Here is a 56,166-nt window from a genome sequence, read left to right as displayed (position 1 = left end):
ACGTGCTGCCCATGCTGCGCAGGCGGTGGATCGGTGCAAGCATCTGGCCAGACTCCAGGCGGATCTCCTGGCGGTGCATTTCCATGCGCAGGCGCAGCAAGGCCTTGCGCAGTTCGCGCGGGTTTCGCGTGTTGGGTAGTTCAGGCAGGCTCATGGCAGCAGACGCTCCCGGTCCTTGGCCAGCTCTTCGAGCGTGGCCGAAAATGGCGAGGATTCATCGAACACTGCGGCTTTCAGGCGCAAGGCGCAGAACACCGCAGCCAGGCTGTAGAACACACACAGGCCGACAATACCGGCCAGGCGATAGCTGTCCCACAACAGCACCAGCACCAGCCCCGACAGCGCGCTCAGCAGCAGCAGGGCAAATACCAGCGCCAGGCCTGCGAACAGCAACAAACGCAGGGTGCGGCCTTTTTGCTCCTGCAATTCGATGCCGAACAGCTCGATGTGGCTGTGCAGCAGCCCGAGTGCGGCTGCGCCCAGACGCCTTCCGGAGGCGCTGGTGCCGATGGCGTCGTTGTCCATGGGTGCTCCTTCAGCGTTTGGCCAGAAGACCGATCAGCAGGCCAACGCCGGCAGCGATGCCGATGGCTTGCCACGGGTTTTCCTGGACGTATTGCTCGGCTTGGCCCAGCGCAGCCTGGCCGCGCTGGCGGACCGAATCCTGGGTCAGTTGCAGGCTTTCGCGGGCCTGGTTGAGGCGTTCGTGGATTTGTGCACGTACCTCGTCGGCCTGATCACCGGCCAGGTTCGCGGTATCGGCGAGCAGTTGCTCGGTATCGCGGACCAACGCCTGGAAGTCAGCCATCAAAATGTCTTGTGCAGTCTTTGCCGATTTACTGGCCATGGGGCCTCTCCCTGTGGATGTATGTGGCTATTTCGAGTGATCGGGGTCGCCGAAGGTTCAGCGAGATGTACTGGTACAGCGTTTGCTAACTGTTGAGGCGTGTTGGCAGAAGCTGCGCCGAAAACGTGCACGCCTTGCGCAAACACCGTCAAACCTTAACCCAATCCACGACAAACCCAAGAAAAAACCACGCAGGCGCCGCCACCCTCACTGAGAAGGGCTAGGGGCCTGGCACTGATTCGGTGCATGGATGCGGGTACTTGAACTGTCATGGTGCCTTTTTGCAGGTCTGCCTCTACATGGAAAACATGCATAGCGCGATGGACTCGTTGGTCCACGGCTCAAACACCCTGTTCATCCTCATGGGCGCCATTCTGGTGCTGGCGATGCATGCAGGCTTCGCCTTTCTGGAAGTCGGCACCGTACGGCACAAGAACCAGGTCAATGCGCTGTCGAAGATCCTCAGCGATTTTGCCATCTCGGCGTTGGTGTACTTCTTCATCGGTTACTGGATCGCCTACGGCGTGAATTTTTTCGCCCCTGCCGCAACCCTCGCCAGCGATCACGGCTATGCGCTGGTCAAATGCTTCTTTTTGCTGACCTTCGCGGCGGCCATCCCGGCGATCATTTCCGGGGGGATTGCCGAGCGTGCCCGCTTTGTCCCGCAGTTGTGCGCCACGGCCTTGATAGTGGCTTTCATCTACCCATTCTTCGAAGGGGTTGTGTGGAACGGCAATTTCGGCCTGCAGGCGTGGTTGCAAGCGCGTTTCGGCGCGCCATTCCATGACTTTGCAGGCTCCGTGGTAGTGCACGCCATGGGCGGCTGGCTGGCGCTGGCAGCAGTGTTGCTGCTGGGCGCGCGGCGCGGGCGCTATCGTGATGGGCGGCTGGTCGCCTTTGCGCCGTCGAGCATTCCGTTCCTGGCCCTGGGGTCGTGGATCCTGATCATTGGCTGGTTCGGCTTCAACGTGATGAGCGCGCAAACCCTGCAGGGGGTCAGTGGCTTGGTGGCCATCAACTCGTTGCTGGCCATGGTCGGTGGCACGCTTTCGGCGCTGCTGGCCGGGCGCAATGACCCAGGCTTCTTGCACAACGGCCCGCTGGCGGGGCTGGTGGCGATCTGCGCCGGCTCCGACGTGATGCACCCGGTTGGCGCTCTGTTCACCGGCTTGGTGGCGGGCGGGTTGTTTGTCTGGTGCTTCACGGCTGCGCAGAACCGCTGGAAAATCGACGACGTGCTAGGTGTGTGGCCCCTGCACGGGCTCTGCGGGGTTTGGGGCGGTATCGCCTGTGGCATTTTTGGCAAGGTGGGGCTGGGCGGCATGGGCGGCGTCAGCATGGTCAGCCAGTTGCTGGGCAGCCTGGCCGGCGTGCTGGTAGCGCTGTTGGGTGGTTTCATGGTGTACGGCGTGATCAGGGCGGTGCTTGGCCTGCGCCTGAGCCATGAGCAGGAATTCCAGGGTGCGGACCTGTCGCTGCACCGCATTGGCGCTACCAGCCAGGATTGATCCAGCGCAGGTGCACGATGGCGTGTGCAGACCTAGAATAAGCATCCGTTCCTGCGATTATCGGGTTTTGCCATGCTCCCTGAATGCCAGCTGTTCGGCACCCTCGGGTGCCATTTGTGCGAAGTGGCCGAAGCTGTGCTGATGCCGTTCGTCGACCACGGCCTGCTGGTCGAACTGGTGGACATCGCCGAAGACGAACGCTTGTTCGAGCGCTACGGCCTGCAGATTCCCGTGCTGCGCCGCTGCGACAGTGGCGCTGAGCTTTACTGGCCGTTCGACGCCGAGCAGGTGGTGGCTTTTCTGGGCTGACCTTGTGCATTGACGCAGGTGTGGCTCGCTCCGTATGCTGTATATAAATACAGTATCGAGGTGAAGCCATGCTCAATGTCGAGCAACTCAAGTACAGCATCAACCACATGGCCCCGGAGCGTGTGTGCGAGGCCGTGCTGGAACTACGCCTCGACGGCATCGTCACCGATGACCAAACCCCGTTCGGCAAGGTGCACTTCAATACCTGCTTCGCTGAAATCGAGGCGCTGTTCCAGCGCGCCGGTTTCCATCGCCCGCTCGACGTGGTGGGTTACCAAGGGCTTAGCTACGCCCTGTACGACCCCGGCCGCTGGGAGGCGGTGCAGGTGCTGCGTTGGCTCAAGGCGCGTTGCGAACCGGCCTGCGAGGCTGGTTGAGGGGCCCGGGGTAGGGGATAATGCGCGGCCTATCGACCAGCCGAGCGCACTGATGACCACGCCTTTTGACCCTGCCCGCCAGCAAGCCAGCACTGTATGCCTGCCGCCTGGCAACTGGGCGACGGTGCTCGATTGCCTGTGCGATCACTTCAAGGCCATCGGCCGCGAGCAATGGCTCGACCGTTTTGCCCGTGGACGGGTGCTGGACGCTCAAGGCCAGGCTGTTGCCGCAACCCTTGCCTATCGGCCGGGTATGCGGCTGCACTACTTCCGTGAGGTTGCTAACGAGAAGCCTATTCCGGTGCAGGAAACCATCCTGCATGCCGACGAGCATCTGGTAGTCGCTGACAAGCCGCATTTTCTGCCGGTGACGCCAACCGGCGAGTACGTCGAGCAGACCTTGCTGCGCCGCCTGATCCGCCGCCTGGATAACCCGCACTTGGTGCCGTTGCACCGCATAGACCGGCATACCGCAGGGCTGGTGCTGTTCTCCGCCAATCCCGAAACCCGGGGGGCGTACCAGCGTTTGTTCCCGGAGCGGCGCATCGACAAGCGCTACCAAGCCATTGCCGCTGCCATGGCGCAGCACGAGTTCCCGCTGGTGCACCGCAGCCGGTTGGTGCACGGCGAGCCGTTTTTCCGCATGCACGAGGTGCCGGGCAGCGAGAACAGCGAAACCCATGCCTGCGTGCTGGAAAAAAACGGCGACCTGTGGCGCTATGGCCTGTCGCCGGTAACCGGCAAGACCCACCAGTTGCGCGTGCACATGGCGGCGCTGGGTGCCGGCATCTGCAACGACCCGTTCTACCCGCATCTATTGGATGAGCAAGATGATTACGCCCGGCCACTCAAGCTGCTGGCGCAGAGCTTGCGCTTTACCGACCCGCTAAGTGGTGAGGAGCGTTATTTCGAAAGCAGGCTGACCCTGCAGTGGTGAACCGGGCCGCCTCTACAGGCAATGATCTCCTGAAGGGGCGGCCTTGCGCCGCGAACACCGGGCGCAGCCGGCGCCAACTCAACTCAAGCGCAGATTAGCGGTTGAAGCGTTCCACTAACGAATACTGAGTGCCGGCGGTGCTGGTCAGTTCTTCGCTAAGCAGTGCCGAACGCTGCGCCTGGCCTGCGGTTTCGTCTGCCAGATCAGCAATGGTGGCAATGTTGCGGCTGATTTCATCCGCTACCGCAGTCTGCTCCTCGGTGGCGGCAGCAATCTGCGTCGCCATGTCGGTAATGTTGGCGACCGCTTCACTGATGCCCACCAACGCCTGGTCGGCTTCCATGACCCGTTCAACGCCTTCCTGAGCCTGGCGGTGGCCAGTCTGCATGGTTTGTACCGCGTTGTTGGCGGTCTGTTGCAGCTTGGCGATCAAGGTGTGGATCTGCCCGGTGGATTCTGCGGTGCGCTGCGCCAGTTGGCGCACTTCATCGGCCACCACGGCAAAACCACGGCCCATCTCACCCGCACGCGCGGCTTCGATGGCAGCGTTGAGCGCCAGCAGGTTGGTCTGGTCGGCGATGCCTTTGATCACATCGACCACGCCGCCGATCTCGTCGCTGTCCTTGGCCAGCTGCGTCACGGTCAGGCCGGTCTCGCCCACAGCCGCAGACAGCCGCTCGATGGCGTCGCGGGTTTCGCCGGCAATGTTGCGGCCCTGGCTGGTCAGGCGATTGGCTTCTTGGGTAGCGTCGGCAGTGCGCTGCACGTGGTTGGCCACTTCCTGCGTGGTGGCGGCCATCTGGTTGACGGCGGCTGCGACCTGCTCGGTCTCCACTCGCTGACGCTCCAGGCCCGAGGAACTCTGGTGGGCGAGGGTGTCGGACTGGCGAGCCTGATCGCTCAGGTGTTCGGCGCTGTCCTGCAGGCGGGTCAGGCAGGTCTTCATGCGAGCGTCCTGGCTGAGCATGGCCATTTCCAGGCGAGCCTGCACCCCACGGCTGTCGGTGTACATCTGTGCGATCAGCGGGTCGGAGGTGGTCTGCTCGGCCAGGCGCAGCAGGCGCTTGAGGCCGCGTTGCTGCCAGCCAAGGCCCAGCAGGCCCAAGGGTACCGACAGGCCGGCAGCCAGGGCGAAGCCCCAGGAGTGGCCGAGCCAGTTGCCGATCAGGAAGCCGATTTGGCTGACCAGAATGAACGGCAGCCAGTCCTGCAGCACCGGCAGCCATTTGTCACGGCGCGGGATGGCCGACTTGCCCTGGTTGATGCGCTGGTACAGCGCTTCAGCACGGCGAATCTGCTCGGCGGTGGGTTTGACCCGCACCGACTCGTAGCCCACCACCTGGTTATTGTCGAAAATCGGGGTGACGTAGGCGTTGACCCAGTAATGGTCGCCTGACTTGCAGCGGTTCTTGACGATACCCATCCATGGCAAACCTTGCTTGAGGGTTTGCCACATATGGGCGAACACGGCAGGCGGCACATCTGGGTGGCGCACAAGATTGTGCGGCGCGCCGGTGAGCTCCTCGCGGGAAAAACCGCTGATCTCGATGAACGCGTCATTGCAATAGGTCACCACGCCTTTGGCGTTGGTGGTGGAGATCAACCGCTGCTGGGCAGGGAAAGTCCGTTCTCTCTGGGTAATCGGCTGGTTGTTACGCATTGGTTTTTCGATCCGCGAGGCTTTGAATTGCTATCGGCAAGCATCAGGTTTTATTGAATGGATATTTGGTGGGCTTTGACCTAGGGCAAAATGGTATGACGGGGTTTAGGTTAAACGCGGGCAAGGCCAAGACCGGCCTGTGTTACCGATTCATTGAAGATAAATGACGCTTTGCCCAGATCATGACCCATTGTTCAGGTGGGGGCCAGCATGGGGTAGGCGAACGCGACAAAGTGCATCACCTGAACGAATAGATGGCACCAGACCGCCACCAGCAACCCGCTGTAACGGTAGGCAAGGCCGTAGCCCACGCCCTCCGCCGTTGATAGGCAGAACCATTGCCAGCCCGCGCCCAGGTTCGACAGCCCGAACAGCAAAGCCGAGATGCCCAGCGCCAGGCCCTTGTGCTTCAACAGACGTTCGAGGCCGCCTTGAATATAGGCGCGGAACAGTAATTCTGCGGTGAGCACCACCAGCGGCAGCTTGATGAGCAGCCAGAATAGGTTGTGGTCCGGCCAGTTCGGTGCCCAGGCGATCAGCCCCAGCACCCAGGCGCCGCCCAGGCAGGCCAGTGCGGTGAGTGGGCGGATGACTGCGAGTGTCATCAGCACGCCTTTGCGACGTAGTACTACTACCCACGAGCAGGCCAGCAGTACCCATAGGCCGAGTAGCGGCTTGTCGAGGCTCATGCGCATGGTCAGGGGTGATGCGCCCTCGCTCTGCACGACATCAGCAATGGCCGTGGCGCTGTTCAAGCCCGGCGCAAAATCCATTAGCAGCGTGATGGCAAGCCCGCAGAACATCACATGGCCCACTGTACGCTGCCAGTACGCTTCGCAGCGCACCAGCACAGCCGCGCATACCAGCCCGCTCAGGGCGGGTAGTACTGCTAGCTCGATGCTGCCGTAGCTGAGGCCCAAGGCTAAGCCGAGGCTCAGGAAGAACAAGGCTATCCAGTAGGGCACGGACATTACGACTCCTAGGATGCAGGGCCTCAGGCGATGTGCTCGACATCGCCCAAGGCATCCGGGACGGCTCGCTGGGGAGCCGAAGGAGTCGTATTAGGCTGCTATCAGTTGGCGCAGTACATAGTGCAGGATTCCCCCCGACTTGAAGTATTCCACTTCGTTAAGGGTGTCGATCCGGCACAGCACCTCGATGCTCTGTTGCTGGCCGTCTTCACGGGTGATGCGCAGCGTCAGGCTGGCGCCGGGGCGGATCTGCTTGCCGGAAAGCCCCAGCACATCGATCCGCTCGCGCCCGGTCAAGGCCAGGCGCTTGCGGTCATCACCAGCCTTGAACTGCAGTGGCAGTACACCCATGCCCACCAGGTTGGAGCGGTGGATGCGCTCAAAACTTTCAGCCAGCACCGCCTTCACCCCAAGCAGGTTGGTACCTTTTGCCGCCCAGTCGCGGCTTGAGCCTGTGCCGTACTCCTGCCCCGCGATCACCACCAGCGGCGTGCCTTCCTGCTGATAGCGCATGGCTGCGTCGTAGATCGACAACGTCTCGCCGCTGGGCACATGCACGGTGTTGCCACCTTCTTCGCCACCGAGCATTTCGTTGCGGATACGGATGTTGGCGAAAGTGCCGCGCATCATCACCTCATGGTTGCCGCGCCGCGAGCCATAGGAGTTGAAGTCGCGTGGCTCGACCCCTTTGCTGCGCAGGTAACGGCCGGCGGGGCTGTCGGCCTTGATATTGCCCGCAGGTGAAATATGGTCGGTGGTCACCGAATCGCCGAGCAGGGCAAGAATGCGCGCACCCTCGATATCGGTGATTGCCTGCGGCGGGCTGGCGATGTCGTCAAAGAACGGCGGGTGCTGGATGTACGTGGAATCGTCCTGCCAGACATAGGTCGCCGCCTGTGGCACCTCAATGGCCTGCCACTGCGCATCACCTTCGAATACTTCTGCGTATTCCTTGTGGAACATGGCGGTATCGACATTCGCCACGGCGTCGGCGATTTCCTGCTGGCTAGGCCAGATGTCCCGCAGGTAGACCGGTTGGCCGTGCTTGTCGGTGCCAAGGGCATCCTGGCTCAGGTCCACGCGCACGGTGCCGGCCAGGGCATAGGCGACCACCAGCGGCGGGGATGCCAGCCAGTTGGTCTTCACCAGCGGGTGCACGCGGCCTTCGAAGTTGCGATTGCCTGACAGCACCGAGGCCACGGTCAGGTCTGCGCTGGCGATCGCGGTCTCGATGGCTTCATCGAGCGGGCCGGAGTTGCCGATACATGTGGTGCAACCATAGCCCACCAGGTCGAAGCCAAGCTGGTCCAGATAAGGTGTCAGCCCGGCAGCCTGGAAGTACTCGGTGACAACCTTCGAGCCTGGCGCCAGTGACGTCTTGACCCAAGGCTTGCGCTGCAGGCCTTTCTCGACGGCCTTTTTTGCCACCAGCCCCGCAGCCATCATCACGCTTGGGTTGGACGTATTGGTGCATGAGGTAATCGCGGCGATGACCACGGCGCCATCGCGCAAAGTGTGGGGGGCGCCTTGGTGGGCATAATCGACCTCGCCTGCAAGGTCCGCGTTGCCGACTGCCACACCGCCGCCGCCTTCGCTTTCCAGCCGGCCGACTTCTTTGGCCAGGGGCTTGGGTTGCAGTTCGATGAACTGGTCGAAAGCCTGGCTGACCTTGCCCAGTGCTACGCGGTCTTGCGGGCGTTTGGGGCCGGCGAGGCTGGCTTCGACTTCGCCCATGTCCAGCGCCAGGCTGTCACTGAACAGCGGCTCCTGGCCAGGCAGGCGCCACAGGCCCTGTTCCTTGCAGTAGGCCTCGACCAGTTGCACGGTCTCGGCGGGGCGCCCGGACAGGCGCAAGTAATCGAGGGTGACCTCATCGACGGGGAAGAACCCGCACGTGGCGCCGTATTCCGGCGCCATGTTGGCCAGCGTGGCGCGGTCGGCCAGTGGCAGCGTGGCCAGGCCATCACCGTAGAACTCGACGAACTTGCCCACCACGCCTTTCTTGCGCAGCATCTGCGTCACTGTCAGCACCAGGTCGGTGGCCGTGATGCCCTCGCGCAGCTTGCCGGTCAGCTTGAAGCCGACCACTTCGGGGATCAGCATCGACACCGGCTGGCCCAGCATGGCGGCCTCTGCCTCGATGCCGCCGACGCCCCAGCCGAGTACGCCAAGGCCGTTGATCATGGTGGTGTGCGAGTCGGTGCCGACCAGGGTGTCGGGGAATACATAGGTGCGCCCGTCTTCTTCGCGGCTCCAGACCGTGCGGCCCAGATACTCAAGGTTGACCTGGTGGCAGATGCCGGTGCCCGGCGGCACCACGCGGAAATTATCAAAGGCGCTTTGGCCCCAGCGCAGGAACGCATAGCGCTCGCCGTTGCGCTGCATTTCGATGTCGACGTTTTCGGCAAAGGCGGCGGGGGTGGCGTAACGGTCCACCATTACCGAGTGATCGATCACAAGGTCCACCGGCGACATCGGGTTGATCCGCTGCGGGTCGCCGCCCGCCTTTTGCATGGCGGCGCGCATGGCGGCAAGGTCGACCACCGCGGGCACGCCGGTAAAGTCCTGCATCAGCACTCGTGCCGGGCGGTACTGGATCTCGCGATCGCAGCGTCGCTCGCCCAGCCAGCCGGCCAACGCCTTCAGGTCGTCGGCGCTGACGGTCTTGCCGTCCTCCCAGCGCAGCAGGTTTTCCAGCAGCACTTTCAGCGACATTGGCAGGCGCTGCAGGTCGCCCAACTGCCGGGCGGCTTCGGTCAGGCTGAAGTAATGATAGGTGCGGTCGGCGACCTTCAGCGTCTTCAGGGTATTCAGGGTATTCAGGCTATCGAGCGAGGGCATGTACAACTCCTTGTGCTCCGGCGGCCCGGCAGGTGCTTGGCGAGACGGCGCCACCGCTATGAAAGGCCCGCACGGTACGGGCCTGGCAGAAAGGTCAGGTTAGTCCGGTTTGCCGGCCCCGACTCTTTTCTGGACCAAGGGGGCGTGTGGCAGTTCCGAACTTCCTTTATCATTCGCCGCCCTGGCGCCGTCTGCGTCAGTGATGTGGAGTGAGAAATGAATACCCTGTTCATGCATTGCCGGCCCGGCTTCGAGGGCGAGGTCTGCGCCGAAATCAGCGAACATGCGGCCCTGTTGGGTGTGGCCGGCTATGCCAAGGGCAAGCCGCAGAGCGCCTGCGCCGAATTCGTCTGCACCGCGCCTGGTGGCGCCGAGCGCCTGATGCATGAGCGGCGCTTCGCGCAGCTGATCTTCCCGCGCCAGTGGGCCCGTGGCAGTTATGTCGAACTGCCAGAAACCGACCGTATCAGTGTGTTGCTCGAGCACTTGGCCGAACTGCCGGTGTTTGGCAGCCTGTGGCTGGAAGTGCTCGATACCAACGACGGCAAGGAGCTTTCGACCTTCTGCCGCAAGTTCGAAGTGCCGCTGCGCAAGGCGCTGGAAAAGGCCGGCCGCTTGGTCGACGATGCCAGCCGGCCGCGCCTGCTGCTGACCTTCATCAGTGGCCGGCAGGTGTTTCTCGGCCTTGCCCAGGCGAACAATTCGGCGCTGTGGCCGATGGGCATCCCGCGCCTGAAGTTCCCCCGCGAGGCGCCTAGCCGTTCCACTTTGAAGCTTGAAGAGGCCTGGCACCAGTTCATCCCGCGCGAGCAGTGGGAGCAACGCCTGAATGACGACATGACCGGGGTCGACCTCGGCGCCTCGCCGGGCGGCTGGACCTACCAACTGGTCAAGCGCGGCATGCTGGTCACTGCCATCGACAACGGCCCGATGGCCGAAAGCCTGATGGACACGGGGCTGGTGCAACACCTGATGGCTGACGGGTTCACCTGGAAACCCCGGCAGACCGTGGACTGGATGGTCTGCGACATCGTCGAGAAGCCGGCGCGGTCGGCTGCGCTGATCGAAACCTGGCTGGGCGAGGGCCTGTGCCGCGAGGCAGTGGTCAACCTCAAACTGCCTATGAAGCAGCGCTATGCCGAAGTGCGCAAGCTGCTCGATCGCATCGAGGAAGGCTTCAAGGCGCGCAAGGTCAAGGTGTCGATTGCCTGCAAACAGCTCTACCACGACCGCGAAGAAGTGACCTGCCACCTGCGCAGGCTGGACCTCAAGCCGCGCTGAAATTGCTTTCAACGCCGCCTGAGCCATTTGTTCATGCCCAAAAACACCGGAACCTGCCATGACCGACTTCACCCCTGATGCCATTCTCGATGCCACCGGCCTGAACTGCCCGGAGCCTGTGATGATGCTGCATCAACACGTGCGCGACCTGGCTGCCGGCGGCCTGCTCAAGGTGATTGCCACCGACCCCTCGACACGCCGCGACATCCCCAAGTTCTGCAACTTCCTCGGCCACGAACTGGTGGGCCAGCAGGAAGAGGCCGGCACCTACCTGTACTGGATCCGCAAGAAGGCCGACTGAGCCGTCTGCATCGCGCTACACTGCGCTCCCCAGACAGGAGAGCGCCATGCTGATAGTTGCCGACGAAAACATCCCGCTGCTCGATGCCTTCTTTGCAGGGTTCGGCGAAATTCGTCGCTACCCAGGCCGGGCCATCGACGCCGCCTGCGTCAGGGATGCCGACGTGCTGCTGGTGCGCTCGGTCACCCGCGTCGGCCGGCAACTGCTGCAGGGTAGCCAGGTGCGCTTCGTGGGCACCTGCACCATCGGTACCGACCACCTCGACCTCGACTACTTCAACCAGGCCGGTATCCAGTGGAGCAGTGCCCCGGGCTGCAACGCCCGCGGCGTGGTCGACTATGTACTTGGCAGCCTGCTGACCCTGGCCGAGCTCGACGGCGTGGCGCTGAACCAGCGGGTATATGGCGTAGTGGGCGCAGGTGAGGTGGGCGGGCGCCTGGTGCGTGTGTTGCGCGGCCTGGGCTGGAAGGTACTGGTGTGTGACCCGCTGCGGGCGGCGGGCGAGGGCGGTGACTACGTCAGCCTCGACACACTGCTTGAGCAAAGCGATGTGGTCAGCCTGCACACGCCGCTGCAGCGCGGTGGCGAGCATCCCACCTGGCACCTGCTCGATGAACAGCGCCTGGCGCGCCTGCGCCCAGGCGCCTGGCTGATCAACGCCAGCCGTGGCCCGGTCGTGGACAACGCCGCCCTGCGCGCGCTGCTGCTCGAACGCGATGATGTGCACGCGGTGCTCGATGTGTGGGAGGGCGAGCCGCAGGTTGACCTGCAACTGGCCGACCTGTGCACCCTGGCCACCCCGCATATTGCCGGGTACAGCCTCGATGGCCGCCAGCGCGGTACTGCGCAGATCTACCAGGCGCTGTGCCGCGTGCTCGGTGAAGCAGAGCGGGTGCACTTGGCCGACCTGCTGCCGGCGCCGGCCCTGGCGCAGATTGAACTGCATGCCGACGCCGACCCGGCCTGGGCTTTGGCCACGCTGTGCCGTGCGGTGTACGACCCGCGCCGTGACGACGCAGATTTTCGTCGCAGCCTGAGCAACGACCCTGCACAGCAGCGTGCCGCGTTCGACCAGTTGCGCAAGCACTACCCGGTGCGCCGCGAAATAGAAGGGTTGGCGGTACGCCTTCGCGGTGAGTCGCCGCAGTTGGCGCAACTGCTTAGCGCGTTGGGAGCAGTGCAGGGGTAGCGTTCACTGTGCAAGCTTGTTCTGGCCCCATCGCAGCAAAATAAACAAACGATGCGGTCCCGTGTAGGAGCGGCCTTGTGTCGCGAAAGGGGTGCGAAGCGCTCCCAAGATTTGCACACCCCCTGATATCGCTGGGGCCGCTACGCAGCCCTTTCGCGACACAAGGCCGCTCCTACAACGGCCGCGTAAACGGTATCGATATAGCGGCAACCCAGATCCCTGTGGGAGCTGGCGACAGCCTGCGATGAGGCCGGAGCAAGCCTATGCAGCGCGGTGCCGGGCCTGAGTGGCGGGCATCGGGTCCCAGCGGGCAGTTTCCAGCGCCCAATAAAAACCCGGCGCATGCGCCGGGTTGCAATGAAATCAGACTTTCAGCCCTTCTGGACTTTTTTCACCCGGCTCGCTTCGAGCTCTTTGCAGGCTTCCTGGATCATCTGCTCAGTGATGGGCACTTCACGACCCTGGGCATCGATGATCGCGCCGGTTACCGGCGGTTGTGCGCGTTTTGTGCTGTTGCTGTCTTGGTTGCTGTGTTGCAGGCTCATGTCCTGTCTCCTCATCAGGTTCAAGCTTTGAAGATAACGCCGCGCCGTGACTGGCCTGTGACAGCTGCCGGAGTGCCACGACACCTACAGTCCACCAGAAACCGCGGCAAAGCTCCAGTGGCCAGTTAGAACGAATGGTCATAGGTGCTGATGCCGGCATTTCAGTGCAACTGGCGTAGTGGTCCGACGGCTTTGCCTGCCCATGAGTTCCCGCAGGCGAGACGAGTGGTAGGCTAGGCATTCTTTCCCTGCCGATACCCGTTGCCATGCCCGATCCGGTTTCTTCTCGTCAGCGCCTGGCCTTGCGCCTGGGCTGGCAGTTCATTCGCCCTTATCGGCGCCAGGCCCTGTTGGCCTTGCTGGCGCTGGTGGTCACTGCGGCGATCACGTTGTCCATGGGCCAGGGTATCCGCCTGTTGGTCGACCAAGGCTTCATGACCGGCTCTGCGCACCAGCTCAACCAGACGTTGGGGTTGTTCATGCTACTGGTGTTGGCGCTTGCCGTGGGCACTTTTGCGCGGTTCTACCTGGTGTCGTGGATCGGTGAGCGTTGCGTGGCCGACATTCGCCGCGCCGTGTTCGATCATCTGCTCAGCCTGCACCCCGGGTTTTTCGAGGACAACCGCAGCTCCGAGATCCAGTCGCGGCTGACTGCCGATACCACGCTTTTGCAGTCGGTGATCGGCTCGTCACTGTCGATGTTCCTGCGCAATGCACTGATGGTGGTTGGCGGGGTGATCGTGCTGTTCATCACCAACCCCAAGCTGACCAGCATCGTGGTGCTGGCGCTGCCGTTGGTACTGGCGCCGATCCTGCTTTTCGGCAGGCGGGTGCGCAGCCTCTCGCGGCAGAGCCAGGACCGGGTCGCCGACGTGGGCAGTTATGTGGCCGAAACCCTCGGCCAGATCAAGACCGTACAGGCCTATAACCACCAAGCGCGCGACCGGATGCTGTTTGGCGACACCGTGGAAGCTGCCTTTGCGGTGGCGCGCAAGCGCATTGCCCAGCGCGCCTGGCTGATCACCCTGGTGATTGTGCTGGTGCTTGGCGCGGTGGCGGTGATGCTCTGGGTCGGCGGCATGGATGTGATCGGCGGGCGCTTGTCGGGCGGTGAGCTGGCAGCGTTCGTGTTCTACAGCCTGATCGTCGGCAGCGCATTTGGCACGCTGAGCGAGGTGATCGGCGAGTTGCAACGGGCTGCCGGCGCTGCCGAGCGTATCGCTGAGCTGCTGGCCGCGCGCAGCGCAATCCTTGCGCCGGCCGCGCCGTTGCCGATGGCGCGTGCCAGTGGCGCACTTGAGCTGCGCGAGGTCCGCTTTGCCTACCCATCGCGCCCCGAGCATGCTGCTATCGACGGCCTCAGCCTGCGCGTGGAGCCTGGGCAGACCGTGGCGCTGGTGGGCCCGTCCGGTGCAGGTAAATCGACCCTGTTCGACCTGCTGCTGCGCTTCTACGACCCGCAGGCCGGCAGCATCCTGCTCGATGGCCAGGCCATCAGCGAGATAACCCCCGCAGCCCTGCGTGCGCAGTTTGCCCTGGTGGCGCAACAACCGGCGTTGTTCCGTGGCACTGTTGAGACCAACATTCGCTATGGCCGGCCCGATGCGACCCTCGCGCAGGTCGAAGCCGCGGCGCGCAGTGCCCATGCCCACGCGTTCATCGAGCAACTGCCGCAGGGGTACCAGACGCTGTTGGGCGAGGGCGGTATCGGCTTGTCCGGTGGCCAGCGCCAACGCCTGGCGATTGCCCGGGCACTGCTTGTGGACGCGCCAATCCTGTTGCTGGACGAGGCCACTAGCGCCCTCGATGCGCAGAGCGAGTACCTGATTCAGCAGGCACTGCCGCAACTGATGGCTGGGCGTACCACGTTGGTGATCGCCCACCGCCTGGCCACGGTACAGCACGCCGACCGTATCGCGGTCATCGACCAGGGGCGTTTGGTGGCCTCGGGAACCCATCGCGAACTGATCGACAGCAGCCCGTTGTATGCGCGGTTGGCCGCGTTGCAGTTCAACAGCCATGGCGATTGAAATAAGGCCGGCTGTAGCCGTTTTGTAACATTTCTGTCGCAATTGCCTGAGAGTATCTGCCTCAGCTGTTGCGTGTGTGCTTGACCTGGCTGCCATCGCAAGATGGCAGCTTTTTTTTGCCTGCGAACGAGGACAAGGACGTCTTTGCAGGCGGCGTTGTGCCGCCTTTCCATTTCCTTGTTCCGAGACCTGTCTGATGTTGCGTAAATCCCTGCGCGTGCAAATTCTCACCCTGCTCGGCGGCAGCCTGGCGGCCATGTTGCTGATTGCCCTGGTGTGTTTCCAGTTCCTTACGTCAAGTGTGCGTGGCTACGCTGAACTGGTGGATGGGCCGCTGCGTGCCTCGCAGATGATCGATGAGGCCAACCTGCAGTTCAAGATCCAGGTCCAGGAATGGAAGAACGTGCTGTTGCGCGGCCGCCAGCCGGCCGAGCTGGACAAATATTGGCAGCAGTTCCAGGCCCGCGAACAACAGGTGCAGCAGTTGCTCGGGCAGTTGATCAGCAACAGCGACCCGGCCTTGCAGGCCCCGCTTGCGCAGCTAAAGGACAGCCACCGCCAGCTGGGCGTGGCCTACGCGCGCGGGCGCCAGGCGTTCATCGCCGCAGGCGGTGACCCGGTGGCCGGCGATGCGGCGGTCAAGGGCGTGGATCGGGCCGCCAGCGAGCAGATGAGCGCTCTGGTGGAGCAGTTGCGCGCCGACGCGGGTGCCCGCGCCGGCGCCATCAATGCAAGCGCCGAGCGTACCGTGTGGCTGGGTGTGGTGGTGATGCTGGGGTCTGCGTTGCTGGTTGCGCTGCTGAGCCTGTGGCTGGTCAACCGCAGCCTGATCGAGCCGATCCGCCAGCTGATCGACTATGTGGCGCAGCTTAGCCAGGGCCGCTTTGCCGCCCGTGTCGAGAGCCGCCGCGAAGACGAACTCGGGCGCCTGGCGCGTGCTGCCAACACCCTGCGCGATTTTCTCGCCGACACCGTAGGCCGGTTGAAGGACAATGCCGAGGAACTCGAAAGCGCCAGCGGCCAGCTGCGCACCATTGCAGGTGACATGGCCAGCGGCACCCATGACCAGTTCCAGCGCACCGACCAGGTGGCGACCGCCATGCACGAGATGTCTGCCACCGCCCAGGAAGTCGCTCGCCATGCCGCGCAGGCTGCGCGTGCGGCAGACGATGCTGATCACAGCGCCCAGGCCGGCGAGTTGGTCATGCAGCAGACCATCGACATCATCGCCGTGGTCAACCGCGAAATCGCCGGTACCGCTGCCGTGATCCGCCATCTCGAAAACGACAGCACGCGCATCGGCAAGGTGCTTGAAGTGATCCGCGGCATTGCCGAGCAGACCAACCTGCTGGCGCTCAATGCCGCCATCGAGGCGGCGCGGGCGGGGGAAGCGGGGCGTGGCTTTGCCGTGGTGGCGGATGAGGTGCGTAGCCTTGCCCAGCGCACCGCCGCCTCCATTGCCGAGATCAACCAGATTATCGACGCGGTACAGTCGGGCGCCGTGGATGCGGTCAAGGCCATCGAAAGTGGCCAGCAGCGCAGCGAAGAGGGTGCCCAGCAAGTGCAGCAGGCCGGGCAGATGCTGCAGCGTATCACCACGGCGGTGGAGGCCATCCGCGACATGAACCGGCAGATCGCCACGGCAGCCGAAGAGCAGACCAGCGTGGCCGAGGACATTTCGCGCAACTTGGTCGAAATCACCCGCATTGCCACCGCCAACCAGCAGGCCGTGCAACACACCGAGCAGGCCGGGCAACGGCTGCATGGGCTGTCGGGGCAGTTGGGTGAGGTGACCTCGCGGCTCAGTGCCTGAGGCCGGGGCGCAGGCACAAAAAAGCCCGCACAAAGCGGGCTTTTTCAGCAGATTGGTCGGAGAGACAGGATTCGAACCTGCGGCCTTCTCGTCCCGAACGAGACGCGCTACCTGGCTGCGCTACACTCCGATGGCAGAAATGCTACTGCATGGTTTTTTTCAACGCAACCCCTTGTTGCAAAAAGGAGTTGCGCTAAAAACCAATGCTTGAATTACAGATCTTTGACGGTGCGAATCTGGTCTTTGTTGATGCGGGTACGCTTGCCGTCGAGCTGCTCGAATTCGTAGAAGCCGGAGTCCTCGTCATAGGACGGGGTGTCCACTGCCTGGATTTCGCGGCCGTCGTTCAGGGTAATGACAGAAGGCGATGCGCAGCCGGCGAGGGTGGCAAGGCCGAGGGCAAGCAGGAAGGCGGAAAAGGTCCGTGGGATCATCTTGATTCTCCAATGGGGGTTCGGATGTGATTCAGACGCGGCGCGTCCACGCAAGTTCCTTGCACAGTGCAGCACAGTGGCTGGGCTGCGGCATTGACCCGCAACAACAGCCCGGTTGGCCTGTGATATAACAGCCTACCTATTGTTTCCCTGTGACGGAACTCATGAAAGCCAAGGCAGATACCCCTTTCGTGGCGCTGAACATCGCCGTGCTGACGGTCAGTGACACCCGCACGTTCGAAACCGACACCTCTGGCCAGGTGTTCGTCGACCGCCTCACCGAAGCAGGCCACCGATTGGCGGCGCGCGTGCTGCTCAAGGATGACCTCTACAAGATCCGCGCCCAGGTGGCGACCTGGATTGCCGATGACCAGGTACAGGTAGTGCTGATCACCGGCGGCACGGGTTTTACCGGCCGTGACAGCACCCCTGAGGCGGTTGCCTGCCTGCTCGACAAACAGGTCGAAGGTTTTGGCGAGCTGTTCCGCCACATTTCGGTCGCCGATATCGGCACCTCCACTGTGCAGTCACGCGCCTTGGCGGGCTTGGCCAACGGCACCTTGGTGTGCTGCCTGCCGGGCTCCACCAATGCAGTGCGCACTGGTTGGGATGGCATCCTTGCCGAGCAGCTCGACAACCGCCACCGCCCGTGCAATTTCGTGCCACACCTGAAGCAGGCAGAGGCTTGTGAAAGCCGTGGCTGAGGCCCCGCAAAGCCGCCCGCTGATGCCGGTGGAGGAGGCCCTGGAACGTTTGCTGGCATTGGCTGAGGCCGCGCCCATCCGCGATACCGAGGCCGTTACGCTGGCCGACGCCGAGGGCCGAGTGCTTGCGGCCGAGCTGGTCGCCGGGCTGGATCTGCCGCCTTGGCCGAACAGCGCCATGGACGGCTACGCGTTGCGTCTGGCCGACTGGCAGGGCGAGCCGCTGGCGGTCAGCCAGCGCATTTTTGCAGGCCATGCACCCGCACCGCTTGAGCCCGGTACCTGTGCGCGCATCTTCACCGGCGCCCCTTTGCCTGAAGGTGCCGACTGTGTCGAGATGCAAGAAAACGCCGAAGTGCTGGACGATGGCCGCGTGCGCTTTGTGCAAGCGCTTGTGGCCGGCAGCAACGTGCGCCCCAAAGGCCAGGAAACCCGCGCCGGAGAGTCGGTGATGAGTGCGGGCACGCGCCTTGGCCCGATTGAACTGGGCCTGGCTGCAACCCTTGGTTTTGCAAGCCTCGACGTGGTCCGTCGGCCTCGTGTTGCAGTGTTGTCTACCGGTGATGAGCTGGTCGAGCCCGGCTTGCCGTTGGGGCCCGGGCAGATCTACAACAGCAACCGTCGCTTGTTGGTCAGCTGGTTGCAGCGCCTGGGCTGCGAAGTGCTCGATGCGGGCATTCTGGCCGATGACCTGGCGCTCACTCGCCAGTGCCTGGCGGGGCTCGGCGATGTCGACCTGATCCTCTCGACCGGGGGCGTTTCGGTCGGCGAGGCTGACTACCTGGGCCTTGCGCTGCGCGAGGCCGGCGAGCTGGCGTTGTGGAAGCTGGCCATCAAGCCTGGCAAACCACTGACCTTCGGCCATTACCAGGGCGTCCCGGTGATCGGCTTGCCGGGTAACCCGGCCTCGACGCTGGTGACCTTTGGCCTGCTCGCAAGGCCCTACCTGTTGCGGCGCCAAGGCGTGCGTGAGGTTACCCCGCTGCGCTTCAATGTACCGGCGGGCTTTGACTGGCCCAAAGCGGGTAACCGCCGCGAGTACCTGCGTGCGCGTATCGAAGAGGGCCGCGTGCGCATTTACAAGAACCAGAGTTCCGGGGTACTGCGCAGCGCGGCCTGGGCCGAAGGCGTGGTCGAAGTGCGCGAAGGCAGCACGCCGGCCGAAGGCGATCTGGTGCCGTTCATCCCGTTCAGCGAGCTACTTGGCTAGGGCTACCCGCGCCGGCGCGGTGGCAGGTGCCAGTTGCGCCAGGCGCATATGCACGCTTTCCAGCTGCTGGGCAGCCACGCTCCAGTCGTGGTGCTGACGGGCAAACTGGCGCCCCGCCTCGCCCAGTTGCGCCATGCGCGCAGGCTGGCTGAGCAATTGGGTGATCTGCAGCGCCAATTGCCCGCTGTCGTCACTACTCAGGTAGTGCTCGCCGCGGTTGGCGGCAAGGCCGGAAACCCCTTTGCTGGTGGTGATCACGGGTATGCCTGCAGCCATGGCTTCGAGGATTTTCACCTTCGAACCACCGGCATAGCGTAGAGGCGCCAGAAACACCGCGCAGCGCTGCTGCAGCTCACGCAGGTCTGGGCGGTAGCCTACCCATTCGATACGCGGGTCGTTCCAGTGCAGTTTGAAATTGGCCGGCAACGCATGCCCGGCAATCGCCAGGCGCACCGCTGGGTTGCTCATCCACACCTGCGGCAGGATCTCTTCAAGAGCCCACTCGAGCGCTTCGAGGTTGGCGCCGTACTCGAAATTGCCGACAAACAGCAGCCGCTGGCTGTGCAGTGCAGGCTGCACGCATTGGTAATGGGCGCAGTCCACGCCATTGACCACCACGTTGACCTTGCGGCCGCTGATCTGCCCGATCAACGCCGCGTCATGGCCGCTGACCGCCACCAGTTCGCTGGGCTGGCGCAACACGCGCTGTTCCCAGCGCCGGTAGCGCCAGCGGTCGAAGGCGTTGAGCGGGCGCAGCCACAGCGGCAGGCGATCGTTGCAGGCGGCGCCCATCACTGATTCGAGGGTGTGCTCGGTGAGCATGTAGGGCAGGCCGCGGGTTTGCAGGGCTTGTTCGAATGGCTGGAAGCTGTAGCTGTGTTCTATCTGGATTACATCCCACGGCTCGTCGAGCAACTGTTCGAAGCGGTGCCGCAGGCAAGGCGCCAGGCCGTTGATGATGGCGCGCATCGGGTAATCGAGTATCGGTGAAGCCAGCAGGTTCAGCGGGCTGTGCACGGCCCTGCGCGGGATTACGATCAGGCGTTCGAGCATAGGCTCCAGGGCGTCCCGTGCGGCGTCGGACAGCGGCACTTTGGATTGCACCAGCAAGGTGATGCGGTGGCCGCGCTGCGCCTGCGCACGCAGCAGGTGATATTGCCGGGTCTTGCTGCCGCAGGTGGTCGGCCACGGCAGGTAAGGCAGTGTCCAGAGTATGCGCATGGCACCGCTTCCTCGCGTCAAGTTGGATGACCGTCATTAAGTAAAGCCAATAAAATGGCTTTCTGCGCGCAGGTTTTTCCTAAGGGCCAATTATCTGTCGAGCTTGAGGTTGAATGGGGCGGCGGTTGATGCGGAGTTTTATGCTTGAGAGCAGATTTGTTCCTGGCTCGGGAGCAATTGGTCGTCGCCTGTGGTCGAGATAGCGGTAGGGCTTTCCCACGGAGATTGATCATGGCTGAACGCAAGGCACTGCTGATCCTGCATGGCAAACAAGCCACCAACGATGAAGTTCGCGCAGCGGTTGGCGAGGTGCGCGAGCGCGGCTGGACGCTTGATGTGCGCCTGACTTGGGAGGCGGGCGACGCGCAGCGCCTGGTCGATGAAGCCCTGGCGGCAGGCTATACCCATGTGGTGGCCGGCGGTGGCGACGGCACCTTGCGCGATGTCGCCGAAGCCATGGGCCGCGCTGGCACCGAGGCCAGCCTGGTGCTGCTGCCGCTGGGCACCGCCAACGATTTCGCCAAGGCCGCTGGGGTACCGTTGGAGCCCGCCGAAGCCTTGGCACTGCTGGAGCAACCGCCAAGGGCTATCGACCTGGGCCGGGTGGGCGACCAACTATTTCTCAACATGGCCACCGGCGGTTTCGGCAGCCAGGTCACCGCCAACACCTCCGAAGACCTGAAAAAGGTGCTGGGCGCTGCGGCTTATCTGTTCACCGGGCTGTCGCGCTTCAGCGAGCTGCAGATCGCTTCGGTGGAGCTGCAGGGGCCGGATTTTCACTGGCAGGGCGACTTGCTGGCATTGGGGATCGGCAATGGTCGCCAGGCCGGCGGCGGGCACGTGCTGTGCCCAGAGGCGGTCGCAGACGATGGCCTGCTGGATATCGGTATTTTGCCTGGGCCGCAGGAAATGGTCGGTGCGCTGCGCGGGCTGTTGGGCGGGGAGGAGCTGTTTGTGCGGGCGCGCCTGCCGTGGGTCGAGATCAAGAGTTCGCAGGGGCTGGATATCAACCTCGATGGTGAGCCATTGCAGGCCGACAGCCTGCGTTTCGAAGCGGTGCCGGGGGCACTGCGTGTGCACCTGCCGGCCGATTCGCCGCTGCTCAGTCGTCCAGGCTGATGATTTTCTCGCGCACGGCAAACAGCACCAGGCCCGCCACATCGTAGATCTGCAGGCGCTTCATGATCTGCGAACGGTGGGTTTCGACCGTCTTGATCGAAAGCCCCAGCCCTCCGGCGATTTCCCGGGTAGATTTGCCGCGCACGATCAGGCGCAGGATCTCCAGCTGGCGGGCGGTGAGGTTGTGCCGTTGATCCCCCGGCGACCGGGCGCTTTGTGCGCGCTGCAATGCCTGGTTGATCACCGTGTGCGCGATGGCCGGGCTGAGGTAGCGCTCGTTGTTGCGCAGGGCGCTGAGGGCCTGCTCAAGTTCGGTGGCCGTGGTGTCTTTGAGCAGGTAGCCGTGGGCACCGCTTTCGAGGGCGCGCATGATCAGCTCGGGGTCGGTATGCATTGACAGCATCAGCACCTTGCAGGTGCAACCATGGGCGCGCAGTTGGGCAAGGGCATCCAGGCCGCTGCTCGAGCGCATCGAGATATCCAGCAGGACGATATCCGGGTTCAGGCGCCGTACCTGCTCCAGCAGTTGCGAGCCGTCCTCGGCTTCGCCGACCACCGTGTAGTCGGGAATGTCCGCTACCAGTGCCCTGACGCCTGCACGAATCAGGGAATGGTCGTCCACCAGCAGCAATTTACATGTCATGTGAGGCTAGAGTCCTGGCGCGTTCCTGGTTGCGCGGTGGCCATGGGAACAAGGCTTCGATCTGGGTGCCTTGCCCTGGAGTGCTGGTTACAGTCAGCCAGCCTTGCAGCGCCGTAGCACGCTCATGCATGCCGGCCATGCCGCGCTGGCCAGCTGCGGCAGGGTCGTATACTGGCGTAAAGCCGCAGCCATCGTCATGGATGCTCAAGGCAAGGCCTGTGGCGGTGCGTTGCAGGCGCACCAGCAGGTTGCCTGCCTGGGCGTGGCGCAGGGCGTTGGTGACGGCTTCCTGGGTGATGCGAAATGCAGCCATGGCCATTTCTTCACTGATGCCGCCCAGGCGCTGATTGCAGTCCAGGCTCCAGTGGATATCGGTATTGGCCAGGGTGCGCAGCAAGTGTGCGCGCAGGCTGGCTTCCAGCCCAAGGCTCGCCAGTTGCCGCGGGTTGAGCAGTGCCGATACATCGCGCACGTTGCTTAAGGTGTGGCTTAGCGTATTGCTCAAGGTGCTGCAGTGCGCTTGCAGTTCAGCCGGCACGCGGCGCTGCAGCCAGTCGACTTGCAGCTTGGCGGCGGTGAGCAATTGGCCGATATCGTCGTGCAGCTCACGGCTCAGGTGTTGGCGTTCACCTTCCTGCACCTTGAGCATGCGATGGGCAAGCTCGGCCGGGCGCAGGGTGATTGCACCCGCCCAGTGGCGCAGGTGCCAGGCGACGCTTGCCATCGCAGCCAGTTGCAGCAGCAGCAGGCTGGCCGGCAGTGGTTTGGCATGCAGCACGATGAGCAGGTTGGCGAGCAGTGACGCTACACACAAAAGCGTGGTTGCCCAGCGCAGCAGGGCAGCTCTGGAATACCAATGCCGGAGGGCTTTCAAGCGTGCAAGCATAGTTAAAGAAGCCACCGAGTCATTGCTGTTGAAAATATGGCATGTGACTGAGACAGAGCGGGCGCTCACTTTCAATCACCCGTTTAAATAAGGGTGCTTATATTCGAAACGGTGCATGTTAACACTTCGCACGGTTTTGGTCGCGGGGCTATAACTGCTTGAAAGCACAGCGCTTGGGCGGTGGCGGGGCGCTGTACACAACGACCGATATAGCTAAGTGCCATTACCTAATGTTGCTGGCAGCGATAAACGTGTAACTAAGCGTGCCTTGTTCCTGAACTTGTGAACAAACCGTTACACAACTTAACTGCTTAATGCCAGGGTGTAGTTGAATCTTTAGTCGCAGGTTAGTTGCCGCTATCGGCGCCGTCGCAGTGCTGCGCACACGTTTGCGTCGCAGGTTGCGCAAGTAGCTCGGCCAGTTCGTCAAGCAACAACCGTTGTTCTTCGCAGTCCATGCCCAGGCAGCCGGTGGTTGGGTCGAGCAGTTCCAGCTGCCAGGCAAGCAGGGCAAGGCAGGCGTCCAGTATGGGCAAGGCTGCGCCGCCTAGCAGTTGCTCACCACAGGCAGGTGCGATCAGTTGCTGCAACGCGCGGGTGAACTGCGCCACTTCATCCAGCGCCAGGCTATCGCATCGGTCGGCGAGGGTGGTGAGGGTTTCTTCAAGGCACAGGCAGGCGTCTGGGTCGTTGCCGATCAGTTCCAGGTGCGACAGGCACTCTTGCGCACCGCTGAGGAGCACCTGGGCATCGAGCAGAAATTCCTGCAGCGCCCCTTCGCGCGTGGCTGTACGGTCCATCATTGTCGTACGCAGCCCGAGGCTGGAGCGGGTTGGAGCCATAGCTGGACGTTCACTGACAAAAGCCTGACTCCATTCATGCACTGAGAATGGCGTCACATTAATGGCTAAAGGATATTGCGAACATCAGGTTGCGCCCGATTGCCTCTAGGGGTTTCCCTGAGGGTGTATCGGGGCGGCAGTGCGCGGTGACCTGCTGGCGGCCTAGGAGGTGGCAGCAGTAAAGCATGATGGTAAAGTGATATCAATTACCGGCGACCGCTTTTTCTACAAGGGGTCAAGCTGTGCCGGTATCCGCCGATACAGGGCCGATGCATTCATTTTTCCGACTCAAAGCCTGGGGGTTTTCCTAATGGCCGGCATTCTCGACACGGTAGATCAACGTACGCAATTGGTGGGTGAGAACCGCCTGGAAATTCTCATGTTCCGCCTCGCTGGCCGGCAACTGTTCGCGATCAACGTGTTCAAGGTCCAGGAAGTGTTGCAGCTACCCAAGCTGACCCTGATGCCACAGCGCCACGCGTTTGTCTGTGGCGTGGTCAACCTGCGCGGGCAGACGCTGCCGGTGATCGACCTGTCCCAGGCCATCGGTATGCGCCCGCTGGAGCCAGGCCCGAACAGCACCATCATCGTCACCGAATACAACCGCTCGGTGCAGGCGTTCCTTGTGGGCGGCGTCGACCGCATCGTCAACATGAACTGGGAATCGATCATGCCGCCGCCCACCAGCGCCGGCCGCCAGCACTACCTGACGGCGATTACCAAGGTTGAAGAGCAGTTGGTGGAAATCATCGACGTCGAGAAAGTGCTCGCCGAAATCGTGCCGTACAACGCCAAGGTTTCCCGCGACAAGCTTGAAGACCCAGTGCTGGCACTTGCGCGTGGGCGCGAGATCCTGTTGGTGGACGACTCCACCGTGGCCTTGGCGCAGCTGCGCGATACGCTTTCGCAGCTGGGCGTGAAGCTGCATGTGGCCAGCGACGGCCTCAAGGCCCTGCGTATGCTCAAAGGCTGGGCCGATGCCGGCGAAGACGTCTGCGAAAAGCTGCTGATGATCTTCACCGACGCCGAAATGCCCGAGATGGACGGCTATCGCCTGACCACCGAAATTCGCAACGACCCGCGCTTGCGTGAGCTCTACGTGGTGCTGCACACCTCGTTGTCGGGCAGTTTCAACGAATCGATGGTGAAGAAGGTCGGTTGCGACAACTTCCTCTCCAAGTTCCAGCCGGATCGCCTGGTTGAAGTGGTGCGCCAACGCCTGAGCATGGTGCACGCCTCTGCCTGATGTCGGGCGGTCGCTGTTCGGTATAAGCTCGGCGTTTTAGCGCAGCGGGGCGGACAGGGATGATTCTGAGTGCGTTGTACCGGTACCCGGTGAAGTCGGCGCAGGCGCAAAGCCTGCCTGCTTCATCCGTGGGGAACCTTGGCTTGGCTGGCGACCGGCGTTGGCTGGTGGTCGAAGCTGAGAATGGCCGTTTTCTGACGCAGCGTGCCTGGCCCAGGCTTGGCTTGGTGCGTGCAAGTTATCTGGCGGACGATTCGTTGCTGCTTGAGGCATTGGGCCTTGCGCCGCTGAACGTGCCTGTACCGGCAGCCGATGATGGCCTGCGCGGCGTGACCATCTGGCGCGATACGCTGCGTGTGCCCGATGCTGGCGACGCGGCCGCGGCCTGGCTCAGTGGGTTGCTGGGCAAGCCTGTGCGCCTGGTCCACTGCCCGGAGTCACGGGCTCGCTACTTACCCAACGGCTATGGCCTGAACAGCGACCGTGCAGCCTTCCCGGACGGTTTTCCGCTGTTGCTGATCGGCCAGGCCTCGCTGGACGAGCTCAGCAGCCGGGTAGGGCGCCCAATGGAAATGCTGCGTTTTCGCCCAAACCTGGTGGTCGAAGGCGCGCCGGCCTTCGCCGAGGACGGCTGGAAGCGTATTCGCATAGGCGCCATGACCTTTCGCGTGCTCAAGCCAAGTGTGCGCTGCATCCTCACCACCCTCGACCCCGCCACGGGCGAGCGCAGCCCTGACCGTGAGCCGCTGACCACGCTGAAGACCTTTCGTGAGAAAGACGGGGATGTGCTGTTTGGGCAGAACCTGGCAGTGGACGGCGAGGGGCAGTTGCAGGTGGGGATGGAGGTACAGGTGTTGGAGTGAGGCCTTTTCGGCGAATATTTGGCGGCCCTGGCCTTAAGGCCGCCAAACGCATTCCCGCTTACATATCGTCGAAATAACGCTCGTGCCAGTCGACCAGCGGCTGCGGCGAATTGAGCTTCTGCCCGTAGATCACCGAATACGACAGCACGTTCTGCACGTACTGGCGAGTCTCATCGAACGGTATCGACTCAACCCACACATCGAAGCTCAAGTGCTTGGCGCCCTTCAGCCACTGCCGCACGCGGCCCGGCCCTGCGTTGTAGGCCGCCGAAGCCAGCACCCGGTTGCCATTGAACTGGCTGTGTACCTGGCTCAGGTAGGCCGCGCCCAGCTGGATGTTCTTGTCCGGGTTGAGCACCTGCGCAGGCGATGCCAGCGGAATACTGAACTTGCGTGCGGTTTCCTTGGCCGTTGCCGGCATCAGTTGCATCAGGCCACTGGCGCCTACGCTTGAGCGCGCGTCTTCCATGAAGGCGCTTTCCTGGCGGGTAATGGCAAATACCCAGCTCGAATGCAGGCCGCGGACCTTGGCCTCGCGCACCAGCGTGTCGCGGTGAGCCATCGGGAAGCGGATATCCAGGTCATCCCAGTACTGTGCCTGGCTGATGGTACGAATGGCCGGGAAGTACCAGCGCATGTCATAGGCCAGGCGTGCCTGGGCGACCATTTCATCGCGGCTGAAGTGCCGGCTGACGTGGTACCACTCTCGGCGGCCCTCGACGATTTGCCCGCGGGCGTGGAACTCCAGGGCGCGACGTACGCCAGGGGTGTTACGCACCTTGTTGACCAGTTGCGGGCTCAGCACCAGCGGTTTGTTGTTCAACTGATAAGGCGTTTGTACGCGGTCTGCGGCAAGGAAGCCGTAGAAATCGCGCTCACGGGCAACTGCCTTGTACAGCGGGGTGATTTGCGCGTTGTTCGGCTGGGCAAGCTCCAGGCTGCGCGCTTGCCAGTACTTCCAGCGGCTGCTGGCCGCCAGGTCCTGGGGAAGACGCTTGCTCAGCTCATAGGCATCCTGCCAGCGGCCCAGGCGCAGCAGCAGGCGCATGCGCCATTCGCTCACTGTGTTGTCGCGCAGCTCGGGGTCGTAGCGGGTCATCAGGTCAAGTGCGCGTGGGTCGTAGCGACGCGCCAGGGTCAGGCCGATCTCGCGGGCGATGGCGACCTTTTCGTCACGTGAAAAGTGCATGCGCTGGGCGTAATCGTCGAGCAGCGCCATGGCCTGCTCCGGGTTTTGCCTGGCCAGGCGCCGCAGGCCCAGGCTGACTACGTCGGACATGGCCTCGCTGACCGGGGTGAAGCGCGAGGGCTGGTTAAGCAGCTCAGGCTTTTGCGCCACGTCCAGCAGCAGCTTGCCCTGAGGGGCGAGGGTGGTGAGGGTCTTCACCAAATTGCCGGCCAGGCCATAGTTGCGGGCCTGGGCAGCGAGCTTGGCGCGTTCCCAGCGCCTGGCTTCGGTCAACTGCCCCTGAGCGGCCCACTGCGCAAACAGCGGTTCACAGGCCGCAGGTTGCGATTTGCCGACATTCCACAGTTTTTGTGCAGTGGCAAAGCCCTCGGCGCGAAGGCCGTGGGTCAACTGGTACTGGCCGTTCAGGCAGTCCAGCTCGGTGAAGTTGAGCTTGGTGTCGTAATACTTGGTGAAGGTATCCCATTCGCCGCGCTCGGCCAGCCAGCGCAACCAGCGCAGTTTCATCCAGTTGGCCTGGGGCAGGTCGCCGTGGGCCGCAAGGAAACCTTCGATTTCTTCGTTGCTGGCGCTTTTCAGGCGTGCGGTCAGCTCGTCGTAGGTGAGGTACGGCGTCAGCGGGTAATCACGCAGCGCCTGGGCATAACGCAGGTACGGGCCTTTGTCGCCTTTGGCCAAGGCGCGCTTGGCTTCATCGTAGTACTGACGTTGCTGGGTGAGGTCGGCGGCCTGTGCAGCACTCGCGGCAGTGGCGGTGAGCAGCAGGCAGGAAGCAAGTTGTAACAGGCGGCTGCGCATGATACGTCCGGGCAGTTGAACCATAGAGAGTGACGGCGAAGCCAGCACTGTTGGGTATTACTGCCTAGCTTAGCTGTTTGCCGGTGGCCGGTGAAAGCGCTGTGCTTGTATCGAGTTGTATGCGGGGCGTGTCGGGTTGTCGGCTGTTGATGCCGTGGGGTAGCAAGTCAGGTAGAATGCGCCCCCGGTTTTTGGAGACGATCATGACCCTGCTCAAATTAAGCGATGTGTCCCTTGCTTTCGGCGCGATGCCGCTGCTGGACAAGGTTTCCTGGCAGATCGCCCGTGGTGAGCGGGTGTGCATCATCGGCCGCAACGGTACTGGCAAGTCGAGCATGCTGCGCCTGGTCAAAGGCGAGCAAAAGGCCGACGACGGCGATATCTGGCGGGCCCCAGGCCTGAAGATTGGCGAATTGCCACAGGAACTTCCAGTTGCCGACGAACGCAGCGTGTTCGACGTGGTGGCTGCGGGCCTTGACGGTGTTGGCGAACTGCTGGCCGAGTTCCACCACCTGAGCCAGAACATCACCAACGATGCCGACCTTGAAAAGCTCATGCATGTGCAGCATGAGCTGGAAGCCCGTGATGGCTGGCGCTTGCAACAAGTCGTGGAAAGCACCCTGAGCCGCCTGCAACTGCCGGCCGAGAAAACCCTCGCCGAGCTGTCCGGTGGCTGGCGCCGTCGTGTGTTGCTGGCCCAGGCCCTGGTGTCCGAGCCCGACCTGCTGCTGCTGGACGAGCCCACCAACCATCTGGATATCGGCGCTATCGCCTGGCTGGAAGAGGCCCTCAAGGGCTTCGGTGGTGCGGTGCTGTTCATCACCCACGACCGTTCCTTCCTGCAAAACCTGGCCACGCGCATCCTAGAACTGGATCGTGGCGGCCTGATCGACTGGAACGGCGATTACGCAAGTTTCCTGGTGCACAAAGAGGCTGAGCTTGCGGCTGAAGCCACTGCCAACGCGCTGTTCGACAAGCGTCTGGCCCAGGAAGAGGTGTGGATTCGCCAAGGCATCAAGGCCCGCCGTACCCGTAACGAAGGCCGCGTGCGTGCGCTCAAAGCGCTCCGTATGGAGCGTGGTGAGCGTCGCGAGCGCCAGGGCAAGGCCAACATTCAGATCGAAGTGGCGGACAAATCCGGCAAGCAGGTCATGGTGCTCGAAGACGTAAGCTTCGCTCACCAGGGCGGCCCCAAGCTGGTCAAGGACTTCTCGATGGTCCTGCAGCGCCAGGACCGTATCGGCCTGCTTGGCGCCAACGGTACCGGCAAGACCACGCTGCTCAAGCTGATGCTGGGGGATCTGGAGCCGACGTCGGGCAAGGTTGACCGTGGCACCAAGCTTGAGGTCGCCTATTTCGACCAGATGCGCCACCAGCTCGATCTGGAAAAAACCGTGATCGACAACCTTGCCGAAGGTCGCGATTTCATCGAGATCGAAGGCCAGAACCGCCATGTGCTCAGCTACCTGGGCGACTTCCTGTTCAGCCCTCAGCGTGCCCGTACGCCGGTCAAGGCGCTGTCCGGTGGTGAGCGTGCGCGCCTGCTGCTGGCCAAGCTGTTCAGCAAGCCGGCCAACCTGCTGGTGCTGGACGAACCGACCAACGACCTCGACGTCGAGACCCTCGAACTGCTCGAAGAAGTGCTATCGAACTACAACGGCACCGTGCTGATGGTCAGCCACGACCGGGCATTCCTCGACAACGTGGTCACCAGTACCCTGGTATTCGAAGGCGATGGCCGGGTGCGTGAGTACGTTGGTGGCTATGAAGACTGGATTCGCCAAGGCGGTTCGCCAAAACTGCTTGGGGTAACCGAGAGCAAAGGCGGCAAGTCGGCGCTCAACAGTGCCGTGGTGCAAGTGCCGGTCGAGGAGGCAGCGCCTGCCGTTGTGGCTGCGCCTGCGGCGGATGCCAACAAGAAAAAACTCAGCTATAAGCTCCAGCGTGAGCTGGAAATGCTGCCAGGGCAGATTGATGCGCTGGAAAAAAGCATGGCCCAGTTGCAGGAAGAGGTAGGTTCCGCCAGCTTCTATCAGCGCCCTATCGAGGAAACCTCGGCAGTGCTGGGCAAGCTTGAAATGCTGCAGGGCGAGCTGGACGTGCTGGTGGAGCGCTGGGCCGAACTGGAAGGCTGAGGCACTCGCAGGGCGAGCCGGCTGCCGTTGCGGTAGCCGGCCAGCCCGGTTGTGCAGGTTAGTCTTTTTTCAGCAGGCGTACCGCCAGCACATCGCAGGGGGCGCCGTGCAGTACATCGTTGGCGGTGGAACCGAGCAATAGCGCCAGGCCGTGGCGGCCATGGCTGCCGACCACGATCAGGTCGCATTTCTGATCCTTGGCCAACTGGTGAATTTCCTGGCGTGGCTGGCCGTACACCAAGTGCGAATCGCCACGGTTGATTTCAGGGTATTTGTTGAACAGGCGGTCCATGCGCTCCTTGGCCTGATCAAATTGCTGCTGCTGCAGTTGCGACAGGTCCATGGGCACGTCACCACCAAAAGCCATGGCCATGGGCTCGACGATGTGCACCAGCGACACCTTGGCGCCTGTGGGCTCTGCGAGTTTCATCGCCCGTTTGATGACCGGGTCGCATTCCTCGGTCAGGTCGACGGCGACCAGAATATGTTCGTAGGACATGTGCAGTACTCCCCAACAATCGCGATAAGTAGAAGTATGGTCGCTTTCGCGCGGTTCATCCGTGAAACCTGACTAACCCGCTCATTTGCAACGCTTTATAAGGTCTACAGATATGACGGTATGGCTGGTCGTGTCAATCCTTGCGCTTGTTCTCAGCCCGCTGGCCTTGCTGCGCCCGTCGCGCAAACAGAGCCAGCAGATGAGCCTGCGCCTGGAAGGGCGGCGCATGGGCCTGATGATGCAAATGTCGCCCCAGCAGTGGCCGCACTGGCTGCAAAGCGAGCCGCCCAGCCCATGCCCGCAGTACCACCGCGCCCGGCGCAGGGGGCGAGCCGACAGCTGGTGCTATTGGCAAACCAGCCCTGGTGTGTGGTGCAACCAGTGGCGTGAAGCCTGTACCGATGCCCGCCTGGCGCAGGTGTTCGCCCGCCTGCCAGCAACCGTGTACAAGGTCGAAGCCGATACTCGCATGATCGCGCTGTGTTGGAGTGAGCGGGGCGAGCCTGCTGTATTGCACGATATTGCCTACGCCTTGGAAGCCCTTGCCTAAAGCCCGTCTGGGCAAACTCTTTCGCCATAACGACATAGCGGCGCGCAGGAGCTTGGAGGCTCCTGCGCGCCGCTATGCGTTCTGCTGCGCAGAAAGGGCCAGGCAGGCCGGGAAACACGGTGCAATCAGTGCCAGTGTAGTCAGCGCTGGCGATCGCGTTTAAAAAAAGCAGCAGTGCAGGCGGGTGCAGGCCTATCGCTGACACGAATGATCGGTAATCACTGTCATCATGTTTCATCACCTGGGCGTACAAAGTGACTGCAAAGTCGCGTTTTCAGTCAGTCTGCGAGCATTTGACAACGCCGACCTTTTCGGAGAATGTGTGCACACCCAAATCAAACGGGCGTATGAATTGAGCGTTTGTATATCAGACGCCTCTTACAGAATCCCGACTAGCCCGCCGACGGGTGTGCCTGCGGCAAGTGACCGGTAGTCCGGCATTTGCGCCAGCGATCGGCGTGTACAGTTCAGCTTCCATATCGTGGAGATCAGTTGATGATTTACGAAGGTAAAGCCATCACGGTTAAGGCTCTTGAAAGCGGCATCGTCGAACTGAAGTTCGACCTCAAGGGTGAGTCCGTCAACAAGTTCAATCGCCTCACACTGAACGAGCTGCGTGAAGCGGTCGCTGCCATCCAGGGCGACGCTTCGGTCAAGGGCGTGATCGTCAGCAGTGGCAAGGACGTATTCATCGTCGGCGCCGACATCACCGAGTTCGTCGACAACTTCAAGCTGCCCGAGGCCGAGCTGGTTGCCGGCAACCTGGAAGCCAACCGTATTTTCAGCGCCTTCGAAGACCTCGGCGTGCCGACCGTCGCCGCCATCAACGGCATCGCGCTGGGTGGCGGCCTGGAAATGTGCCTGGCGGCTGACTACCGTGTCATGGCCAGCAGCGCCAAGATCGGCCTGCCGGAAGTCAAGCTGGGCATCTACCCAGGTTTTGGCGGCACTGTGCGCCTGCCGCGCCTGATCGGTTCTGACAATGCCATCGAGTGGATCGCCTCGGGCAAGGAAAACCGCGCGGACGACGCGCTGAAAGTCGGCGCCGTCGATGCAGTAGTAGCCCCTGAGCTGCTGCAGGCCGGTGCCCTCGACCTGGTCAAGCGTGCCATCAGTGGTGAGCTGGACTACAAGGCCAAGCGTCAGCCGAAGCTGGAAAAACTCAAGCTCAATGCCATCGAGCAGATGATGGCCTTCGAAACCGCCAAAGGCTTCGTCGCAGGCCAGGCCGGCCCGAACTATCCGGCCCCGGTCGAAGCCATCAAGACCATCCAGAAAGCCGCCAACTTTGGTCGCGACAAGGCGCTGGAAGTTGAAGCCGCAGGCTTTGCGAAGTTGGCCAAGACCTCGGTTGCAGAAAGCCTGATCGGCTTGTTCCTGAACGACCAGGAGCTCAAGCGCAAGGCCAAGGCGCACGACGAGATCGCCCGCGACGTCAAGCAGGCCGCCGTACTGGGCGCCGGCATCATGGGTGGCGGCATCGCCTACCAGTCGGCAGTCAAGGGCACCCCGATCCTGATGAAGGACATCCGCGAGGACGCCATTCAGCTCGGCCTCAACGAGGCGTCCAAACTGTTGGGCAACCGTGTCGAGAAAGGCCGCCTGACCCCGGCCAAAATGGCCGAGGCGCTCAATGCCATCCGCCCGACCCTGTCCTATGGCGATTTCGGCCATGTCGACATCGTCGTCGAAGCCGTGGTCGAAAATCCCAAGGTCAAGCAGGCCGTGCTGGCAGAAGTGGAAGGCCAGGTGAAGGACGATGCGATCCTCGCCTCCAACACCTCGACCATCTCCATCAACCTGCTGGCCAAGGCGCTCAAGCGCCCGGAAAACTTCGTTGGCATGCACTTCTTCAACCCGGTGCACATGATGCCGCTGGTCGAGGTAATTCGCGGCGAGAAGTCCAGTGAAGTGGCGGTCGCCACCACCGTGGCCTACGCCAAGAAAATGGGCAAGAACCCGATCGTGGTCAACGATTGCCCGGGCTTCCTGGTCAACCGTGTGCTGTTCCCGTACTTCGGCGGTTTCGCCAAGCTGGTCAGCGCTGGTGTCGATTTTGTTCGCATCGACAAGGTCATGGAAAAATTCGGCTGGCCCATGGGCCCGGCGTACCTGATGGACGTAGTCGGTATCGACACCGGCCACCACGGCCGTGATGTCATGGCCGAAGGCTTCCCGGACCGCATGAAAGATGATCGACGCTCCGCTATCGACGCCCTGTACGAGGCCAACCGTCTCGGCCAGAAGAACGGCAAGGGCTTCTACGCCTACGAAAACGACAAACGCGGCAAGCCGAAGAAAGTCGCCGATGCCAGCGTGCTCGAAGTGCTCAAGCCAATCGTCTTCGAGCAGCGTGAGCTGAGCGACGAAGACATCATCAACTGGATGATGGTGCCGCTGTGCATGGAGACCGTTCGCTGCCTGGAAGACGGCATCGTCGAAACGGCCGCCGAAGCTGACATGGGCCTGGTCTATGGCATCGGTTTCCCTCCCTTCCGTGGTGGCGCACTGCGCTACATCGATTCGATCGGGGTTGCCGAATTCGTCGCACTGGCCGACCGCTACGCCGACCTGGGGCCGTTGTACCACCCCACTGCCAAGCTGCGCGAAATGGCCAAGACCGGCCAGCGCTTCTTCAACTGAGCGGCCAACGAGCTAGAGCGAGAATATTGATATGAGCCTGAATCCAAGAGACGTGGTGATTGTCGACTTCGGTCGCACGCCGATGGGCCGCTCCAAAGGTGGCATGCACCGCAATACCCGCGCCGAAGACATGTCGGCGCACCTGATCAGCAAGTTGCTCGAACGCAATGGCAAGGTCGACCCCAAGGAAGTCGAAGACGTAATCTGGGGCTGCGTCAACCAGACCCTGGAGCAGGGCTGGAACATCGCCCGCATGGCTTCGTTGATGACTCAAATCCCCCACACCAGCGCTGCGCAAACCGTCAGCCGCCTGTGCGGTTCGTCGATGAGCGCCTTGCACACCGCCGCCCAGGCGATCATGACCGGCAACGGTGATGTATTCGTGGTGGGTGGTGTCGAGCACATGGGCCACGTCAGCATGATGCACGGCGTCGACCCTAACCCGCACCTGTCGCTGCACGCCGCCAAGGCGTCGGGCATGATGGGCCTGACGGCAGAAATGCTCGGCAAGATGCACGGCATCACTCGCGAGCAGCAAGACCTGTTCGCTGTGCGCTCGCACCGGCTCGCCCACAAGGCGACGGTCGAGGGCAAGTTCAAGGATGAGATCATCCCGATGCAGGGCTACGACGAGAACGGTTTCCTCAAGGTCTTCGACTACGACGAAACCATTCGCCCGGAAACCACCCTCGAAGGCCTGGCTGCACTAAAGCCTGCGTTCAACCCCAAAGGTGGTACTGTCACCGCCGGTACTTCGTCGCAGATTACCGACGGCGCTTCGTGCATGATCGTCATGTCCGGGCAGCGAGCCATGGACCTGGGCATCCAGCCGCTGGCGATCATTCGCTCGATGGCCGTGGCCGGTGTAGACCCAGCAATCATGGGCTATGGCCCGGTGCCTTCGACGCAGAAAGCACTCAAGCGTGCAGGCCTGAGCATTGCCGATATCGACTTCTTCGAGCTTAACGAAGCCTTTGCTGCACAGGCCCTGCCAGTGCTGAAAGATCTGAAAGTGCTCGACAAGATGGATGAGAAGGTTAACCTGCACGGCGGCGCCATCGCTTTGGGCCATCCGTTCGGTTGCTCCGGTGCGCGAATTTCCGGCACCCTGCTCAACGTGATGAAGCAAAATGGCGGTACGCTTGGCGTGGCCACCATGTGCGTCGGCCTCGGCCAGGGTATCACCACGGTGTTCGAGCGCGTCTGATCGCGCCGCAAGGCATCAGCCGGGGCCCTGTGCCCCGGTTTTGTTTTTTTACAGGTTTTGTTTCAAGAGGGTGAGCGACATGCAGATACAGCCAGGCATCTACCGGCATTACAAAGGGCCTGAGTACCGTGTCTTCAGTGTTGCGCGGCATTCCGAGGACGAACAGTGGATGGTGTTCTACCAGTGCCTGTATGGTGATTACAGCTTCTGGGTAAGGCCACTTTCCATGTTCCAAGAGTCCGTCGAGGTTGACGGCGAGCAGGTGCCACGCTTTGCTTTGGTCAAGGCCGAAGAGGGCCTGGCTGAGCTGCTAAGCCAGGCACCCGAGTGAACGACCGCGCTTGACCTCACTCTTTTGCCACTATATATAGCGGTGCCGCGTCTCGGCACCTGACGCGTTTTTTATCTTCAGATTCAGGAATACTCCGATCCATGGGCAAATCGCTGGTCATTGTGGAATCCCCGGCCAAGGCCAAGACCATCAACAAGTATCTGGGCAACCAGTACGTGGTGAAGTCGAGTATCGGCCATATCCGCGACCTTCCCACCAGCGGTTCCGCCAGTGCGAGCAAGGAACCGGCGGCCAAGCGTGGCAAGGCCGCAGCCGAAACGCCGGCGCTGACGCCGAAAGAGAAGGCTCGCCGCACGCTGGTGGCGCGTATGGGGGTTGACCCCGAGTCAGGCTGGAAAGCCAAGTACGAGATCCTTCCCGGCAAGGAGAAGGTGATCGACGAGCTGCGCCGCCTGGCCAAGGATGCCGACACCATCTATCTCGCAACCGACTTGGATCGCGAGGGGGAAGCCATTGCCTGGCACCTGCGCGAAGCCATTGGTGGTGACGACAGCCGCTACAAGCGTGTGGTGTTCAACGAAATCACCAAAAAAGCCATCCAGGAGGCGTTCTCGCAGCCGGGTGAGCTGGATATCGACCGGGTCAACGCCCAGCAGGCGCGGCGCTTCCTCGACCGCGTGGTGGGCTACATGGTCTCGCCATTGCTGTGGTCGAAGATCGCCCGTGGCTTGTCTGCCGGCCGCGTGCAGTCGGTGGCGGTCAAGCTGGTGGTGGAGCGCGAGCGCGAAATCCGTGCGTTCAACCCCGAAGAATACTGGGAAATCCACGCCGACCTGGGCACCGCCAGCAATGCCAAGGTGCGTTTCGAAGTGGCGCGCGAGAAGGGCGAGGCGTTCAAGCCGCTCAACGAAGCCCAGGCCATGGCTGCCCTTGAAAAGCTCAAGGCTTCCAGCTACAGCGTCAGCAAGCGCGAAGACCGCCCGACCAGCAGCAAACCGTCGGCACCGTTCATTACATCCACCCTGCAGCAGGCTGCGAGCAACCGCCTTGGCTTCGGGGTGAAGAAGACCATGATGATGGCGCAGCGCCTGTACGAGGCTGGCTACATTACCTACATGCGTACCGACTCGACCAACCTGTCGACCGATGCCGTGGAAATGGCCCGTAGCTACATCGAGAAAGAGTTCGGCAAGCAGTACCTGCCGGCTGCGCCGATTGTCTACGGCAGCAAGGAAGGGGCGCAGGAAGCGCACGAAGCGATCCGCCCATCCGATGTCAACACTCACCCGACCAAGCTCAGCGGCATGGAGCGGGATGCCGAGCGTCTGTACGAGCTGATCTGGCGCCAGTTCCTGGCCTGCCAGATGCCGCCAGCGCAATACCTCTCCACCAGCGTTACCGTAGTGGCTGGCGACTTCGAGCTGCGTGCCAAGGGCCGCATCCTCAAGTTCGATGGCTATACCCGTGTTCTGCCGCAACAGAGCAAGCCGGGCGAGGACGATGTACTGCCAGACATGGGGCAGGGCGAGAAGCTCAAGCTGCTGCAGATCGACCCGAGCCAGCACTTCACCAAGCCGCCACCGCGCTTCACCGAAGCCAGCCTGGTCAAGGAAATGGAAAAACGCGGCATTGGCCGCCCGTCGACCTACGCCGCGATCATTTCCACCATTCAGGACCGCGGCTACGTCACGTTGCACAACCGCCGCTTCTACTCCGAGAAGATGGGCGATATCGTTACCGAGCGCCTGTCGGAGAGTTTCTCCAACCTGATGGACTACGGCTTCACCGCCGGCATGGAAGAAAACCTCGACGATGTGGCCCACGGCGAGCGTGACTGGAAGAACGTGCTGGATGAGTTCTACGGCGACTTCAGCAAAAAGCTGCAAACCGCCGAATCTGCCGAAAACGGCATGCGCGCCAACCAGCCGACCCTGACCAATATTCCCTGCAAGGAATGCGGCCGGCCGATGATGATCCGCACGGCCTCCACTGGCGTGTTCCTCGGTTGCTCGGGCTACAGCCTGCCGCCCAAAGAACGTTGCAAGGCGACCGTGAACCTGGTGCCGGGCGACGAGATTGCCGCCGACGACGAGGGTGAGTCCGAGTCGCTGGTGCTGCGCGGCAAGCACCGCTGCCCGATCTGTGCCACCGCCATGGACGCTTACCTGCTGGATGAGAAGCATAAGCTGCACATCTGCGGTAACAACCCGGACTGCGTCGGCTACGAGATCGAGGAAGGCAGCTACCGCATCAAGGGCTACGAAGGCCCAAGCCTTGAGTGCGACAAGTGCGGCAGCGAAATGCAGCTCAAGACTGGCCGTTTCGGCAAGTTTTTCGGCTGCACCAACCCTGCGTGCAAAAACACCCGCAAGCTGCTCAAAAGCGGTGAGGCTGCGCCACCGAAGATGGACAAGGTGGACATGCCTGAGCTCAAGTGCGAGAAGGTCGATGACACCTACGTGCTGCGCGATGGCGCTTCGGGCCTGTTCCTGGCTGCTAGCCAGTTCCCGAAAAACCGTGAAACCCGCGCGCCGCTGGTGATGGAAATCGTGCCGCACAAGCACGAGATCGACCCCAAGTACCACTTCCTCTGCGACGCTCCGCAGAAGGACCCGGACGGCCGTCCTACGGTGATTCGCTACAGCCGCAAGACCAAGGAGCAGTACGTGCAGTCCGAAGTCGATGGCAAGCCGACCGGCTGGAAAGCCTTCTTCGACGGTGGTTCGTGGAAGGTTGAAGACAAACGCTGATTTCGGCGTTTGGCATCAGGCCCATCGCGGGGCAAGCCCGCTCCCACAAAAGCAGCTTTCAGCATGCTGTGGGGGCGGGTTTGCCCCGCGGTCGTTTGTGCTTGCGGTGAAGCCGGTTAATCCCCGAAACTGCAGCATCGCCTTGCTGCCCATGGGAAGTCATCGAAAATGGCCCAGGAACTCTACACGCGCACCAACCAGAAACTGTTCTTCGCAGGCCTTGCCCTGGAATCCATGGCCAAGGCTGCGAGCAGTGGTGCAATGAACGCCCAAGGGATGGTGCAGGCCGAGCGCGAAGCGGCGCTGTTTCACCTGTATGGCGGGCTGTTGGGGCTATGCCACGAGATTGCCGGTTTCTACCGCTTGCCGCAGGCCTCGGCCGCGCGCGCTGAGTTGCTGCTGGGGGATGACATGCTACAAAGCGTGGCAATTCCGGAAATGGCCGAGATGGTCGAACTGGCTCGAAGCCCGCAAACCTGGCTTGCGCAGTTGCTCAAGGCTTATGCCGAATTGTTTCAGCCGCCTGTCGCCAGGAAAGCCGCCAAAACCGATGTAACCCAACCGCTCATTCAAGCGGTGAATCTTGATGAAGTTGAACGGCTAGAGCTGTCCCACGCAGAGCTGCAAGCCTGGCGGGAAAATCTTAAAGGCTTGGTGAGACGCTTTCGCGACGCGCTGAGTGAGTGCTGATAGTAACCATGGCTGGTACACTACTGGCCTTTCGTGAAAAGCAGGCCCCTATATGTCAACGTCCTTTCTAGAAATTGTCGAGTTGCCTGATGGCCGGATCGAGTTGCGCCGTGCCGAGGATGAAGGGTCCCTGGTAACCCTGGATTTCTCCGAGGATGCCAAGGTATTCCTGCAGGGCCAGCACGTTGAAGTCGCCAAGGCCATGCTTAGCGTCGGCGTACAGATGGCTGGGCGTCTGGTAGAAGGTGATTTCGAGCGTGACGAAGGGCCGCGAGTCCTGCACTGAGGGCACAGAGCCCGCAAGGCGAACCGCTATTCACAGGCAAAGCCTGAACATCAGCCGAGGCGGATGTTCAGGCTTTGTGCGTTTCCGGCCGCAGCAGCGCGCAACAGTTGTTGGCGCGTGCTCTGGTTGAGGTTGCCCAGCCAGCTGACCACGGTGTGGCTGTGGCCAAGGCGCAGTGCTTCGCAAGCCAGTTGCAGTGGGGTCTGGTTGCTGCCCGGTTGCAGCAGCAGGATGCGCTCACGATTAAGGCCGGCCTCACGCAGCCAAGCCTGAGTGAGGCTGCCGGGTGGGGCGATCAGGGCCAGCCAGCGGTTGTCGTCTTCTTCGCTGAGTTCGCGCAGGATCGGCGCCAGCAGGCTGTGGCAGTGCCCTGGAGCGCCGCGCAGTGCCAGTTCGCTGAACAGCTCGGGCTGGTTGCCCTTGAGTGGCGCTTGTTTGGCTTTGAGGCCAGGCAGTACCGGCTGGGCAAGGAACGCCTCGAACAGGGGTAGCTGGACTTGCTGCTGGGGCTGTATGAATGGCTGCATGACGCCTCCTGGATCAGCGGCGCAGAACGCCGACGCTCAAGCCCTCGATCACCAGTTCCTGATCCTTCAGGTCGACTTCGATGGGGGCGAATTCTGGGTTCTCGGCGATCAGCCAGACCTTGTTGCCTTCGCGCTGGAAGCGCTTGACGGTCACTTCATCACCGATGCGGGCGACCACCACCTGACCATTGCGGGCCTCGCGGGTGGTATGGACGGCAAGCAGGTCGCCGTCGAAAATGCCGATGTCCTTCATGCTCATGCCGTGCACGCGCAACAGGTAGTCGGCGCGCGGATGGAAGAACGCCGGGTTGATGTTGCACGACTCTTCGATGTGCTGCTCGGCGAGGATGGGGGCACCGGCGGCAACGCGGCCAATGATGGGCAGGCCGCTTTCTTCGGCCTTGGCGTCGTGGCCAGGGATACGGATGCCCCGCGATGCGCCGGGGGTCATCTCGATGGCGCCCTTGCGAGCCAATGCCTTGAGGTGCTCTTCGGCGGCATTGGGCGACTTGAAGCCCAGCTCCTGGGCGATCTCGGCGCGAGTAGGCGGGAAGCCGTTGTCGTCGAGGCAGCGTTTGATGAAAGCCAAAATCTCGGCTTGGCGTGGCGTCAGTTTCAGCATGGGCTTGGGCTCTGTCTTTTTATACAGTGACTGGGATTATATACAGTGGGCGGCAAGCTGCAAGCCACAACTTTCAAGAAAGCAGCACAGCCCGTAACACAACACCGCATCTTGCCGCTTGCAGCTACACGCTTGGCGCTTTTAAATGTGCGACCGGTCAGTCAGGGGCACCTTGACAGGGGAAGAGCTGAAACGTATGTTTCAAACAACTGTTTGTCAGGCGGAATACTCATGGCCCAATCGGAAACCGTAGAACGCATCCTCGATGCGGCGGAGCAGCTGTTCGCGGAGCGCGGTTTCGCCGAAACCTCGTTGCGGCTCATCACCAGCAAGGCCGGGGTCAACCTGGCGGCGGTGAACTACCATTTCGGTTCCAAGAAAGCCCTGATCCAGGCCGTGTTTTCCCGTTTCCTCGGGCCGTTCTGCGCAAGCCTTGAGCGTGAGCTCGAGCGCCGCCAGGGGCGCCCTGAGCAAAAGGCAACGCTTGAAGAACTGCTGGAAATGCTGGTCGATCAGGCGCTGGCGGTGCAGCCGCGCAGCAATAACGACTTGTCGATCTTCATGCGCCTGCTGGGCTTGGCCTTCAGTCAGAGCCAGGGGCACCTGCGCCGCTACCTCGAAGACATGTACGGCAAGGTGTTCCGCCGTTACATGCTGCTGGTCAATGAGGCGGCGCCGCGCATTCCGCCGCTGGAGCTGTTCTGGCGCGTGCACTTCATGCTCGGCGCTGCGGCGTTCAGCATGTCGGGCATCAAGGCGCTGCGCGCCATCGCTGAAACCGATTTTGGCATCAATACCTCCATCGAGCAGGTAATGCGCCTGATGGTGCCGTTCCTGGCTGCGGGCATGCGCGCCGACACCGGCGTCACCGACCAGGCCATGGCCACGGCGCAGTTGCGCCCACGCAGCAAGGCTGGCGCCCCGGCGAAAGTCTGAGCACTCCGTGCACATTCAATAAAGGATTCTGTATGACCGTCAGCCTGCAAGGCTCCCTGATGGTGGATATCGCCGGCACCTGGCTGACCGCCGAGGACCGCCATCTGCTGCGTCAGCCCGAAGTAGCCGGCCTGATCATCTTTGCCCGCAACATCGACAGCCCGCGCCAGGTGCGCGAGCTTTGCGCGTCGATCCGCGCCATCCGCCCCGACCTTATCCTTGCCGTCGACCAGGAAGGCGGCCGTGTGCAGCGGCTGCGTCAGGGGTTCGTGCGTCTGCCGGCCATGCGCGCCCTGGCCGACAACCCGAACGCGGACTACCTGGCCGAGCAATGTGGCTGGGTCATGGCCACCGAAGTGATTGCCGCTGGCCTGGACCTGAGTTTCGCGCCGGTGCTCGACCTTGATCACCAGCGCAGCGCCGTGGTCGGCAGCCGGGCCTTCGAGGGCAACCCCGAGCGCGCCACGCAGTTTGCCGGCGCTTTCATTCGCGGTATGAACGCCGCAGGCATGGCCGCGTGTGGCAAACACTTCCCGGGCCACGGCTGGGCCGAGGCCGACTCGCATGTGGCCATTCCGGTAGATGAGCGAAGCCTGGAGCAGTTGCGGGCTGCGGACCTGGTGCCATTCACCCGGCTCAGCGGGCAGTTGGCAGCGGTCATGCCGGCCCATGTGATCTACCCGCAGGTAGATAACCAGCCGGCTGGCTTCTCGCGCCGTTGGTTGCAGGGCATCCTGCGTGGCGAGTTGGGCTTTGATGGGGTGATTTTCAGCGACGACCTGTCGATGGCCGGTGCCCATGTGGTCGGCGATGCCGCCAACCGCATCGAGGCGGCACTGAGCGCGGGTTGTGACATGGGCCTGGTATGCAATGACCGGGCGGCGGCAGAGCTTGCCTTGAGTGCGGCCCAGCGGATGAACGTCACGCCATCGCCGCGTATCGCGCGCATGCGCGCGCAGGGTTTTGCCTCGACCGACTACCGCCAACAGCCGCGCTGGCTGGAAGCGCTGGGGGCGTTGAAGGACGCGCAGTTGCTGGATTGATCTGTGGCCTCATCGCAGGCTATCGCCAGCTCCCACAGTGACTGGGTCCAGCCTCGATATTGTGGGCTGACCCAGATCCTGTGGGAGCTGGCGCCAGCCTGCGATGAGGCCGGAACAAGCCAACCCCTAAACCGACCGGCTGAAGGTGGCGGCTTCAACGGCCGCGTTTGCCGGGCAGGGGCGCGAACAGTGCCTCGATTTCTTCATCCCCCAGCCGCCATTGCCCGCCCGTGCCGCCATCGAGCAGCCCGGCGGCGAGCGCCGCTTTCTCCTGCTGCAACAGCTGGATCTTCTCCTCCACCGTGCCCCGGGTAATCAGCTTGAAGACGAACACCGGCTTGTCCTGCCCAATACGGTAGGCGCGGTCGGTGGCCTGGTTTTCGCTGGCTGGGTTCCACCACGGGTCATAGTGGATCACGGTGTCGGCGGCGGTCAGGTTCAGGCCGGTGCCGCCCGCCTTGAGGCTGATCAGGAACACTTCGCTGTCGCCATTCTGGAACTGCTGCACCGGCGCCCTGCGGTCGCGCGTGTCGCCGGTCAGCAGGCTGTAGCGCACCCCCCGCTTGACCAGTTCCTGCTCGATCAGCGCCAGCATCGAGGTGAACTGCGAGAACAGCAGCACCCGGCGGCCCTCGCTGAGCAGCTCCTCAAGCATCTCCAGCAGGCTCCCCAGCTTGCCCTTGTCGGCAAAGCTGCCCTTGGCTTCGGTGCCCTTGACCAGGCGCAGGTCACAGCACACCTGGCGCAGCTTGAGCAGCGCATCAAGAATGACGATCTGGCTGCGCGCCGCACCGTTGCGCGCCAGTTCGTCGCGCACTTTCTTGTCCATCGCTACGCGTACTGTTTCGTAGGTGTCGCGCTGCGCGTCGCTGAGCTCGACCCAGTGGATCATCTCGGTCTTGGCCGGCAACTCGGTTGCCACTTGCTCTTTGGTACGGCGCAGCAGGAACGGGCGGATGCGCTTGGCCAGGTGGGCCATGCGTTCGGTGTCGCCGTGGCGTTCGATGGGGTTGCGATAGTCCTGGTTGAAGCGCTTGCTGTCACCCAGCCAGCCGGGCATCAGGAAATGGAACAGCGACCACAGCTCACCCAGGTTGTTTTCCATCGGCGTGCCGGTCAGGCACAGGCGTTGGCTGGCCTGCAGCTCGCGCACCGCCTGGGCAGCCTTGCTGGTGGCGCTTTTGATGTTCTGCGCCTCATCCAGCACCAGCAGGTGCCATGGCTGTGCCTTGAGGTGTTCAAGGTCGCGGGGGGCGAGGGCATAGGTGGTCAATACCAGGTCGTAGTCGGCCAGGTTGGCAAAATGCTTGTTGCGCCCCGGGCCATGTAGCGCCAGTACTCGCAAGCCGGGGGCGAAGCGCTGTGCTTCGTCCAGCCAGTTAGGTACAAGGCTGGTGGGCATCACTGCCAAGGCTGGCGTGGTCATGCGCCCGGATTGTTTTTCCAGCAGCAGGTGGGCGAGGGTCTGCAGCGTCTTGCCCAGGCCCATGTCGTCACCCAGGATGCCGCCGGTGCCCATCTCGCGCAGGGCTTGCAGCCAGTTAAGGCCCTGCTGCTGGTAAGGGCGCAGGGTCGCGTTCAGGCCCTGTGGCGGGTCAACCTGCAAGTCGCGGGCATCGCGCAGGCGCCGCCCGAGGTCGCGGACCTGGGCGCCGCCCTCCCACAGCAGTGGCAGGTCGGCGATGTCGTTCAAGCGCGCGGCGTCGGCGCGCTCAAGGCGCAGGCTGGGGCCGGCAGCCGCGTCGTTAAGGTACAGCCCGCCGAGGGTGCCCATCACCGCCTTGATGCGCCCGTAGGGCAGGGCAACGCGCAGGGCGGGGCTGTCCAGACGGGCGCGGTTGAGATCGATCAGCAGGTGCTCGTCGTCGCTGCGCCGGGCCAGTTCGCTTGGGCGCAGCAGTTCGGGGCTGCTGCGCAGCAATTGCAACACGATGGGCAAGAGGCTGTGGCGCTGGCCATCGACCACGATGCCCAGTTCCAGGTCGAACCACTCATGGCCAGGTGCTTCGTCGATACTGGCGTACCAGTCCTCCACCTCGTGCAGATTGAAGGCAAAGTCGCGGTGCACATCGACTGCCCAACCGGCCTCGCGCAGCTGCGCCAGGCCCTCGCGGGCGAAGCGCAGCCAGGCCTCGTCATCGGCCAGCTGGAACATTTCGCCAGCGCTGTCCGGCAGCGCCTTGCTTTGCCGGGTGGAAAGCTTGAAGCCGAAGCTGCGCAGCACCTTGCGCAATGCCTGCTCGGCTTCGGGCTGGCGGCGGATGCGCTGGCTGGCGTCACCTTTAAGGCGGCTCAGCGGCTTGTCGTTGTTGCCGCTGGCCAGCAGGCCGTCATAGTCGAAGGCGAGGGCAGCGCGGTGCTGCATCTGCCGCTGCATGCGCCCGGTCTTGGGCATGTAGGCACTGAACTCGACGCTGCCCAGGGTCAGCCGGGCGCTGGGCAGAATGTTGTCCAGTTGCTCGCTGCGCACGGTGGTGGGCGTGGGCACCTGACGGTTCAGGGCGTTGAGGCGGTGGCTCAGCGGAATGACCAGATGCTCGGGCACGGTAGGTGCGCTGGCCAGCTGCCGGGCGATGAACGGGTCGAGGTCGTGCAGCAGCTTGCCGCTCAACCCGGCAGCAGCGTCGACGTAATACAGCGGCTCCAGTGGCAGTGCCTGGCAGTCGTTGCTGTCGCCGTGGTGCCAGGCGCCGCGGTAGCTGCCATTGTCCAGGCGCACCCAGCGAAAATCAGCACTTTGCTCGGGGCCTGCGGTAATTGGCACCTGGTCAGGGCCGTAGAGCAGGCGGTCGGTTGCCAGTGCGTACTCGTAAAGTTCAGCGCCTTGCTTGCCTTCCAGGCGTAACACCGGCACGCCGTAGCTGTCCTGGTGGGAGTCGATCATGCGCAGAATGCGCAGGTCTTCGTCAGTCACGTAACGAGGGCGGTAGTAGATCAGCTCGGCCAAGGCGGTCGGGCGTGCAAATTTCAGTGTGCCATCGGGCTGGCGGGTGCCCTTGAGCGCTTTGAGCGTCCAGCGACCCTGCTCGAGGTCAACCAGGTAGTAAAGCGCTGGCCCTTTACGTTTGCCGGGCTCGGCGCTCGGGGCTTGAGGCTCTCCGAGGGTCTCTACCCAGCTGGCAAGCTCTGGCGGCAGTTCTGCACTTGGCGCGCCGGCGGTGACAGTGGCTGGTTCGCCGCCATGAACGCCCTCGGGGCGATCGGGGCCGCGTTCGAGCAGGTAAAACGCGGCCGCGCAGTGTTTGCAGCTATTACCGACCGGGCATGAACAGGAGGCTTCGAAGGTCACGCCATCTTCGGTGGTGTCCAGGATGAGCCGCTGGGTATAGATACGGCCGCCCGAGCCGTGGCATTGCGCGCGGATATCCAGATCGTCGATCGAGAGGATCTCGCTGCGGCCTTCTTCTGCGTAATCCATGCCGCGTTGCAGCGTGCGCCGATCAAAGTCGTACGTCCACTCGCGGTGAATACGGATGAGTTCCTGCGCAAAAGCTGGGATCAACTTACTGCTCCATCATTTCCGGGGCCATCGTTGGCATTTTGCGCATGCCGGAGGGGCTTACCTTGATCAGCAGGGCCAGGTGGCCGCCATCGAGGAAGGTCAGTTGCCCGGCCTTCATGTTGCGGTTGCTCTGTTTGAACTGTTCGCTGCCAAGCACGCTGCCGTTGCTGTCGAGCTGGTTGACCCAGAAGTTGGCGTCGACGGCGATGAAGCGGTTTTCCTTGATGGTCAGGTTGCCTTCAATCGGAAAGTGGCCGAACTGCTCGACGCCGGCACCCAGGGCGATGCTCTCGCTATCCTGCTGCCAGGCCTTGTGCAGCAGCACGGTGTAGTCGGCGGTGGCCTGCAGGCGGGTTAGTTCGTCGGTGAGCAGGGTGCGCCGCTCGGCAGCCTTGTCCAGGCGTGGCGCGCGGGCGCTCCAGTTTTCCGGGGCGAACGGGCTGGTGATCGCCGGCACGGCGTTCTGCCGCACCAGCATCATTTCTACCTGATACGGGCCTTCGGCGAAGGCCGTCGGGGCTACCAACGCCAGCAGCAGGGTCAGGCAACGGATGGCACGCATGAAGCTTCCTTAGTTTGTCTGTGGGGTGAGGCGCTCGAACAGCGCCTCCAACGTGTTGAAGCGTTCTTCAGGGCGCTCCATCGGCACCAGGAAGCGGAACTGCGTCGCGCCTTCGAACTTGTAGCGCTTGGGCTGGCCCTGGATCAGCTTGATCAGGGTCAGCGGATCGACCGGAGTCTCGGCCTCGAACTCAAGCTTGCCGCCGTTGGGGCCGGCGTCGACTTTCTTGATGCCGAGCTTTTCGGCCTGCAGCTTGAGCAGTGTCAGGCGCATGAGGTTCTTGGTCGGCTCAGGCAACAGGCCGAAGCGGTCGATCATTTCCACTTGCAGGTCCTTCAGGCCCTCTTCGTCGGCCGCCGAGGCGATGCGTTTGTAGAGAATCAAGCGCGCGTGCACATCGGGCAGGTAATCCTCGGGGATCAAGGCCGGCAGGCGCAGGTTGATCTCCGGGCCGCCCCCCAGGGGTTGCTCCAGGTTGGGCTGGTTGCCCTTGCGAATGGCCTTGACCGCGCGTTCGAGCATTTCCATGTACAGGGTAAAGCCCACGGCCTGGATCTGCCCGCTCTGGCCCTCGCCAAGCAGCTCGCCGGCGCCGCGGATTTCGAGGTCGTTGGTGGCCAGTACGAAGCCTGCCCCCAGGTCCTGGGTATTGGCGATGGCCTCCAGGCGCTTTTCGGCGTCGCCGCTGATCTGCTGGCGTGGCGGCGTGAGCAGGTAGGCGTAAGCCTGGTGGTGGCTGCGCCCGACGCGGCCGCGCAACTGGTGCAACTGGGCCAGGCCGAACTTGTCGGCACGCTCGATGACGATGGTGTTGGCGCTAGGAACGTCGATACCGGTTTCGATGATGGTCGAGGCGATCAGCACGTTGAAGCGCTTGTGATAAAAGTCGCTCATCACCTGTTCGAGTTCGCGCTCGCGCATCTGCCCGTGGCCGATGCCGATACGCGCCTCAGGCACCAGTTCGGCAAGTTCCGCGGCGCATTTTTCGATGGTCTTGACGTCGTTGTGCAGGTAGTACACCTGGCCGCCGCGCAGCAGTTCGCGCAGCAGGGCCTCTTTGATGGTGCTCTTGTTCTGCTCCATGACGAAAGTGCGCACCGACAGGCGCCGGGCCGGAGGGGTGGCGATGATCGACAGGTCACGCATGCCCGCCACCGCCATGTTCAGCGTGCGTGGGATGGGCGTTGCGGTCAGGGTCAGGATGTCGACCTCGCTGCGCAGCGCTTTGAGCTGTTCTTTCTGGCGCACGCCGAAGCGGTGTTCTTCGTCGATGATCGCAAGGCCCAGGTCCTTGAAGCGCACATCGTCCTGCAGCAGCTTGTGGGTGCCGATCAGGATGTCGATCTTGCCTTCGGCAAGCTCGGCTGCGGCGCTGGCGACTTCTTTGGCCGACTTGAAGCGGCTCATCACCTCGACCCGCACCGGCCAGTCGGCGAAACGGTCGCGGAAGCTGTTGTAGTGCTGTTGGGCCAGCAGCGTGGTCGGTACCAGAATGGCCACCTGGCGGCCGCTGTGCACGGCGATGAACGCCGCGCGCATGGCCACTTCGGTCTTGCCGAAGCCAACGTCGCCGCATACCAGGCGGTCCATGGGCTTGGGCGCGAGCATGTCGGCGCGCACGGCCTCGATGGCGGCTTGCTGGTCGGGGGTTTCCTCGAAGGCAAAGCCTGCACTGAAGGTTGCGTAGTCGGCGGACGGGTCGGCGAAGGCGTAGCCCTTGCGCGCAGCGCGGCGGGCATAGATGTCGAGCAGCTCGGCGGCGACATCGCGCACTTGCTCGGCGGCCTTGCGCTTGGCTTTTTGCCAGGCCTCGGAGCCAAGGCGGTGCAACGGTGCCAAGGCATCGTCGCTGCCGGTGTAGCGGGCGATCAGGTGCAGGTTGGCCACGGGCACATACAGCTTGGCGCCCTCGGCGTATTCCAGGGTTAGGAACTCGGCAACCTGGCTGTCGATTTCAAGCGTGGCCAGGCCCAGGTAGCGGCCCACACCGTGGTCGATGTGCACCACCGGGGCGCCTTCGCGCAGTTCGGTGAGGTTCTTGATGACCGCATCGTTGGCAGCTTCGCCGCGCTTTTCGCGGCGCCGGCGCTGCATCACGCGCTGCCCGAACAGCGGGCTTTCGGCAATCAGCGCCATGGCTGGGTCGTCCAGCAGCAGGCCTTCGTCCAGCGGGGCGATGGTGATCGCCAGGCGCTGGTTGCCGGTGATGAAATCGGCCCAGCCATCGACAGTCTGCGGGCGCAGCTTGAGGCGTTCGAGCAGCTCCAGCAACACTTCGCGCCGGCCTGCCGATTCTGCGGTAAACAGCACGCGGCCGCTGAACTGGTCGAGGAAGCCGGCCAGTGCTGCCAGCGGCTGGTTGGCCTTGGCCTCGATGGCCAGGTCCGGCAGGGCGCGGGCCGGGAAGCGCTCGCGGCCGGCACCGGCGTCGAGTTCGTCACTGCTGACCACCACCCGCGGCCACTGTTTAAGGCGCGCGAAGCAGTCTTCGACCGGCATGAACAGCTCGGCCGGTGGCAGCAGCGGGCGGCTGAGGTCGCCGCGGCGTTCTTCGTAGCGCCCGCGTACGTCGTTCCAGAAGTGCTCTGCGGCCTGTTCGACGCCCGGCAGCGAGAACACCTGGGTGTTGGCTGGCAGGTAATCGAACAGGGTGGCGGTTTCTTCGAAGAACAGCGGCAGGTAGTACTCGATGCCGGCGGGGATGATGCCGCTGGCCAGGTCCTGGAAGATCGCGCTGCGGCGGAAATCGACATCGAAGCGCTCGCGGAAACGCGCCTTGAAGCGCGTGACCTCGTCCTTCTGCATGGGGAATTCGCGCGCCGGCAGCAGGCGTACCGAGTCGACCTTGTCGATAGAGCGCTGGGTCTCGGGGTCGAAGGTACGCAGGGTTTCGATCTCGTCATCGAACAGGTCGATGCGGTACGGCTGCTTGCTGCCCATGGGGAACAGGTCGATCAGCGCGCCGCGCACGGCGAACTCGCCATGCTCGTAGACGGTGTCTACGCAGCGGTATCCGGTGGCTTCGAGGCGCGTGCGCATCTGTTCGACGTCGATCTTCTGACCGACATCCAGTACCAGGCTGCTGCCCAGCAGAAAACGCGTGGGCGCCAGGCGGTGCAGGGCGGTGGTCACCGGCACTACAAGAATGCCGTGGTCAAGCTCGGGCAGCCGGTACAGGCTGGCGATGCGCTGCGAGATGATGTCCTGGTGCGGCGAGAACAGGTCGTAGGGCAGGGTTTCCCAGTCGGGGAACGGCAGCACTGGAAGCTCGGGCGCGAAGAAGCGCAGCTCTTGTTCCAGACGGTCGGCGGCCTGGCTGTCGGCGGTCAGCAGCAAGGTAAAACGACCGGCGCTGCTGGCGGCCTCGGCGATGGCGAGGCTCAAGGCCGCGCCGGGCAAGTTGCCCCAGGTTTGTTTGCCGGCTGTGGCCGACATTTGCGGTAGGCGCAGAACTGACACGGGAGATTGGACTCCAAGCGTTGCGGCAAAGAGGTCGATTGTACCGGTGACGGCGCGCGCTGTCAGGCTCCAAACGGCCTGATTGCGCGGCTTGCGGCCGGCGACAGGCGCTCATTGCCCGATACGCCGTGGGGCGTCATAATGTAGCCCCTTTTTTGTTCCCCTACATGTGGAAGGTTACCGTGACTCAGAAGCCCGACCAGTGTCTTGGTGAGTGGATCGATCGTGAAGCCCTGGCTGAAGCGATGATCCCGCTTATCGGTCAGCTCTACCGCAACAACAACGTGGTGAGCTCGATCTATGGCCGCAGCCTGATCAACCGTTCGGTTATCTCGATTCTCAAAGCGCACCGCTTTGCCCGTCACCGTCAGGCTGACGAAACCGAACTGTCCGTCCACGAGACATTCCCGCTGCTCAAAGCCATGAGCGAGCTGAAACTGGGCGCGGCTTCCGTCGACCTGGGCAAGCTGGCCAACAAGTTCAAGCTTGAAGGCAAGGGCCGCACTGCCGAGCAGTTCGTGCGTGAAGAACTGGCCGACGTAGTTGGCCAGCAGAACGTTTCGGCGCGCAAGGGCACCGACGTCGTGCTGTACGGCTTTGGCCGCATCGGCCGCCTGCTGGCGCGCATCCTGATCGAAAAAACCGGTGGCGGCGATGGCCTGCGTCTGCGCGCCATCGTTGTGCGCAAGGGTGCTGAAAACGACCTGGTCAAGCGTGCCAGCCTGCTGCGCCGTGACTCGGTACACGGCCCGTTCGATGGCACCATCACCATCGACGAAGCCAACAACACCATCACCGCCAACGGCAACCTGATCCAGGTTATCTACGCCAAGAGCCCGAGCGAAGTCGACTACACCCAGTACGGCATCAACGATGCGCTGATCGTCGACAACACGGGTGTATGGCGTGACGCCGACGGCCTGGGCCAGCACCTGGCCTGCCCGGGCGCTGCCCGCGTGATCCTCACCGCACCTGGCAAGGGCGCGCTGAAGAACATCGTGCACGGCATCAACCACGGTGAAATCAGCGCTGATGACAAAATCATCTCCGCTGCTTCCTGCACCACCAACGCCATCGTGCCGGTACTCAAGGCTGTCAACGACAAGTACGGCATCATCAATGGCCACGTCGAAACCGTTCACTCGTTCACCAACGACCAGAACTTGATCGACAACTTCCACAAGGGCAGCCGTCGTGGCCGCGCCGCGCCGCTGAACATGGTCATCACCGAAACCGGTGCTGCCACTGCCGCTGCCAAGGCGCTGCCAGTGCTCAAGGGCAAGCTGACCGGTAACGCGATCCGCGTCCCTACGCCGAACGTGTCGATGGCCATCCTGAATCTGAACCTGGAAAACCCGACCAGCCGCGACGAAATCAACGAGTACCTGCGCCAGACCGCCATGCACTCGGAACTGCACAAGCAGATCGACTACGTCAGCTCCCAGGAAGTGGTCTCCACCGACTTCGTAGGCTCGCGCCACGCCGGTGTGGTAGACGCCGAGGCGACCATCGCCAACGACAACCGCGTAGTCCTGTACGTCTGGTACGACAACGAATTCGGCTATAGCTGCCAGGTTGTACGCGTGATGGAAGACATGGCCGGGGTCAACCCGCCAGCATTCCCGCGCTGATCCGCAGGGTAGTGCGTTGAATGAACGGGAACCTCAGGGTTCCCGTTTTTTTTGCGGCGCAGTTTGTTGGCCTGTTTGCACGTGCTGCAAAAGTGTCTTTCCTGGCCTTGGGTGACTCAGGTCAATATTTCAAGGACAATGGCCGGCGCGGTTGGGATGGCCTGGCCATGCGTCACACGCCTGCGTTCGAACAGGCGGTGAAAGGCGAGTGAAAGGTAGCCCACGGATGATCGCAGCCAAGGAATCGGCGCAACCGTATGTAGTGCAGGCAACAGTGGCCTACGACGCGACCAAGGGTTAATGTGCGCGCCGTTCACGCTTGATTAGACTGCACCCGAATTTTCTCATGGCGCCGCTGGCGTCATGATCGCGCCCCGCGAGCCGCCGTGACTCGTGGGCCAGTTCTGAAGGAGTACGCATGGCTGTCTACAACTACGACGTAGTAGTGCTGGGTTCCGGCCCGGCCGGGGAAGGCGCGGCAATGAACGCCGCCAAAGCAGGACGCAAGGTTGCCATGGTCGACAGCCGCCGCCAGGTCGGCGGCAACTGCACCCACTTGGGCACCATCCCGTCCAAGGCGCTGCGTCACTCCGTGCGGCAGATCATGCAGTTCAACACCAACCCGATGTTCCGCGCCATCGGCGAGCCGCGCTGGTTCTCCTTCCCGGACGTGCTCAAAAGCGCCGAGAAGGTCATCAGCAAGCAGGTTGCCTCGCGTACCGGTTACTACGCCCGCAACCGCGTCGATGTGTTTGTTGGTACTGGCAGCTTCGCCGACGAGCAGACCATCGAAGTAGTCTGCGCCAACGGTGTGGTTGAAAAGCTCAATGCCAAGCACATCATCATTGCCACAGGCTCGCGCCCGTACCGCCCTGCAGACATCGACTTCAACCACCCGCGGGTCTACGACAGCGACACCATTCTCAGCCTCAGCCACACCCCGCGCAAGCTCATCGTTTATGGCGCTGGCGTGATCGGTTGCGAATACGCGTCCATCTTCAGCGGCCTGGGTGTGCTGGTCGAGCTGGTCGACAACCGTGGCCAACTGCTGAGCTTCCTCGACTCGGAAATCTCGCAGGCGCTGAGCTACCACTTCAGCAACAACAACATCACCGTGCGTCACAACGAAGACTACGAGCGTGTTGAAGGGCTGGATAACGGCGTCATCTTGCACCTGAAATCGGGCAAGAAGATCAAGGCCGACGCCTTGCTGTGGTGCAACGGCCGTACCGGCAACACCGACAAGCTGGGCCTTGAGAACATTGGCATCAAGGTCAACAGCCGTGGCCAGATCGAAGTCGACGAGGCTTACCGCACCACCGTGCCGAACATCTATGGCGCCGGTGATGTGATCGGCTGGCCAAGCCTTGCCAGTGCTGCCCACGACCAAGGCCGTTCGGCTGCCGGCAGCATTGTCGACAACGGCAGCTGGCGCTTCGTCAACGATGTGCCTACCGGCATCTACACCATCCCGGAGATCAGCTCGATCGGCAAGAACGAGCAGGAGCTGACCCAGGCCAAGGTGCCGTATGAAGTGGGCAAGGCGTTCTTCAAGAGCATGGCGCGTGCACAGATTGCCGGTGAGCCACAGGGCATGCTGAAAATCCTGTTCCACCGCGAAACCCTGGAAATCCTGGGCGTGCACTGCTTCGGCTACCAGGCTTCGGAGATTGTCCACATCGGCCAGGCAATCATGGACCAGCCGGGTGAGCGCAATACCCTGAAGTACTTCGTCAACACCACGTTCAACTACCCAACCATGGCCGAAGCCTATCGGGTAGCTGCCTACGACGGCCTGAACCGGCTTTTTTGAGCGGCTCCGGCCGGTGGCCTGAGCCGGTCGGGGAGACCGATTTCAGCCCTACCCGAGGGTGGTCTTGGCCAAACCGGGAAAGTCTGTAATCAGGCTGTCCACGCCAAAGTCAGCGAGCCGGCGCATCAGTGCCGGCTCGTTGACCGTCCACACCGACACGTGCAAACCCTGGCGCTGAGCCTTGACCAGGCGCTCAGGGGTGCACAGCGTCCAGTTCAATGCCAGCATGTCGCAGCCGTAGTTCTGCGCGACCTTCAATGGGTCGAGCCAGGCGTATTCGGCCACCAGCCCGCGTTTTACATCCGGTACCAATTCAAGCGCTGCGCCCAGCACTTCACGTGAGCTGGAGGTGATGGTGATCTTGTCCAGCACGCCATGCTCGATCGCCAGTTCGCGGATGGCCAGCACGGTGCTGGCGGCGCGGGTGCGCGAGGCGCTTTTCACTTCGAGCTGCCAGTGCTCGAAAGGGCATTTTTCGAACAGCTCTTCAAGGCGCGGAATAGGGCAGGGCTGCACATGCCCAGGGCCACCTTTGCGCGCGTCGTAGGTGACCAGGTCGGCGGCGTTATGCTCGACCACCTTGCCACGTCGGCCGGTGGTGCGTTTGAGGGTGGGGTCGTGAATGACCATCAGCTGGTTGTCGGCCGAAAGGTGCAGGTCGAGTTCGCAGCGTGTCACGCCGTGCTCCAGGCACTGGCGGAAACTCTGCAGGGTGTTTTCGGGGGCTTCGCCCTTGGCGCCGCGGTGGCCGTAGATCAGCGTCACGTTCGTTCCTTCAAATCAGATGAATAAGCTCAGGGTGCCGGGTCGTTCTGTTCCAGTGCCTGGCGCCTTTGCTGTTGCTGGCGCTGGAGAATATAGCGCGCCAACAGCTGGCGCTGGGCGTCGGTCATGTCGATGAACTCGGTGCCTACCTCGAAGGTGCCGTCCGGGCGCCGGTCGCAGTGGGTGACGCGGCCGCGCAGCAGCAGGCCGTGGCCACGTGGCATCAGCACCATTTTTACCTTCACGCGGGTGCCGGGGGCAATGTGCGCCGCTTGCGCGAACTCGATGCCGCCTTCGGAGATGATGACCGGTATGGGTGTGTCGATCTCGCCGATCAGTGAGTGGGCAACCACTGCGCTGAGCAGGTCGAGGCGTTTGTTCTGGGCGCGCAGAAAGGCGGCGAGGGTGCGGTCTTTTTCGCTCAACTGGCGCAACAGGTGCTGCGATTCGAAATCGCTCAGGTGCAACTCGCTGAGCAAGTTGAACAGCGGCGAATCATCCTGCAACAGTTCTGTCTCAAGGGCTTCGGCCGCGCTGAGTGGGCTGATTTGAAGTGCGATCCGATCTTCGATGCGGTAGTATTCGCGGCGATCTTCTTCGTCTAATGTCGTCATGGCGAACCCAAGGTTACGGCGGTGGTCCGAGTGTAAAGCCGCCGTAGGCGCCTCGCCACAAGGACGTTCCCTTTCATCCGAACAAGCCCCGACATGTTCAGACCTCTTTTCGTATTCATTGGTACGCGCTACACCCGTGCCAAGCGTCGCAACCACTTCGTCTCGTTCATTTCGCTGACCTCGATGATCGGCCTCGCCCTGGGCGTGGTAGTGATGATCGTCGTGCTCTCGGTGATGAACGGCTTCGACCACGAGATGCGTACCCGCGTGCTGGGCATGGTCCCTCATGCCACGCTCGAGTCTGGCCAGCCGATCGACGACTGGCAGGCCCTTGCCTCTGAAGTAAAGCAGAATCCGCAGGTGACGGCGGTAGCGCCGTTCACGCAGATGCAGGGTTTGCTGACCCACGACGGCAAAGTGCAGAAAATGCTGCTCAACGGCATTGACCCGGCGCATGAGCGCGAGGTGTCGATCATCGAGCGCTTCCTCTTGCAGGGGAAGCTCGATCAGCTTGCGCCGGGTGAGTGGGGTATTCTTATTGGTGATCGCGCCGCGCAAAAGCTCGGTGTGGCGGTAGGCGACAAAGTCACCTTCGTCGCCCCCGAAGTCAGCGTCACGCCTGCCGGCATGTTCCCGCGCATGAAGCGCTTCACCGTGGTCGGTACTTTCCACGTGGGCGCCGGCGAGATCGATGGTTTTCTTGGCCTGACCAACATCGCCGACCTGTCGCGCCTGCACCGCTGGCGGGCTGACCAGGTACAGGGCGTGCGGCTGAAGTTCGAAGACCTGTTCCAGGCGCCGCGCGTGGCCTGGAGCATTTCGCAGCAGTTGGGCGAGCGTGAGTTCTACCCGCGTGACTGGACCCAGACCCAGGGCAACCTGTACCAGGCCATCCGCATGGAAAAAACCATGATCGGCCTGATCCTGCTGCTGATCATCGCGGTGGCGGCGTTCAACATCATTTCTACCTTGGTGATGGTGGTCAACGACAAGCGCGGTGACATTGCCATTTTGCGCACGCTGGGCGCTACGCCTGGGCAGATCATGGCCATCTTCATGGTGCAGGGCACGGTGATCGGGGTGGTCGGCACGGCAATCGGTGCCGTGCTGGGCATCCTTGGGGCGCTTAACGTCAGTGCGGCGATCTCCGGCATCGAGACACTGATCGGGCACAAGTTCCTCAACGCCGATGTGTACTTCATCGATTACCTGCCATCGCAGATCCAGGCCCCGGACGTGTACATGGTCTGTGGCGCGGCACTGGTCCTGAGTTTCTTCGCAACCCTCTACCCGGCCTGGCGTGCCTCGCGCACCCAGCCTGCAGAGGCGCTACGTTATGAGTGAGTCGCGCATGAGTGATAAAGCCGTGTTGAGCTGCCGCAACCTGGGCAAGAGCTACGACGAGGGCCCGGAATCGGTAAAGGTGCTGTCGGGCCTGAACCTTGAGCTGCATGCCGGGGAGCGGGTGGCCATCGTTGGCAGCTCGGGCTCGGGCAAAAGTACCTTGCTCAACCTGCTCGGCGGCCTCGATACCCCGAGCCAAGGCAGCGTTTGGCTGGCTGGCGAAGAGCTGTCGGCCCTCGGCGAGCGTGCCCGTGGCCTGCTGCGCAACCGCGCCTTGGGCTTCGTCTATCAGTTCCACCACCTGCTGGCCGAGTTCACCGCGCTTGAGAACGCCTGCATGCCGTTGCTGATCGGCCGTACGCCCATCGCTGAGGCCCGCGAGCGTGCATCGGCACTGCTCAAACGTGTTGGGCTGGGCCACCGGCTCAACCACAAGCCGGCCGAGCTGTCTGGCGGCGAGCGCCAGCGCGTGGCCATCGCCCGTGCCTTGGTCAACCGCCCGGGCCTGGTGATGCTCGACGAGCCTACCGGC

The 56,166-nt window shown here is 62.7% G+C and carries 50 protein-coding genes and 1 tRNA gene (2 of these 51 cut by a window edge); 29 read left to right on the top strand and 22 right to left on the bottom strand.

Annotation, left to right across the window (positions count from 1 at the left end; all coding sequences use genetic code 11):
- The 3 genes in view from HU720_RS03550 to HU720_RS03540 are tightly spaced (at most 10 nt apart) and all read right to left on the bottom strand, a layout consistent with a single transcriptional unit that may run on beyond the window.
- Window positions 1-154 carry the 5' portion of a hypothetical protein gene (locus tag HU720_RS03550; RefSeq protein WP_186517291.1) on the bottom strand. Its footprint begins 176 nt before the window's first position, so the window shows 154 of its 330 coding nt (coding positions 1-154); it begins with the start codon at window positions 152-154; its stop codon lies beyond the left edge, outside the window.
- A complete protein-coding gene (locus tag HU720_RS03545) occupies window positions 151-525 on the bottom strand; it encodes a phage holin family protein (protein ID WP_186517289.1) in 375 nt (124 codons plus the stop codon). The genes HU720_RS03550 and HU720_RS03545 overlap by 4 nt, the downstream gene beginning before the upstream one ends.
- A gap of 10 nt (window positions 526-535) precedes the next feature.
- A complete protein-coding gene (locus HU720_RS03540; RefSeq protein WP_186517287.1) occupies window positions 536-847 on the bottom strand; it encodes a YqjD family protein in 312 nt (103 codons plus the stop codon).
- Between the two features lie 299 nt (window positions 848-1,146).
- Between HU720_RS03540 and HU720_RS03535 the strand changes: the two genes are divergently transcribed.
- The 4 genes from HU720_RS03535 to HU720_RS03520 all read left to right on the top strand — a co-directional run bounded on the left by HU720_RS03535 (window position 1,147) and on the right by HU720_RS03520 (window position 3,978).
- Window positions 1,147-2,355 carry an ammonium transporter gene (locus tag HU720_RS03535; RefSeq protein ID WP_186517285.1) on the top strand — a complete coding sequence of 403 codons (1,209 nt, stop codon included), beginning with the start codon at window positions 1,147-1,149 and terminating at the stop codon, window positions 2,353-2,355.
- A 72-nt stretch (window positions 2,356-2,427) separates the two neighbouring features.
- A complete protein-coding gene (locus HU720_RS03530) occupies window positions 2,428-2,664 on the top strand; it encodes a glutaredoxin family protein (RefSeq protein WP_186517283.1) in 237 nt (78 codons plus the stop codon).
- Window positions 2,665-2,732: 68 nt separating this feature from the next.
- Window positions 2,733-3,041, top strand: coding sequence for a transcriptional regulator (locus HU720_RS03525; protein WP_186517281.1), 309 nt, complete (start codon window positions 2,733-2,735; stop codon window positions 3,039-3,041).
- Window positions 3,042-3,093: 52 nt separating this feature from the next.
- Window positions 3,094-3,978: a pseudouridine synthase gene (locus HU720_RS03520; RefSeq protein ID WP_186517279.1), complete on the top strand. Its 885-nt coding sequence runs from the start codon at window positions 3,094-3,096 to the stop codon at window positions 3,976-3,978.
- A 94-nt stretch (window positions 3,979-4,072) separates the two neighbouring features.
- Here HU720_RS03520 and HU720_RS03515 read toward each other — a convergent pair whose 3' ends face one another.
- From HU720_RS03515 to acnA, 3 genes are all read right to left on the bottom strand, one after another.
- Entirely contained in the window at window positions 4,073-5,638 is a 1,566-nt protein-coding gene (locus HU720_RS03515; RefSeq protein WP_186517277.1) for a PAS domain-containing methyl-accepting chemotaxis protein, read from the bottom strand.
- Between the two features lie 194 nt (window positions 5,639-5,832).
- Window positions 5,833-6,609 carry a CPBP family intramembrane glutamic endopeptidase gene (locus HU720_RS03510; protein ID WP_186517275.1) on the bottom strand — a complete coding sequence of 259 codons (777 nt, stop codon included), beginning with the start codon at window positions 6,607-6,609 and terminating at the stop codon, window positions 5,833-5,835.
- A gap of 90 nt (window positions 6,610-6,699) precedes the next feature.
- The gene (gene acnA, locus HU720_RS03505; RefSeq protein WP_186517273.1) at window positions 6,700-9,450 is read right to left on the bottom strand and encodes an aconitate hydratase AcnA; all 2,751 of its coding nucleotides are present in this window, start codon (window positions 9,448-9,450) and stop codon (window positions 6,700-6,702) included.
- A gap of 216 nt (window positions 9,451-9,666) precedes the next feature.
- Between acnA and rlmM the strand changes: the two genes are divergently transcribed.
- Genes rlmM through pdxB form a run of 3 tightly spaced genes read left to right on the top strand, consistent with a single transcriptional unit; the run spans window position 9,667 to window position 12,221 of the window.
- The gene (gene rlmM / locus HU720_RS03500) at window positions 9,667-10,731 is read left to right on the top strand and encodes a 23S rRNA (cytidine(2498)-2'-O)-methyltransferase RlmM (RefSeq protein WP_186517271.1); all 1,065 of its coding nucleotides are present in this window, start codon (window positions 9,667-9,669) and stop codon (window positions 10,729-10,731) included.
- A 58-nt stretch (window positions 10,732-10,789) separates the two neighbouring features.
- Window positions 10,790-11,032: a sulfurtransferase TusA gene (gene tusA / locus HU720_RS03495; RefSeq protein ID WP_186517269.1), complete on the top strand. Its 243-nt coding sequence runs from the start codon at window positions 10,790-10,792 to the stop codon at window positions 11,030-11,032.
- Between the two features lie 46 nt (window positions 11,033-11,078).
- The gene (gene pdxB / locus HU720_RS03490) at window positions 11,079-12,221 is read left to right on the top strand and encodes a 4-phosphoerythronate dehydrogenase PdxB (protein WP_186517267.1); all 1,143 of its coding nucleotides are present in this window, start codon (window positions 11,079-11,081) and stop codon (window positions 12,219-12,221) included.
- A gap of 371 nt (window positions 12,222-12,592) precedes the next feature.
- Here the strand turns inward: pdxB and HU720_RS03485 are convergent, their stop codons facing one another.
- Window positions 12,593-12,766, bottom strand: coding sequence for a PA1571 family protein (locus tag HU720_RS03485; RefSeq protein ID WP_186517265.1), 174 nt, complete (start codon window positions 12,764-12,766; stop codon window positions 12,593-12,595).
- Window positions 12,767-13,032: 266 nt separating this feature from the next.
- Between HU720_RS03485 and HU720_RS03480 the strand changes: the two genes are divergently transcribed.
- On the top strand, window positions 13,033-14,796 hold the full coding sequence (locus HU720_RS03480; RefSeq protein ID WP_186517263.1) for an ABC transporter transmembrane domain-containing protein: 1,764 nt from the start codon (window positions 13,033-13,035) through the stop codon (window positions 14,794-14,796).
- 196 nt (window positions 14,797-14,992) lie between these two features.
- The gene (locus HU720_RS03475; RefSeq protein WP_186517261.1) at window positions 14,993-16,609 is read left to right on the top strand and encodes a methyl-accepting chemotaxis protein; all 1,617 of its coding nucleotides are present in this window, start codon (window positions 14,993-14,995) and stop codon (window positions 16,607-16,609) included.
- Between the two features lie 53 nt (window positions 16,610-16,662).
- Here HU720_RS03475 and HU720_RS03470 read toward each other — a convergent pair.
- Both HU720_RS03470 and HU720_RS03465 read right to left on the bottom strand, forming a co-directional pair.
- A tRNA-Pro gene (locus HU720_RS03470) sits at window positions 16,663-16,739 on the bottom strand.
- 82 nt (window positions 16,740-16,821) lie between these two features.
- Entirely contained in the window at window positions 16,822-17,043 is a 222-nt protein-coding gene (locus tag HU720_RS03465; RefSeq protein ID WP_186517259.1) for a YgdI/YgdR family lipoprotein, read from the bottom strand.
- Between the two features lie 164 nt (window positions 17,044-17,207).
- Between HU720_RS03465 and moaB the strand changes: the two genes are divergently transcribed.
- Window positions 17,208-17,747, top strand: coding sequence for a molybdenum cofactor biosynthesis protein B (gene moaB / locus HU720_RS03460; protein WP_186517257.1), 540 nt, complete (start codon window positions 17,208-17,210; stop codon window positions 17,745-17,747).
- Window positions 17,748-17,769: 22 nt separating this feature from the next.
- Window positions 17,770-18,957: a gephyrin-like molybdotransferase Glp gene (gene glp / locus HU720_RS03455; protein WP_186517320.1), complete on the top strand. Its 1,188-nt coding sequence runs from the start codon at window positions 17,770-17,772 to the stop codon at window positions 18,955-18,957.
- Here glp and HU720_RS03450 read toward each other — a convergent pair.
- Window positions 18,946-20,178 (bottom strand): glycosyltransferase family 4 protein, encoded by a 1,233-nt coding sequence (locus tag HU720_RS03450; RefSeq protein ID WP_186517255.1) that lies wholly within the window; start codon window positions 20,176-20,178, stop codon window positions 18,946-18,948. The two genes, glp and HU720_RS03450, sit on opposite strands and share 12 nt — an antisense overlap.
- A gap of 231 nt (window positions 20,179-20,409) precedes the next feature.
- Between HU720_RS03450 and yegS the strand changes: the two genes are divergently transcribed.
- Window positions 20,410-21,297 carry a lipid kinase YegS gene (gene yegS, locus HU720_RS03445; protein WP_186517253.1) on the top strand — a complete coding sequence of 296 codons (888 nt, stop codon included), beginning with the start codon at window positions 20,410-20,412 and terminating at the stop codon, window positions 21,295-21,297.
- On the opposite strand, the gene HU720_RS03440 is transcribed toward yegS, so the two are convergent.
- From HU720_RS03440 to HU720_RS03430, 3 genes are all read right to left on the bottom strand, one after another.
- On the bottom strand, window positions 21,281-21,940 hold the full coding sequence (locus tag HU720_RS03440; RefSeq protein WP_186517250.1) for a response regulator transcription factor: 660 nt from the start codon (window positions 21,938-21,940) through the stop codon (window positions 21,281-21,283). The two genes, yegS and HU720_RS03440, sit on opposite strands and share 17 nt — an antisense overlap.
- The gene (locus HU720_RS03435; RefSeq protein ID WP_186517248.1) at window positions 21,930-22,826 is read right to left on the bottom strand and encodes a histidine kinase; all 897 of its coding nucleotides are present in this window, start codon (window positions 22,824-22,826) and stop codon (window positions 21,930-21,932) included. The genes HU720_RS03440 and HU720_RS03435 overlap by 11 nt, the downstream gene beginning before the upstream one ends.
- A gap of 347 nt (window positions 22,827-23,173) precedes the next feature.
- A complete protein-coding gene (locus HU720_RS03430) occupies window positions 23,174-23,626 on the bottom strand; it encodes a histidine kinase (RefSeq protein WP_186517319.1) in 453 nt (150 codons plus the stop codon).
- Between the two features lie 352 nt (window positions 23,627-23,978).
- On the opposite strand from HU720_RS03430, the gene HU720_RS03425 reads away from it, so the two are divergent.
- On the top strand, window positions 23,979-24,914 hold the full coding sequence (locus tag HU720_RS03425; RefSeq protein WP_186517246.1) for a chemotaxis protein CheV: 936 nt from the start codon (window positions 23,979-23,981) through the stop codon (window positions 24,912-24,914).
- Between the two features lie 59 nt (window positions 24,915-24,973).
- Entirely contained in the window at window positions 24,974-25,777 is an 804-nt protein-coding gene (locus tag HU720_RS03420; RefSeq protein ID WP_186517244.1) for an MOSC domain-containing protein, read from the top strand.
- Between the two features lie 58 nt (window positions 25,778-25,835).
- On the opposite strand, the gene HU720_RS03415 is transcribed toward HU720_RS03420, so the two are convergent.
- Window positions 25,836-27,764 (bottom strand): transglycosylase SLT domain-containing protein, encoded by a 1,929-nt coding sequence (locus HU720_RS03415; protein ID WP_186517242.1) that lies wholly within the window; start codon window positions 27,762-27,764, stop codon window positions 25,836-25,838.
- Window positions 27,765-27,967: 203 nt separating this feature from the next.
- Between HU720_RS03415 and HU720_RS03410 the strand changes: the two genes are divergently transcribed.
- The gene (locus HU720_RS03410) at window positions 27,968-29,899 is read left to right on the top strand and encodes an ATP-binding cassette domain-containing protein (protein ID WP_186517241.1); all 1,932 of its coding nucleotides are present in this window, start codon (window positions 27,968-27,970) and stop codon (window positions 29,897-29,899) included.
- A 58-nt stretch (window positions 29,900-29,957) separates the two neighbouring features.
- On the opposite strand, the gene HU720_RS03405 is transcribed toward HU720_RS03410, so the two are convergent.
- On the bottom strand, window positions 29,958-30,398 hold the full coding sequence (locus HU720_RS03405; protein ID WP_186517240.1) for a universal stress protein: 441 nt from the start codon (window positions 30,396-30,398) through the stop codon (window positions 29,958-29,960).
- Window positions 30,399-30,510: 112 nt separating this feature from the next.
- Here HU720_RS03405 and HU720_RS03400 point away from each other — a divergent pair, with 112 nt between their 5' ends.
- From HU720_RS03400 to HU720_RS03370, 7 genes are all read left to right on the top strand, one after another.
- The gene (locus tag HU720_RS03400; RefSeq protein WP_186517239.1) at window positions 30,511-30,948 is read left to right on the top strand and encodes a hypothetical protein; all 438 of its coding nucleotides are present in this window, start codon (window positions 30,511-30,513) and stop codon (window positions 30,946-30,948) included.
- 495 nt (window positions 30,949-31,443) lie between these two features.
- Entirely contained in the window at window positions 31,444-33,591 is a 2,148-nt protein-coding gene (gene fadB, locus HU720_RS03395; protein WP_186517238.1) for a fatty acid oxidation complex subunit alpha FadB, read from the top strand.
- Window positions 33,592-33,622: 31 nt separating this feature from the next.
- Window positions 33,623-34,798 (top strand): acetyl-CoA C-acyltransferase FadA, encoded by a 1,176-nt coding sequence (gene fadA, locus HU720_RS03390; RefSeq protein WP_186517237.1) that lies wholly within the window; start codon window positions 33,623-33,625, stop codon window positions 34,796-34,798.
- 79 nt (window positions 34,799-34,877) lie between these two features.
- Window positions 34,878-35,129, top strand: a complete 252-nt coding sequence (locus HU720_RS03385; RefSeq protein WP_186517236.1) for a DUF1653 domain-containing protein — start codon at window positions 34,878-34,880, stop codon at window positions 35,127-35,129.
- Window positions 35,130-35,230: 101 nt separating this feature from the next.
- Entirely contained in the window at window positions 35,231-37,840 is a 2,610-nt protein-coding gene (gene topA, locus HU720_RS03380) for a type I DNA topoisomerase (RefSeq protein WP_186517234.1), read from the top strand.
- 168 nt (window positions 37,841-38,008) lie between these two features.
- Window positions 38,009-38,530, top strand: a complete 522-nt coding sequence (locus HU720_RS03375) for a DUF6586 family protein (RefSeq protein WP_186517232.1) — start codon at window positions 38,009-38,011, stop codon at window positions 38,528-38,530.
- Window positions 38,531-38,582: 52 nt separating this feature from the next.
- A complete protein-coding gene (locus tag HU720_RS03370; protein ID WP_186517230.1) occupies window positions 38,583-38,816 on the top strand; it encodes a hypothetical protein in 234 nt (77 codons plus the stop codon).
- A gap of 50 nt (window positions 38,817-38,866) precedes the next feature.
- On the opposite strand, the gene sulA is transcribed toward HU720_RS03370, so the two are convergent.
- Both sulA and lexA read right to left on the bottom strand, forming a co-directional pair.
- Window positions 38,867-39,343 (bottom strand): SOS-induced cell division inhibitor SulA, encoded by a 477-nt coding sequence (sulA, locus tag HU720_RS03365; protein ID WP_186517228.1) that lies wholly within the window; start codon window positions 39,341-39,343, stop codon window positions 38,867-38,869.
- Window positions 39,344-39,356: 13 nt separating this feature from the next.
- Window positions 39,357-39,965, bottom strand: a complete 609-nt coding sequence (gene lexA / locus HU720_RS03360) for a transcriptional repressor LexA (protein WP_186517226.1) — start codon at window positions 39,963-39,965, stop codon at window positions 39,357-39,359.
- A 231-nt stretch (window positions 39,966-40,196) separates the two neighbouring features.
- Here lexA and HU720_RS03355 point away from each other — a divergent pair, with 231 nt between their 5' ends.
- The gene (locus HU720_RS03355; RefSeq protein ID WP_186517223.1) at window positions 40,197-40,901 is read left to right on the top strand and encodes a TetR/AcrR family transcriptional regulator; all 705 of its coding nucleotides are present in this window, start codon (window positions 40,197-40,199) and stop codon (window positions 40,899-40,901) included.
- 44 nt (window positions 40,902-40,945) lie between these two features.
- The gene (gene nagZ / locus HU720_RS03350; protein WP_186517318.1) at window positions 40,946-41,944 is read left to right on the top strand and encodes a beta-N-acetylhexosaminidase; all 999 of its coding nucleotides are present in this window, start codon (window positions 40,946-40,948) and stop codon (window positions 41,942-41,944) included.
- A 154-nt stretch (window positions 41,945-42,098) separates the two neighbouring features.
- On the opposite strand, the gene HU720_RS03345 is transcribed toward nagZ, so the two are convergent.
- The 3 genes from HU720_RS03345 to mfd are packed head-to-tail and all read right to left on the bottom strand — an operon-like array spanning window position 42,099 to window position 49,467.
- On the bottom strand, window positions 42,099-45,419 hold the full coding sequence (locus tag HU720_RS03345) for a DEAD/DEAH box helicase (RefSeq protein ID WP_346656552.1): 3,321 nt from the start codon (window positions 45,417-45,419) through the stop codon (window positions 42,099-42,101).
- Window positions 45,420-45,447: 28 nt separating this feature from the next.
- Window positions 45,448-46,008, bottom strand: coding sequence for a CsiV family protein (locus HU720_RS03340; RefSeq protein WP_186517221.1), 561 nt, complete (start codon window positions 46,006-46,008; stop codon window positions 45,448-45,450).
- Window positions 46,009-46,017: 9 nt separating this feature from the next.
- Entirely contained in the window at window positions 46,018-49,467 is a 3,450-nt protein-coding gene (mfd, locus tag HU720_RS03335; RefSeq protein WP_186517219.1) for a transcription-repair coupling factor, read from the bottom strand.
- A gap of 167 nt (window positions 49,468-49,634) precedes the next feature.
- Between mfd and HU720_RS03330 the strand changes: the two genes are divergently transcribed.
- The 3 genes from HU720_RS03330 to sthA all read left to right on the top strand — a co-directional run bounded on the left by HU720_RS03330 (window position 49,635) and on the right by sthA (window position 52,911).
- Window positions 49,635-51,098, top strand: a complete 1,464-nt coding sequence (locus HU720_RS03330) for a glyceraldehyde-3-phosphate dehydrogenase (protein ID WP_186517218.1) — start codon at window positions 49,635-49,637, stop codon at window positions 51,096-51,098.
- A 20-nt stretch (window positions 51,099-51,118) separates the two neighbouring features.
- A complete protein-coding gene (locus HU720_RS03325) occupies window positions 51,119-51,310 on the top strand; it encodes a hypothetical protein (RefSeq protein ID WP_186517217.1) in 192 nt (63 codons plus the stop codon).
- 206 nt (window positions 51,311-51,516) lie between these two features.
- Entirely contained in the window at window positions 51,517-52,911 is a 1,395-nt protein-coding gene (gene sthA, locus HU720_RS03320; protein ID WP_186517216.1) for a Si-specific NAD(P)(+) transhydrogenase, read from the top strand.
- A 48-nt stretch (window positions 52,912-52,959) separates the two neighbouring features.
- On the opposite strand, the gene HU720_RS03315 is transcribed toward sthA, so the two are convergent.
- Window positions 52,960-53,676, bottom strand: coding sequence for a glycerophosphodiester phosphodiesterase (locus tag HU720_RS03315; RefSeq protein WP_186517215.1), 717 nt, complete (start codon window positions 53,674-53,676; stop codon window positions 52,960-52,962).
- Between the two features lie 29 nt (window positions 53,677-53,705).
- Complete coding sequence (locus HU720_RS03310; RefSeq protein ID WP_186517214.1) at window positions 53,706-54,290, bottom strand: PilZ domain-containing protein; 585 nt, start codon at window positions 54,288-54,290, stop codon at window positions 53,706-53,708.
- A gap of 93 nt (window positions 54,291-54,383) precedes the next feature.
- Here HU720_RS03310 and HU720_RS03305 point away from each other — a divergent pair, with 93 nt between their 5' ends.
- Together HU720_RS03305 and lolD are read left to right on the top strand one after the other, a co-directional pair.
- The gene (locus HU720_RS03305) at window positions 54,384-55,634 is read left to right on the top strand and encodes a lipoprotein-releasing ABC transporter permease subunit (protein ID WP_186517213.1); all 1,251 of its coding nucleotides are present in this window, start codon (window positions 54,384-54,386) and stop codon (window positions 55,632-55,634) included.
- A 7-nt stretch (window positions 55,635-55,641) separates the two neighbouring features.
- Window positions 55,642-56,166, top strand: the 5' portion of a protein-coding gene (gene lolD / locus HU720_RS03300) for a lipoprotein-releasing ABC transporter ATP-binding protein LolD (protein WP_186517212.1). 159 nt of this gene lie beyond the right edge of the window; only the first 525 of its 684 coding nucleotides appear in the window; its start codon is at window positions 55,642-55,644; its stop codon lies beyond the right edge, outside the window.

Origin of the sequence: Pseudomonas sp. SWRI51, from assembly GCF_014268825.1 — a bacterium.
GTDB lineage: Bacteria > Pseudomonadota > Gammaproteobacteria > Pseudomonadales > Pseudomonadaceae > Aquipseudomonas > Aquipseudomonas farsensis.
The sequence above is the reverse complement of the archived record's forward strand: the minus strand, read 5'-3'. Positions and strand labels throughout refer to the sequence as shown.

Excerpts from the sequence above, each read along its gene's own strand:
- HU720_RS03410 (WP_186517241.1), top strand. The coding sequence starts at position 27,968 with ATGACCCTGCTCAAATTAAGCGATGTGTCCCTTGCTTTCGGCGCGATG.
- HU720_RS03520 (WP_186517279.1), top strand. The coding sequence starts at position 3,094 with ATGACCACGCCTTTTGACCCTGCCCGCCAGCAAGCCAGCACTGTATGC.
- HU720_RS03435 (WP_186517248.1), bottom strand. The coding sequence starts at position 22,826 with ATGCTTGCACGCTTGAAAGCCCTCCGGCATTGGTATTCCAGAGCTGCC.
- yegS (WP_186517253.1), top strand. The coding sequence starts at position 20,410 with ATGGCTGAACGCAAGGCACTGCTGATCCTGCATGGCAAACAAGCCACC.
- HU720_RS03420 (WP_186517244.1), top strand. The coding sequence starts at position 24,974 with ATGATTCTGAGTGCGTTGTACCGGTACCCGGTGAAGTCGGCGCAGGCG.
- HU720_RS03465 (WP_186517259.1), bottom strand. The coding sequence starts at position 17,043 with ATGATCCCACGGACCTTTTCCGCCTTCCTGCTTGCCCTCGGCCTTGCC.
- HU720_RS03385 (WP_186517236.1), top strand. The coding sequence starts at position 34,878 with ATGCAGATACAGCCAGGCATCTACCGGCATTACAAAGGGCCTGAGTAC.
- acnA (WP_186517273.1), bottom strand. The coding sequence starts at position 9,450 with ATGCCCTCGCTCGATAGCCTGAATACCCTGAATACCCTGAAGACGCTG.
- HU720_RS03430 (WP_186517319.1), bottom strand. The coding sequence starts at position 23,626 with ATGGACCGTACAGCCACGCGCGAAGGGGCGCTGCAGGAATTTCTGCTC.
- topA (WP_186517234.1), top strand. The coding sequence starts at position 35,231 with ATGGGCAAATCGCTGGTCATTGTGGAATCCCCGGCCAAGGCCAAGACC.
- HU720_RS03425 (WP_186517246.1), top strand. The coding sequence starts at position 23,979 with ATGGCCGGCATTCTCGACACGGTAGATCAACGTACGCAATTGGTGGGT.
- HU720_RS03515 (WP_186517277.1), bottom strand. The coding sequence starts at position 5,638 with ATGCGTAACAACCAGCCGATTACCCAGAGAGAACGGACTTTCCCTGCC.
- HU720_RS03525 (WP_186517281.1), top strand. The coding sequence starts at position 2,733 with ATGCTCAATGTCGAGCAACTCAAGTACAGCATCAACCACATGGCCCCG.
- HU720_RS03450 (WP_186517255.1), bottom strand. The coding sequence starts at position 20,178 with ATGCGCATACTCTGGACACTGCCTTACCTGCCGTGGCCGACCACCTGC.
- fadB (WP_186517238.1), top strand. The coding sequence starts at position 31,444 with ATGATTTACGAAGGTAAAGCCATCACGGTTAAGGCTCTTGAAAGCGGC.
- HU720_RS03545 (WP_186517289.1), bottom strand. The coding sequence starts at position 525 with ATGGACAACGACGCCATCGGCACCAGCGCCTCCGGAAGGCGTCTGGGC.
- sulA (WP_186517228.1), bottom strand. The coding sequence starts at position 39,343 with ATGCAGCCATTCATACAGCCCCAGCAGCAAGTCCAGCTACCCCTGTTC.
- glp (WP_186517320.1), top strand. The coding sequence starts at position 17,770 with ATGCCGGTGGAGGAGGCCCTGGAACGTTTGCTGGCATTGGCTGAGGCC.
- HU720_RS03415 (WP_186517242.1), bottom strand. The coding sequence starts at position 27,764 with ATGCGCAGCCGCCTGTTACAACTTGCTTCCTGCCTGCTGCTCACCGCC.
- HU720_RS03375 (WP_186517232.1), top strand. The coding sequence starts at position 38,009 with ATGGCCCAGGAACTCTACACGCGCACCAACCAGAAACTGTTCTTCGCA.
- pdxB (WP_186517267.1), top strand. The coding sequence starts at position 11,079 with ATGCTGATAGTTGCCGACGAAAACATCCCGCTGCTCGATGCCTTCTTT.
- HU720_RS03310 (WP_186517214.1), bottom strand. The coding sequence starts at position 54,290 with ATGACGACATTAGACGAAGAAGATCGCCGCGAATACTACCGCATCGAA.
- HU720_RS03535 (WP_186517285.1), top strand. The coding sequence starts at position 1,147 with ATGGAAAACATGCATAGCGCGATGGACTCGTTGGTCCACGGCTCAAAC.
- HU720_RS03480 (WP_186517263.1), top strand. The coding sequence starts at position 13,033 with ATGCCCGATCCGGTTTCTTCTCGTCAGCGCCTGGCCTTGCGCCTGGGC.
- HU720_RS03400 (WP_186517239.1), top strand. The coding sequence starts at position 30,511 with ATGACGGTATGGCTGGTCGTGTCAATCCTTGCGCTTGTTCTCAGCCCG.
- HU720_RS03475 (WP_186517261.1), top strand. The coding sequence starts at position 14,993 with ATGTTGCGTAAATCCCTGCGCGTGCAAATTCTCACCCTGCTCGGCGGC.
- tusA (WP_186517269.1), top strand. The coding sequence starts at position 10,790 with ATGACCGACTTCACCCCTGATGCCATTCTCGATGCCACCGGCCTGAAC.
- moaB (WP_186517257.1), top strand. The coding sequence starts at position 17,208 with ATGAAAGCCAAGGCAGATACCCCTTTCGTGGCGCTGAACATCGCCGTG.
- HU720_RS03330 (WP_186517218.1), top strand. The coding sequence starts at position 49,635 with ATGTGGAAGGTTACCGTGACTCAGAAGCCCGACCAGTGTCTTGGTGAG.
- HU720_RS03540 (WP_186517287.1), bottom strand. The coding sequence starts at position 847 with ATGGCCAGTAAATCGGCAAAGACTGCACAAGACATTTTGATGGCTGAC.
- HU720_RS03370 (WP_186517230.1), top strand. The coding sequence starts at position 38,583 with ATGTCAACGTCCTTTCTAGAAATTGTCGAGTTGCCTGATGGCCGGATC.
- HU720_RS03405 (WP_186517240.1), bottom strand. The coding sequence starts at position 30,398 with ATGTCCTACGAACATATTCTGGTCGCCGTCGACCTGACCGAGGAATGC.
- HU720_RS03305 (WP_186517213.1), top strand. The coding sequence starts at position 54,384 with ATGTTCAGACCTCTTTTCGTATTCATTGGTACGCGCTACACCCGTGCC.
- fadA (WP_186517237.1), top strand. The coding sequence starts at position 33,623 with ATGAGCCTGAATCCAAGAGACGTGGTGATTGTCGACTTCGGTCGCACG.
- HU720_RS03485 (WP_186517265.1), bottom strand. The coding sequence starts at position 12,766 with ATGAGCCTGCAACACAGCAACCAAGACAGCAACAGCACAAAACGCGCA.
- HU720_RS03530 (WP_186517283.1), top strand. The coding sequence starts at position 2,428 with ATGCTCCCTGAATGCCAGCTGTTCGGCACCCTCGGGTGCCATTTGTGC.
- HU720_RS03355 (WP_186517223.1), top strand. The coding sequence starts at position 40,197 with ATGGCCCAATCGGAAACCGTAGAACGCATCCTCGATGCGGCGGAGCAG.
- sthA (WP_186517216.1), top strand. The coding sequence starts at position 51,517 with ATGGCTGTCTACAACTACGACGTAGTAGTGCTGGGTTCCGGCCCGGCC.
- HU720_RS03325 (WP_186517217.1), top strand. The coding sequence starts at position 51,119 with ATGAACGGGAACCTCAGGGTTCCCGTTTTTTTTGCGGCGCAGTTTGTT.
- rlmM (WP_186517271.1), top strand. The coding sequence starts at position 9,667 with ATGAATACCCTGTTCATGCATTGCCGGCCCGGCTTCGAGGGCGAGGTC.
- HU720_RS03510 (WP_186517275.1), bottom strand. The coding sequence starts at position 6,609 with ATGTCCGTGCCCTACTGGATAGCCTTGTTCTTCCTGAGCCTCGGCTTA.
- HU720_RS03440 (WP_186517250.1), bottom strand. The coding sequence starts at position 21,940 with ATGACATGTAAATTGCTGCTGGTGGACGACCATTCCCTGATTCGTGCA.
- HU720_RS03340 (WP_186517221.1), bottom strand. The coding sequence starts at position 46,008 with ATGCGTGCCATCCGTTGCCTGACCCTGCTGCTGGCGTTGGTAGCCCCG.
- lexA (WP_186517226.1), bottom strand. The coding sequence starts at position 39,965 with ATGCTGAAACTGACGCCACGCCAAGCCGAGATTTTGGCTTTCATCAAA.